Below are 55,704 nucleotides of genomic sequence, written 5' to 3'. Positions count from 1 at the left end.
GCGGTGCGTTGAGCCTGCTGCCCGACGACAGGGTCGTCGATGCCGAAGGTCAGTGACCACGCCAACAGAGGAGAGGCGAGGATCAGGAGCGCGGTGACCGCTCCGGCCGCCGTGAGCAGACACGCTCCCACACCGCCGAGCAGTTCCGCGGCACGCCCGCGCGGCCCGCGCGACGACGCGCTCACGACGGCCGGCACGACCACGAGCCCGAGCGCCTGTCCCGCCACGGCCGAGAAGACGATGTTGGGAACGACGTTGGTGGCGATGAACGTGTTCGCGAAGAAGGTCGGCCCGAGCACCGCCCCTATCACGACCACACGGCCCAGCCCGGTCGCCCGACTGATCAACGTCCAGCTCGCGACGACGGCCGAACGACGCGCCGCCACGGTGACGAATGGCCCAAGCGGGCGGGAGCGCAACACTACTCGGCCCCGCTCATCCTCGAGCGCCTGTGAACGATCACCACGACCGTCAGGGCCGCGACGACGAAGGCCGCGAGCGCACCGGAGGCGGCGGCGAAGCCGGGTCGTGGGCTCACCGGATCGGACACGCCGTACGGAGGAACGACGACCTCGGTGCGGGGCGCGTCCATCCCCGCGACGGTGAGCTCGTCGAGCTGCCGCCGCAGGTTCTGCTCCCGATCACTCAGACCCTGAACCTGAGCCTCCGCCGAGGCCAGTGCCGAGGTCCCGATGGAGCCGGAGGCCTGTTGAGCGCGCTGGCGTTCCAGCTCCGTGCGGGCCTTGGCGAGTCCGTCCTGCACCTGGCTCAGCTGCGTGTTCAGATAGCCCGTCGCCCCGCTGCCATCTTGGGTCAGCACGATCTGCCGATAGCGGTCGACGATGCTGCGGGTCAGGTTCTGCGCGGTGTCACGATCGCCTGCCCGGGTCTCCACCTGGATGATCTCGCTGCTGTCCAGCAGTGAGATGGTGACCTGCTTTTCGATCTGCTCGACGGGGACGCCGTTGGCGATGGCGACCGGCGCGAGCACCTGCCTGCTGCGGAGGGTGACCAGCTGGGTGGTCAGGCTGCGGTCCTCGCGCAGGAATCCCGTCGGCTTCTCCGTGCTGATCTCGTAGAGGATCTCCGCCCGGGCCGCGTACTCCTTCGGCCACAGCAGGGCACCGACATATCCGGCGGCTGCGCCGAGCAGCACTACCGCAAGTACCAACGAGAGCAGGCGACGAGGGGTGATCACGCGGAAGATGCTGTGCGCGGCGCCGTCGCGATCACGAGTCGGTACCCGTGTCGGACCCGCCTCCCAGGGCTCGTAACGATGCCAGTACTCGATGGACGAGTGGTTCGCATTCCCGTCCGGTTCGGCCCGCGGCTGTCCTTGATCGGATCCGGTGTTGGTCATGAGGTGACACCTCGCAATACATCACAGATTCGTGCGACGTCGGCTTCACCCAACGTCGGTGAGATGGGAAGGGAAAGAATCTGCTCGGCGGCCTTCTCGGCCGTCGGCAAGCGCTCGCGAAACGCGGAGAAAGCGGACTGCAGGTGGCAGGGGATCGGATAGTGCACGCCCCAACCGATCGCAGCAGAGTCCAGTACGGACACGGAGCGCTCCCGTTGCGCGGTCCGCACGACGGCCAGGTGGTGCGCGGACTGCGCCGCGGGTGATACGGCGACCGGGGCGTAGGAGGCCGGCAGCAGGACCGCGTAGGCCTCCATCAACGCCGAGCGTCGTCGGTTGTCGTCATCCAGTTTCGGGAGCTTGGCCGACAGCGCCGCCGCCTGGATGCTGTCGAGCCGGCTGTTGCGGCCACGTTCGCGGTGCACGTTGCGGTTCGTCGGTGAGCAGCCGTGGTTCCCGAGCCGACGCACTCGGTCAGCGAGCGATCGATCCTGCGTAACAACGGCTCCCGCGTCCCCGAGGGCCCCGAGGTTCTTGCCCGGGTAGAAGCTGAAGGACGCTGCTGTGCCGACGCTGCCCGCCCGGTGTCCGGCGTACCGGGCGCCGTGCGCTTGTGCGGCATCTTCAAGCAGTGCAAGCCCGTGCCTTCGGGCCACGGCCGCCACGCGGGGCACGTCGATCATCTGACCGAAGAGGTGCACCCCGATGATCGCTGCTGTCCGCGAGTTCACCGCTGCCTCCGCCGCATCGGGATCGATGAGCAGCGTTGCGGGATCGACGTCAACGAACCGCGGTCGGGCGCCTGCCGAGCAGACCGCCTCGGCCGTGGCGGCGAAGGTGTTGGCCGGAACGATCACCTCGTCCCCGGCTCCGATCGACAGCGCTGTCAGGATCAGTTGCAGCGCGTCGGTCCCGTTGCCGACACCGACGCACGCGGAGGTCTCGCAGTAGCTCGCGAACTGTTCTTCGAACAGCTCGACCTCCGGTCCGCCCACGAATCGCCCGTGCTGCAACACAGCCTTCCACGCGATGTCGAGCTCCTCGCGAACGTCCGAGTTGACGCCGACGACGTCCAGGAAAGGAATCGAGTTGGTCATGTCGATGTCCCAGTGAGTGTGGTGTGCGCGAACGTGATCTGCCGGCCGTTCACGACGCCACGCTCGTCGTGAACCGGGACTTCGCGACCACTCTTGCGGGCTGCATCGGAGGCGCTGAGCACCCGAACTACGTCGAGCCCGCTCGCTCCTGGTGTTAGCGGCCACGCACCTGTGCGGATGCAGTCGAGGAAGTGAGTGTCCTGAACCAGGAGCGGCTCCCGGAACACGACGTGCGGTGAAACGATGTCGCCCGTGCGGTAGGTGACCGGCATCGCGTGCGTGTCCACCGGTTCGCCGAGATCGTGGGAATCCACACCGATGTCATAGATCCGGATCCGGTCCTCGTCGAGCAGGTCGTTGTAGACAGCCATCTTGCGGTCGCCGACGACGGTCACGCGCCGGACCTTCTGCGGGTTCAACCAGCTCACGTGCACGAAGGCCGGAACAAGAGACCGCTCGAGCTGCAGACGCAAGTACGCGACGTCGGCATGTTGCGCGCCGACGCTGCGGTGAGCCCAGGCCGCAACCGAAACGGGCCGTTCTCCCATGAGGAACGAGATGATCGACAGATCGTGCGGAGCCAGATCCCAGATCACATCGACATCGTTCTGATAGATTCCCAAGTTGAGCCGAGCTGTGTCTATGTAGAGAACTCGTCCGAGCTCACCGGAATTGATCACCTCTCGCAGCTTCCACACCGCCGCGTTGTACTCGAAGGTGTGGCCGACCATCAGCCGTGCGCCGTGCTCGGCTGCGGTGTCGATGAGTGACCTCGCCTCCGATGTGGACGTCGCCAGCGGTTTCTCGACCAGGACGGGTTTGCCCAAGCGCAGTGCGCGATGTGCGATGTCACCGTGCGTCCTAGGTGGAGTGGCGACCACGACGCCGTCGACGAAGTCGAGCACCTCGGCGAGATCTCCCGTGACGTCTGCATTGGGGCAACCCCGCTGGGCCTCTGCCCTCCGCTCCGGATCGCTGTCGACCACGACGAGGTCGACTCCTGGAACGCTGCTCAACACGCGTGCGTGCTTGGCACCCCAGTACCCGTACCCGACCACGGCCAACCGCGTGTGTTGATGACTCATCCCCGCCCCCATTCGAGTCGGTACTGCAACTCAATTCATGTGCTCTTCGACAGGTAGTGATAGCGCTACCGACGGTGGAACAGGTTGGTGCGCTGTCCCAGTGTCAAAAGTCCCCGCGGCTGTCTTCTACCGACGGGCAGGCGGGCACAACCAGCGCTCGCAGAGGAAACGCCAGGGCTGTTCAAACTTTGGTTGACGCGGCCCGGCGGGTGCATGCCGAACTGGCAGGCAATGGGGGTCGTGGTCAGTGCGGCTCGCCGGACTACTTGGTCCGGGCAAAGTAAAGCGCTTGACAGGTGTTGCGGCAGCGGTTGATCTCTTCCCGCGCGTCATCAAATCTCGCCCAACGAACTGTGGGTCACCGGCACCACCGACGTCTCACCCGCGAGCGAAAATCACTGCTGCGCGGTGGTGGACACGACTACGGCTCACCGATCGAGCACGAGCTGCTCTGCGAGAGCCCACGCGTTTCCGCCTGCCCCTCACACCGGCCGGGATAACGACCTCTGAGGCAGGCCAAGTAGCCCTGGGCAGACCCGGTGTCGATACTCGCGTCGCGTGGGATCCCGCGACACTGACGAAGGTCCCGGGCTCGAGGAGGTTCTTCGAAATCCCGGGAAACGGAGCAAAATCCTTCTCTTGTGTACGAGGCCTGGCGACTCGTCGTGTGCGGTACGGCCTGCGTCCTGAGGGTGAAGTCGACGCCGTGCGTCCGGCCGGTTGGCTGATGTGTGATCACGCACCGCTCAGTGCGGCTGGTTGCGACCGGCCTTCCGAACGCGTTTGATCTCCTCGGCGTCGTAGAGGTTCGCCAGTGCGCCGCGACCGGCAGGTCGCCGGGCAACCGGACTGATCCTGTGCCGGGCTAGCCACGCGTTCACCGATCCGACCCGGATTCCCAAATAGGCGGCGATGTCGTGACGGTCCCACTTCTGCTGAACCATGGGGCCCTCCTCGTGCGGGTCCGATCACGAACTCGTTTCCTCGATTATGCCCGCCCCGCTTCCCTCCGGAGGGGGCGGAAGTCCTGGAATCGGGCCTTTGTTCCCTGGCTCGTGGCACCACGTTGGTGCACTCTTTCAGCGGGCCTGTTCGGGGCCGACATACATCGGCGGCCATCAGGGTTGACCGAAGCGCCGGGAGAGCTGACCGGTGCCAGCCTTGGTGGCTGCGCGAAACGCGCTGAAAGCAGAGTGGTTTCGACACCCGATGCACAAGATCAGAGGTTCCGAAATCATGGTGGACGCGAAAATCACTGGGACGCGTGCGAGTCCAGATATTCGACTCACGGAGGATCCGGGGTTGGTTCACGCGGCGGTTGTGGGTGTGGGCGAAGTCGGCCTGCGGACAGCACTTTCGCTCGTTGAATCTGGACTCGTGGTGACCGGTGTGAACATCGATGAGAATAGGATGCTGGTGCGCAACGCCCAGAGGGTAGCATCGTCCTCGCCTGAGCATGCGCGACTCGAGCGCGCGCTCGCTCATGGCCGGTTGGATCTGACATCCAACGTCGCGGCGATCAGTGACGCGGAGTTCGTGGTGATTGCAGTGCCCATGCCGGTGGACAGCCACTTGGTGCCGGACATGCGCGGACTGACCGCAGCTTGTGCCTCGGTGATTGCCAACGCTGTCCAGGGGCAGGCGATCGTGCTGACTTCCACCACGTACGTTGGTTGCACCCGCGACCTCATCGCTGAGCCACTGCGCCACCGAAATGGCTGGACGGTCGGCGAGGACGTGTACGTCGCTTTCAGTCCGGAACACGTCGAGCCCGGCGTGAGCGGGCAGGAGCGGTACGCGACCCCGCGCGTGGTCGGTGGGGTGACCGAGGAGTGCGGTCGCCGGGCCGAGGCGGTGATCGGCCGCGGCGCACCGGCCGTGCACGTCGTCACCTCGCCCGACGCCGCTGAGCTCACCAAGCTGCTGGAGAACTTCCGGGCGGTCAACATCGCGATGATCAACGAGTTCGCCGACAGCTGCCGGGCCTTCGACGTCGATCCGATCGAGGTCATCGAGGCCGCCGCCACCAAGCCGTATGGGTTCATGCCGTTCCACCCCGGTCCGGGAGTCGGCGGCCACTGCATCCCCTGCGACACGCACTACCTCCTGTGGCAGCTGCGAGCGCAACGCCTGCCCGCTCCGCTGATGAACGCCGCGATGGGGTCGATCGCGGCCCGGCCGCGCAGGGTCGTGGACCGCGCCAGGCAGCTGCTCGCCGATCGCGGGAAGCGCGTGACGGGAGCCCGGGTCCTGGTGCTCGGTGTGGCCTACAAGCCGGGCGTCGCCGACATCCGCGAGTCGCCTGCCCTGGAGATCATGGCCGAACTGGCGGGCGTCGGAGTCGACGTCACCTACGCCGATCCGCACGTGCCCACCCTCCGCCTGGGTGAAACCACGTTGCAGTCGAGGGAACAGGCCGAGTCGCAGGAGTGGGACCTCGTCATCGTGCACACGGTGCATCCGGGGTGTGATCCGAGCTGGTTGAGCGGCCAGAACGCTGTCCTGGACACCACCTACCGGCTCAGCCCGGAGCTGCGCTGCGCGCACCTCTAGAACCACCCGACCTGCGGTGTCCTGGGATGCGGACACGGTCGCCGAGGTGGGAGCGCGGGACCATGCTGGAACGACCGAACGCCATCTCCCGAGGAGGATGAGATGAGCCATGCCGCGGTCGATCCGACCTTCTACCGCAGTCCCGCCGACGCGATCGCCGCACCACCGGAGAAGCTGGCCTACGTGGTGACCTTCGACCGCGCGGCCGAACAGCCCGATGCGCTCGCCGTCGTCGACACCGACCCGGAATCGGCCCAGAACGGGCAGATCGTGGGATGGGCGGAGCTGCCGACCAAGGGCGACGAGCTCCACCACTTCGGGTGGAACGCCTGCAGCAGCGCCTTCGCCCACGCCGGTCACCACACCGACGGCCTGCAACGCCGGTACCTGCTGCTGCCCGGTCTGCGCTCCTCGAACCTGCACGTCTACGACACCCACCCGGACCCGAAGCAGCCGCGGCTGGTCCGGACCATCAGCGCCGACGAGCTGGCCACCCGCGCCGGGTACTCCCGTCCGCACACGCTGCACTGCGGCCCCGACGGCATCTACCTGTCCTGCCTGGGCTCCGCCGACGGTGATGGGGGACCGGGCGGGATCGCCGTTCTCGACCACGACACCTTCGAGGTCGTGCGGGCGTGGGAGACCGATCGGGGTCCGCAGCAGCTCGCCTACGACGCCTGGTGGCACCTCAACCAGAACACCCTGATCACCAGCGAGTGGGGCACGCCCGCGATGGTCGAGGACGGCGTCGTGCCCGAACTGCTGCTCGCCAACGAGTACGGCCACGCCTTGCACTTCTGGGACCTCGCCGAGGGCAAGCACCTGCAGCGGGTGGACCTCGGCGCCGAGCAGCAGATGGTGCTGGAGCTGCGCCCCTCGCACGACCCGAACGCCACCTGGGGATTCGCCGGCGTGGTGATCAGCACCGAAGACCTGTCCGCCTCGGTGTGGCGCTGGCGGCGCGACGGCGATCAGTGGACGGCGGACAAGGTCATCACCATCCCCGCCGAGCCCGCCGACGCCGACCTCCTGCCTCCCGCGCTCAAGCCCTTCGGCGCCGTCCCGCCGCTGGTCACCGACATCAACCTCTCGGTCGACGACCGCTTCCTCTACGTCTCGTGCTGGGGGACCGGCGAGCTCAAGCAGTACGACGTCAGCGATCCCGCCGCGCCGCGCGAAGCCGGGTCGGTCCGGCTCGGCGGCATCGTCGGCCGGGTCCCGCACCCGTCGGCACCCGACCGGCCGCTGGCGGGCGGGCCGCAGATGGTCGAGGTCAGCCGGGACGGGACGCGGATCTACCTGACGAACTCGCTCTACGGGTCGTGGGACGACCAGTTCTACCCCGACGGCGTGGGCGCGTGGATGGCCAAGCTCACCACGGATCCGCACCGCGGCGGCCTGACCGTCGACGAGGGCTTCTTCCCGCACGGCGAGGACTTCCGAGGTCGCCGGGCCCACCAGGTCCGGCTCCAGGGAGGGGACGCCTCCTCGGACTCCTACTGCTACGCGGGGTTCTGAAACGCGACGAGGGGACGTGAGCAGAGCTCACGTCCCCTCGAACGAGTGATGACTGTCAGCGACCGCGGGTCGACGGACGGGCCGACGGCGTCGCCGAGACGTCGCGGATCTCGTGGCTGCCGTCAGCGCGGCCGATCACGACCTCCGCGGCGATGCCGGTGAACAGGCCGTTCTCCACCACGCCGGGGATCCAGTTGAGCTGCGAGTCCAGCGCGATCGGGTCCTTGATCGCCTCGACGTGGGCGTCGACGATGAAGTTGCCGCTGTCGGTGACCAGCGGGCCGCCGTCCTTCTCGCGACGGCTCAGCTTCACGCCGGGCTGGCCCAGCTCGTCGAGCAGCGCGCTGATGGCGCGCTCGGTGGCCTGCCACTCGTACTGCACGACCTCGATGGGCAGCGGGAACTTGCCGAGCTGGTCGACGACCTTGCCCTCGTCGACCACGCACACCATCTTGTCCGAGGTGTCGGCGATGATGCGCTCCCACAGCAGGCAGGCGCCGCCGCCCTTGATCATGTGGCCCGCGGGGTCGATCTCGTCGGCGCCGTCGACCGTGAGGTCCAGCCGGCCGACCTCGGCGAGCGTGGTCAGCGGCACGCCGACCTCGAGCGCCAGGTCACGAGTACCGGTCGAGGTGGGCACGCCCACCACGTTGAGTCCGTTCGACACGGCCTCGCCCAGCGCGCGGACGAACCAGTGCGAGGTCGTGCCCGAGCCCAGGCCGAGCTTCATGCCGTCGCGGATGTAGGCGTCGATGACGGCCGTACCCGCGGCCCACTTCGCGCGGTCCTGCTCGTTACTCGGTTGCATCGGTCGTAAGTCTCCTGTGGACGCTCCAGCGGATCACCGCCCGGCGGGCCGGCCGGTGGGTTCGCCAGTCACGGTACATGCGCTGGTCGCGGGCGGTCGCGGGGTTGCGCCTGTCGGCCCTTCCCGCGCGTCGCCGGGTCCGCGACGGACCCCGTCGCGGACTTCGGAATCGATCTGGAAACCCCCGCCCATCGGGTGACGGTGGCGGGGTCCGGTCATGATGTTGCCGGGGCAATGAACCTGCGGGTCAGCGCCGTTCCGGGGCAACCTGAAGCGTGCTCGCGATCTTGCCGGGATCTCCGCGTTCGGTAGGCTCCGCCGACCTCGGCGCGCGCCTCGAACAGCCGGTGTCCGATTCGGAGGGAGCGATCGCGAAAGCGGCTACGTCGTACGGTTTTTCGGATGCCGACGCAGATGTGTTCTGCGCCACCGCTGTCGCCCGATGTCGTGCCTGTTGCGCGATCACCAGGATCGGATCGAGTTGCTGATTCCCTTTCGGGCACAACAATGGTCCCGGTGGGGGTAATCCGGTAGCGGGGCGCCCCAGGGGGAAATTGAGTGGAAGGACGCCTGAGCCATGCCCTTCTATTCGACGATGGCCGAGACCGACATCGAGTGCCCGGCCATGGACGTTTACAGCTACATCATCGATCCGGCCAACTGGGAGGGCGGCCGGCCGGTGACCGATCCAGGGTGGACACTCGTGCCCCGGGGCAGGCAGCCCGCCGGCACGGCGTGGCGGGAGCAGCAGGGCGAGGACTGGGCGATACTGGAGGCCGAACCGGGCCGCCGCTGGATCGTCCGGTCCCGGGGCGCCGATGACGCGTCCTCGGTGACCATCACCTACAGCTTCTCCGAGGTCGAGGGCATGACCCACCTCTTCCGGCACATGGAGATCGAGGTCTCCACCCGTGCGGCGATCAGCGAGCACGCTCGCGCCGCGTTCACCTGCTCCAAGCCCGGCAGGGACGTGGTGACCGTCATCAAGCGCGTGCTGGAGGCCTCTCGTCAGGTCGTCGCCCCGCCGGTGGCGGTGCCCGTCTCGATCTCGCGGACCGACTGACGACCGCCTCGTCGTGCGGTAGTTGACAATCAGGGTTTCATCACGCAACCCTACTGTTCAACGCCGCACGACGAGGAGGTCGCCGAGCATGGAGTGGACGGGCGCGCGCTACGCCGACGGGCCGACGGTCGAGGTCGCGACCTGGATCGACTCCCCACCCGGACGCGTGTGGGAACTGGTCACCGACATGCAGCTGATCGCCCGCATCAGCGATGAGCTGCAGGAAGTGCAGTGGCTCGACGGGGCCCACGGGCCCTCGCTCGGCGCCCGGTTCACCGGCCGCAACCGCCACGACGCGCTGGGGGAGTGGACCACCACCTCGCACGTCGTCGAGTTCGAACCCCAGCGGGTCTTCGGCTGGGCCGTGCGGGACCCCGAGAACCCCATGGCGTCCTGGCGGTTCGCGCTGCGTCCCGTCGACGGAGGCACGCAGCTGAGCCAGTGGGTCCGGATGGGACCGGCGCCCTCCGGTCTGAGCCTGGCCATCGAACGCATGCCGGAGAAGGAGCAGAAGATCGTCTTCGTCCGGCTGCGGGACTTCGAACGCGGCATGACCGCCAACCTCGCCGGGATCAAGGAACTCGCCGAGGCCGGCGCCTGATGCGCACCGCCACCACCATCGAGGGCAGCGGCGGCGACTGGCACGAGATCGTCGAGTACGTCCGCGAGGCCGAGAAGCTCGGTCTGGACATGTGCTGGGTGGCCGAGGCCTGGGGCTCCGACGCCCCCTCCACGCTCGGCTACCTCGCAGCCCGCACCGACACCATCCTGCTCGGCTCCGGGATCATGCAGCTGGGCACGCGCACCCCGGTCGCGATCGGCCAGGCCGCGATGACGCTCGCGCACCTGTCCGGAGGTCGCTTCCACCTCGGCCTCGGCGCCTCCGGTCCGCAGGTGATCGAGGGGCTGCACGGCGTGGACTTCGCCCGCCCGCTGGGCCGGATGCGCGAGACCGCGCAGGTCCTGCGGCAGGTCTTCAGCGGCGAGAAGATCTCCCACAGCGGCGAGCACTTCACCATCCCGCGCCCCGGCGAGTCCCGGCCGATGCGGGTGTCGATCCCGCCGGTGGACGTGCCCATCCACCTCGCCACGCTGTCGCCGAAGATGCTGGAGCTCACCGGCGAGATCGCCGACGGCTGGCTGGGCACCAGCTTCGTCCCGGAAGGCGCAGACGCCTACTTCGAACACCTCGACAGCGGTCTGGCCAAGGCCGGGCGCAGCCGGGCCGAGCTGGACATCTGCCAGGGCGCCGAGGTCGCCTTCGTCGACGACCCCGACGAGCTGAGCGGCGTGCTGGCGAGCCGGAAGAAGGAACTGGCGTTCTCGCTGGGCGGCATGGGCTCGGCCAAGACCAACTTCTACAACCGCGCCTACTCCCGCCAGGGCTGGCAGGACGCCGCCGCGGCGGTCCGCGAGCGCTGGCAGGCCGGCGACCGCGAGGGTGCCGCCGCGCTGGTCACCGACGAGATGGTGCTGGCCACCACGCTGATCGGCACCGAGGACATGGTCCGCGAGCGGCTGCGGGTCTGGCGCGACACCGGCGTGAACACCGTCCGCTTCTACCCCGCGGGCGACACCCTGGACGAACGGCTCACCACCCTGGGACGCGCCCTGGACCTGGTCCGGGATCTGTGACCGCTCAACCGAAGCGGGCCCGCACATCGGGCCGCTCGGCCAGCCGGGAGGGATAGCCGGGGCCGAGGTGGGACGTGGTGTCCTCGGCCCGCAGCGGCTCGCGGCAGGCCGCGCAGACCACCTCGGCGTGGGTGTCGTGGTCGCACGTGCGGTGGTGCAGCACCACCGGCGCGCCCTCCTCACCGGACAGCCAGCGGTCGCCCCAGCGCGCCATGGCCGCCAGGACGCCGTAGAAGTCGCGGCCCTTGTCGGTGAGGACGTAGTCGTAGCGCGGCGGATCGTCCTGGTAGGCCCGCTTGTCGAACAGGCCTTCGTCGACGAGCCGGCGCAGGCGTTCGGCCAGCGTGTTGCGGGCGATGCCCAGCGAGGACTGGAAGTCGTCGAAGCGCCGGACCCCGTAGAACGCCTCCCGCAGCACCAGCGGCGTCCACTGGTCGCCCAGCAGGTCCAAGGCGCGCGCGATCGAACAGGGCCAGTGAGCCAGGGACGTCCGCCGCATGCGTTCGAGGATATACGGGCCGCGCCGCGCGACCCGCCTCATTCGATCCTCGTGCGCCGGTCCGCGAGATCGATGGTCGCGGCCAGGCCCTCGATCGGAGCCGGTCGGCCCAGGTAGTAGCCCTGCGCCTGGTCGCAGCCCAGCCGCCGCAGCACCTCAAGCTGCTCGGCGGTCTCCACGCCCTCGGCGATCACCGCGAGGTCGACCGCGTGGGCCATCGCCATGATGCTGTTGACCAGCGCCTCGGCGTCGTGGGAGCGTGCGATGCCGTCGATGAACGACCGGTCGATCTTCAACGAGTCCAGCGGCAGCCGCAGCAGCTGCGCCAGAGACGAGTAGCCGGTCCCGAAGTCGTCGATGGCCAGCCTGATCCCGTACCGGCGCAGCTCCTGCAGCATGCGGGTGGCGGTGACCGGGTCGTGCATGAGCGCGCTCTCGGTGATCTCCAGCGACAACGACTTGGCGGACAGCCCCGATTTGCGCAGCGCCTCGTCCACCGTCTCCGGAAGACCCGGGTCCTCCAACTGGCGCACCGACAGGTTGGCCTTCACCCGTAGGTCGAGGCCGTAGCGATTCCGGAAATCGGCCATCTGCTCGATCGCGGTGGACAGCGCCCAGGACCCGATGTGGTGGATCAGATCGCTCTCCTCGGCCAACGAGATGAACTCCTCAGGGGAGACCGGCCCGTGCACCGGGTGGGTCCAGCGCAGCAGCGCTTCGACGCCGCCGACGCGGTTGGCGTGCAGGTTCACGATCGGCTGGTAGGCCAGCCAGAGCTCGCCGCGGTCGACCGCCGAGCGCAGGTCCTGCTCCAACTCAAGGTAGCGCTGCAGGCGCTCGCGCAGCTGGACGTCGAAGAACGCCGCGCGCCCGCGGCCGCGCGTCTTCGCCTCGTACATGGCCACGTCGGCATCGCGCAGCACGTCCTCGGCGGTGCGCGGGTCGTCGGGCGGGACGAGCACGATCCCGATGCTGGCGTCGACGTGCAGCTGCCTGCCCTCGACGGTGATCGGCTCGGTGAGCCGCCGCCGGATCGCGTCGGCCAGGGCGCCCAGGGACGAACCGCCGTCCTCGTCATGCACCAGCACCACGAACTCGTCGCCGCCGTGCCTGCCGACCTGCTCGGCGGAGTGCATCACGGTGCGGAGGCGCTCACCGGTCACCCGCAGGACCTCGTCACCGACGACGTGGCCCAGCGAATCGTTGATGATCTTGAACTTGTCCAGGTCGATGAACATCACACCGGTCGTGACCGTGCGATCGGGCTTGCGCATCGCCGCCTGCAACCTGCGCAGCACCATCGTCCGGTTCGCCAGCCCGGTCAGCGGGTCGTGGGTGGCCTCCCGCTCCAGCCGCTTGCGGAACGCGCGCGGCTCGGTGATGTCGGTGAACGACACCAGCGTCCGGTGCGGCGGCGAGTCGTCCGCGGTCAGCGACCGCGCCGAGATCGCCAGCCACACGCTGCTGCCGTCGGAGCGCTCGAAGCGCGCCACGCGCCGGTTCTCCGGCTCACCGGTGAGCCGCGTGCGCAGGGACGGCGCCTGCGGGAGCCGGTTGTCGTCCTCGTCGAAGGTCACCCACGACTCCGGGCGGGTGCCCACGATGTCCTCCTCCTGGGCGCCGAGGATGGACGTGGCCGCCGGGTTGGCCATCACGACCTTGCCGCCCTCGTCGATGACCAGCACGCCCTCGTCGAGCAGGCTGACCACCGTCGCGTAGCGCTTCTCGGCCCGGCGCCGCGCCGTCTCGTCGGTGCACACCAGCACGTAGCCGTCGCTCATCTCCGCCGCCGAGATCCGCACCTGCACCGGCGACCCGTCGGCGTGCCGGTGCTTGGCCTCGACGGTGCCGCCCACGGCCAGCAGCGCGGCCGGGTCGATCGCGGCGCCCACGACCTCGGAGACCTCTCGCCCGCGCGCCTGCGCCGAGGAGTAGCCGTAGATTGTCTCGGCGGCCGGGTTCCAGCTGGTCACCACGCCCTTCCAGGTGGTGGCGATGATGGCGTTGCTGACGTTCTCGACCAGCGCCGCCTGGTAGCGCAGCGCGGCCTCGGCCTCCCGCTGCGCGGTGACGTCGCGCAGGATCACCTGGAACGCCGGGCGACCGTGCCAGCTGGTGCGCACCGCGATCGACTCGACCAGCATCCGAGACCCGTCGACCCGGATCATCTCCGCCTCGGCGGGCTCCGTGGTCGTGCCCGGGTCGTTGGCCACCGACAGCCGCGAGAACAACTCCGCTCGCGCGTGCTCGGCGACGAACTCGGTGATGGGGTGCCCGACGATCTCGTCGGGGGAGGAGGCGTTCATCATCCGCACCCCGGCGGGGTTGACGTAGACGGTGACGCCGTCCTGGTGCACGCACACCGCGTCCGGGTTCAGCTCGATCAGCCGCCGGTAGCGGTCGGCGATGTCGGTGTCGTGGCTCTCCTCGCTCAGCGGGTACGCCACGTCCACCGCGATCCCGACCAGGCACCGCTCGGGACCGTGCAGCGTGGTGCAGCAACGCAGGAAGATCGCACGCCGCTCGCCGGACGGCGTCTCGAACGGCTCCTCGACGGACTGCGAACCGTCCGCCTGCCTGGTCGCGGCGGAATGCACCAGCGGCGCGATGAGCTCCCGCAGCCTGCGCGGGAGCTCATCAGGATCGCCCTCGTCGACCTGCAGCAGGCTCGCCATCCCCGCCGACCAGCGCAGGTCGCCGTCGGAGAACCGGTAGCTCCACGCGGCGGCCCGGTTGACCTCGCAGGCCAGGTCGCGGAGCTCCTCGTCCAGCCCGGACGCCCCGTCCAGCCGGTCGCTCTCAGTCATGGCCCTCCGCTCCCGAGGCGGACGCCGACGACCACACCCCGCCGGCCCCGTGCCGGCGGACCCCCGGACGCCCGCCCGGTGCCGGGCGGGCGGGACGACGCGTTCAGCGCTGCTGAACCGCGGCGCGGGGAGCCGGCGCGAACCTCTCGATGTCCACGGTAGAACCGACGTCGGTCAGCCGGACGGCCACCTGTTCGTTGTCGATGGTGAAGGCTTCGTAGGAGAACTTCCAACCGGTCGCGTCGACGTGCTCCCCCCAGGCGCGGTACTCGCCGAACTGCCAGCCCGGGTAGTTGAAGAACTCGTCGAACACCACGATGCTGCCAGGCCGCAGACGCGGGCCGACGAGCTCCAGCACGGTCTTGGTGGAGGAGTAGATGTCGCAGTCGACGTGCAGGAACGCCACCGGGCCCGGATGGGTCTCCAGGAACTTCGGCAGCGTGTCGTCGAACCAGCCGACCACCAGCTCCGCGCCCTCCACCGCCGGCGGGCCGTCGGGGAGCATCTCGCCGCCGAAGGTGCCCTCCGGGAACCCGGCCCGCCAGTGCTCCGGCAGGCCCTCGAACGAGTCGAAGCCGTAGACGTCGACGCCCTTGCGGGAGCGGGCGATCTCGGTGAGCGTCTTGCCGGAGTAGACGCCGAACTCCAGCGCCATGCCCTCGGCCGGGGCCAGCGACAGCGCGTGGTTGAGGGTGGCGATGGGGTTGGGCAGCATCCGCGCCGAGGCCATCTCCTGGTGGACGAGCCGCGCGGTGGAGACCGCGGCGTCGCGCTCACCGGCGGCGAACAGGTCGCGGCGGGACCGCATCTCGAAGTCGCGGGTGGCGTTGACGGCGCGGTCGATCTCGGGGCGGATCACGCCCGCGACGGCCTCGGAGACCGCTCGCTGCAACTTCTCCCGTGCGGCGGCCCGCACGGGGGTGAGAACGCGGGACAGCATGTTCACGATCTACTCCTTGGAAGCGTTGGTTTCGTCGAGCTGGAACAGGCGTGTCCAGTTCTCCCTGCTGGTGAGCGAGCGGTGGCCTTCACGCCACGCACCGCGCGCCCGATCCCCCTCGCGGTGCAGCCGCAACGCCGTGCGCAGCACCTTCGCGCCGATGCGGCGCAGCTCGTCGCGATCGACCCTGCGGACCGACACCGACTCCTGGGAGGCGTCGGTGACCACCGCGGTCTCGAAGAGCCCGACGTGCCACCAGTGGGCGTCGCCGGACGAGATGGACGCCGAACCGCCGACCTTGCCGAGCAGGTGCCAGACCAGGCGCTTGGCCAGCACGAGCCTGCGCCGGGCCGGGTGCGGACCTGCCTTGGCGATCGGCCGGGACGCGCCGGTCAGGCCGGGTACCTGCGAAGGCTTGTGCCGCGCGGTCTCGCCGTGCGGGGCGCGGATCCTCGCGATCCGGGCGATCGTCGAGGCGTCGCCGTCGCGCAGCACGTCCGGACCGGCGAGGAAGTCCTCCACCGCCGCGAGGAGCACCTCGGCCTGGCCGTAGCGCATCGACACCAGGCATTCGGCGGCCCAGCGGAGGAAGACCTTCGCGCTGGCGGTCCCGTCGAAGTCACCGTGCAGCGCGTCGATGATCAGCGCGTTCCGCAAGGTGAAGTATCGGACCCAGCTGTCCTCGTCCTTCCAGTCGAAGTCGGCGTGCCACACCGCCGCCCCCGGCAGCGTGACCGTCGCGTGGCCGCGCCCGCGGATGCGGTAGCCGAACTCGACGTCGTCCCACTGGAAGAACATCGGGATGGGGTAGCCGGCGTCGCGCACGATCTCCGAGGGCAGCAGGCAGCACCACCAGGCGTTGTAGTCGGCGTCGACCCGCCGCTCCTGCAGCTCCTCGGTGAGGTCGGCGCGGTCCAGACCGCCGTCGACGGCCAGGCCGGGTTCGATGGTGGTGAAGCGGGCGTGCTCGGCGGAGACGTGGATCCGGTACGGGTGCAGCAGCTGCAGCATCTGCGAGCCGACGACGATCGGTTCGACGGCGGAGTTGGCGAACGTCGTCATCCGCACGACCGTGTCCGGTTCCAGGAGGATGTCGTCGTCCATGAACAGCGCGTTGGCCGCGCTCTCGTCGTCGGCGAGCGTCTCGTGCAGCCCGCGGGTGAAACCGCCTGCGCCACCGAGGTTCCGCTGACGCCGGTAGTGCAGCAGACCGCCGAACATCTCCCGGACGGACTCGAACGACTCGCGGGACTCGAGGGTGTCGTCACCCTGGTCGACCACGTAGACCGCCGACAGCGCGCTCATCGCCGCGGGGTCGGCCGCCAGCGCGCGCAGCGTGTTCAGGCAGTCGTCGGGGCGGTTGTGGGTGCACAGCACCGCGGAGGTGGGGCGGCTGCGCGGCGGGTTCGGCACGAACCACGCGACGTCGGCGACCTGCAGCGAGTCGGCCTCGGTGATGAGTTCGAGCCAGATCGCACCGCCGTCGACGAACTTGCCGATGTCCAGGGTCCAGCACACCTGGGACTCGGTGGTCCTTCCCGCGACCCGTTCGGTGTGCAGCGTGCGGGCTCCGCCTCGCGAGTCCGACGCCATCACGCGCACGATCCCGGCGCCGCTGACGCTCGCGCGGACGGTCACCTCGGCGGCGGAGGTCCAGCGCTGCCAGTAGCTGGCGGGGAAGCGCCCGAAGTAGGTCGAGGTGGACACCGCGCTGTGCGGGTGGACCGTCACCGCGTTGCGGTGCCGGGTGGCGGCGCCGTCCTCGATCTTGGCGTAGAGATCCACGGGCAGGCTGGCGAACGGAGGTGTGAAGAACGTCCGCATGGCCATGGCCGGGCCGGGATTTCCCCGCCGGGGTTCGTCCTGACGTTCGGCTTGGAGCGTCTCGTTCTCGTCCACTTCACGGATGCCGCCAACAAGTGTCATGAGCGCCGCATTCTTTAGCTTTGATCTCAACGGTTTGTCGCTCGTGTCTATCGCGCCCGCGCGCGCAGCGCAGGAAGGCGCGACCGCCGGTCCGACGAACATCACCTGTTCCGGTGATGTTCGGGGAGGCGGGCGCTCCGACCTGGCAGCTTGACAAAGTCCCCGGGCGTCACCAGAATTTTGGGCACGCCGGGTTCGACCGACTCGATGCGCTCCGATCAGGAGTGCGACCGCTGGCTGAGAGGCGCTGCAACGGACTTCACGTCCGCCACGCTCGGCCGGCGGGGTAAAGGGACAGCACGGTAAGGGCGCCTCCTGACGGAGGTGCCTTTTTTGATGTCGCGAGAGGGATCACGGCCGACGGCCGACGATGCCGGGTCGTGCTGAGCCGAATCTTCGCCGACCCCGTGCGATCGCCATCCGGCACCTCCGCCGAAGCAGTCCAATGCGGACTCGATCGTCGATGAATCTTTGCACCCGAGAGGAAGTCATGAGCGTCAAGTTGCAGAAGGTCAACGGCCTGGAGTTCGCCGTGAAGGATCTGGGGTTGGCCGAGGCGGGTCGGCACCAGATTCGGTTGGCCGAGCACGAGATGCCGGGTCTGATGGCCACGCGGAAGGAATACGCGGCTTCGCAGCCGCTCAAGGGCGCCCGTATCGCGGGTTCGCTGCACATGACGGTGCAGACTGCGGTGCTGATCGAGACGCTGGTCGCGCTGGGTGCTGAGGTGCGGTGGGTGTCGTGCAACATTTTCTCCACCCAGGACGAGGCCGCTGCCGCGGTCGTGGTGGGCAAGGGCACCCCGGAAGCCCCGGCGGGTGTTCCGGTGTTCGCGTGGAAGGGCGAGACGCTGGAGGACTACTGGTGGTGCACGGACCAGTTGTGGGACTTCGGTGACGGCAAGGTCGCCAACATGATCCTCGACGATGGTGGCGACGCGACGCTGCTGGTCCACAAGGGTGTGGAGTTCGAGGCGGCGGGTGTTGTGCCGCAGCCGAGCGCGGATGACCCGGAGGAGTTCAAGGTCGTTCTGGAGACGCTGCGCAAGTCGGTGGCGGCGGACAAGCAGCGGTTCACGAAGCTGGCCGCGGAGATCAAGGGTGTCACGGAGGAGACCACGACGGGTGTTCACAAGCTCTACGAGCTGGTGAAGTCCGATGGGTTGTTGTTCCCGGCGATCAACGTCAACGACTCGGTGACGAAGTCGAAGTTCGACAACAAGTACGGCTGCCGGCACTCGTTGGTGGATGGCATCAACCGCGCCACGGATGTGCTCATCGGTGGCAAGGTCGCGGTGATCTGTGGTTTCGGTGATGTGGGTAAGGGTTCGGCGGAGTCGCTGCGGGGTCAGGGTGCCCGGGTGATCGTGACCGAGATCGACCCGATCTGCGCCCTGCAGGCGGCGATGGAGGGTTACGAGGTCAAGACGCTTGAGGATGTCGTGGAGTACGCGGACATCTTCATCACCACGACGGGTAATTACGACATCATCAAGGCCGAGCACATGGCCAAGATGAAGCACCAGGCGATCGTGGGCAACATCGGTCACTTCGACAACGAGATCGACATGGCCGGTTTGGAGAAGACGCCGGGTGTGACCAAGCAGGAGATCAAGCCGCAGGTGCACGAGTACACCTTCGACGATGGTCACTCGATCATCGTGTTGTCGGAGGGTCGTTTGCTGAACCTGGGTAACGCCACCGGCCACCCGTCGTTTGTGATGTCGAACAGCTTCACGAACCAGACGATCGCGCAGATCGAGCTGTTCACCAAGCCCGGTGAGTACGGCAAGGACGTCTACGTGCTGCCGAAGCACCTGGATGAGAAGGTCGCGCGTCTGCACCTGGACGCCTTGGGTGTGAAGCTGACCAAGCTGACCAAGGAGCAGGCCGCCTACATCGGCGTCGACGTCGAGGGCCCCTACAAGCCCGAGCACTACCGCTACTGAGCAACCAGCCGTGAGTCTCCCGGTCTCCCACCACTCCCGGGAGGCTCACGGCTGGCCGTGTCGCGCGCAGGCGTAGCGGTGGAAGGTCATGCCTCCGTCAAAACGCCTGTGCTCCACGAGGTTCAGCGGCACCCGGGTCTTCGACGGGAAGATCCGGGTGCCGCCGCCCACGAGCACCGGCGCGGTGTAGATCTGGACCTCGTCCACCAGGCCGGCGTCCAGCGCTTGGCCGCCCAGCACCGCGCCACCGATCAGCAGGTCCTCCGCGCAGGACTCCTTGAGCCGCCGGACCGAATCCGGGTCGAACTCCCGCATCAACCGGGTTCGCGTTGTCGAGACACCGGCCAGGGTGCGCGAGAAGACGACCTTCTCCGCCTTGCGCCACAGGTGCGCGAAGTCCTCCATCAGCGGTCCCTCGGCGGTGAAATCGCCTGTCTCCCAAGCGATCATCTCCTCGTACATGCGTCGCCCGTAGAGGTAGGTGCCCGCGTCGCGTTCCCGGTCGTTGATGAACGCGAACACCTCGTCGCTGGGAACGGCCCAGTCGTAGCGCCCCTCGGCGTCGTTCAGGTAGCCGTCGAGCGAACCGATCGCGGAGTAGATCAGCTTCGCCATGCGCACCTCCTCGTGCAGCCCGGAGGCCCATCGTGCCCGAAATCGGAGCCGATGTGCACCGACGCCCGAGTTGATCTAATCCAGCAGCAGGTCCTCGGGTTCCCGGCGACGCGTCTCCGGAGTGGGGGAGCCGTAGCCGAAGCGCAGCACCGCCTGCGGACGCAGCGAACCGCCGAGCATGCGGCGCAGTTCTTCGCGGGTCTCAGCGACTTCCGGGACCTGCGAGAGCACCGAGGAGGACAAGCCGTGGGCGCACGCGGTCAGCAGCACCCGTTGCAGTGCCTGACCGGCCCGCACGTCGTCGGTGCGGCTGTCGTGCTGCGAGCACAGCACGGTCAGCAACGGCTCGCGCTCGAAGTCCTTGCCGGCAACCCGGGTGGGAGCCCGCCCGGCTGAGAAGTCCCGCACCACCCACAGGTCCTGGGGCTCCGGCAACGGCCCGGAGGCGGCGGCCGGGACTCCCTCGCTGGCGTCGCGCTCGCGGCCCGTCCAGTGGTCCATCTCGGCGCGGAAGCGCTCGTCCTCCATCTGCGCGCGGTGCGCTCGGTGCACCAGTTCGGCGAAGGGGTCGAGCTCGGTCCGGGTGAGCACGTGCAGCCGGCCCTGCTCCCGCTGGGCGGCGCTGACCAGCGCGTGGCGGTCCGCGGTCGGGACGGGGGTCTCCTGGAACGGTCGGCGGTTGTTGCGCCGCCGCGGAATCGCCTCGTGCAGCGCGCGTTCGGCGGGGTTCTGGGTGGTGCGACCACCGCTGCGGACCTCGGCCAGCGCGGTCGGTGGTGCCAGCGGGGAAGGCGGGTCGATCACCGGGCGGATCCCCGCGCTCTCGAGCGCCAGCCGCAGGTTCAGCAGAGCGGCGCCGCAGGCCAGGCGCAGCTCGCGGTCGTCGGGATCGGTGGCGGGCAGCCGTCGCTGCGGGTCGGCGTGGACCTCGATGACCTGTTCGGAGAGCCGGAACCGCCACGGCTGCCGGTTGTGCAGCGACGGAGCGCGCCCGGCGCAGCCGATCACGTCCCGGGACTGCTCGGCCGACAAGCCCAGCGCCGTCGGAAAGGAAGTCATCGCCCGCCCCTCGACGATTGCCGAACCACGAATCCGAGTCTGGCAGAGGCCCGGCTAGTGCGCCGGACGTGCGGTGTGCGCGGTCGAGCCGCGCACGAGCAGCTCGCTGGGGAAGCAATCCCTGCGGGTCGGCAGGTCGCGGTCGCCGATGCGCTCCAGCAGCCGCGCGACCGCCGCGCGCGCCATCTCCGCGATCGGCTGGCGGACCGTGGTGATGTCGTAGGAGTCCCAGGCGGTCAGCGCGATGTCGTCGTAGCCGATCACCCACACGTCCTCCGGGACCCGCCGGCCCAGCGACACCGCGCCGTCCACGGCTCCCAGAGCGGTCAGGTCGTTTGCGCAGAACACCGCCGTCGGCGGGTCGGCCCGGTCCAGCAGGTCGCGCATCGCCGAGCGGGCGACGTCGTGCGCGAAACCGCCTGGTGCGCTGAGGTCTTCGGACAACGGGTTGCCGAGCTCGGCGAGGCGTTCGCGGAACCCGTGCTCGCGGTGCCGGGCGGTGCTCGGCAGCTCGGGGCCGCGCAGGAAGCCGATGCGGGTGTGGCCGGTGGCCACCAGGTAGTCGGCGACGGCGCGTCCGCCCGCGGCGTTGTCGGTGGTGACCTGGTCGCAGTCGAGCTCGTCGAGCCCGCGGTGCAGCAGCACGATCGGCTCGGCGCGAGCGACCGCGTCGCTCAGCTGCGGCGTCGCCTCGGTGACGGTGGTGAAGATCAGCCCGTCCACCGTTCCCTCGTCGAGGGACTCCAGGGCGCCCGAACCGTCCGGGCCGTTCCACAGCACCATGCGCTGACCGGCCGCGTCGAGGGCCTCGGCGACGGCTTCCAGCAGCTGCGGGTAGAAGGGGTTGGTGATGTCGGCGACGACGACGCCGACCGTCGCGGTGCGTCGGGTGCGCATCGTGCGCGCGGCGGCGTGCGGCCGGTAGCCGGCCTCCCGCATCGCCGCCAGCACGCGTTCGCGGGTCTGCGGGGCGACCTTGCCGTTGTCCTGCAGGACGCGGGACACGGTCATCTGGGACACGCCTGCCAGCCGTGCCACGTCCCGGCTGGTGACCACCGGGCACCTCCTTCGCATTCTGCATCGAGGAAGGCCATCCTACGGGGTTTACGTAAACATCCGCGCCCTCTAGTGTCTGTGTGTACGTAAACATCCTGGGAGGGATTCATGACGTTCGCGCTGAAGCGGGCCGAGCAGACCTCGGCCGCCACCACGACCTCGCTGCCCGACGTGCAGGAGAAGGTCGCCGCGATCATCGCCGACATCCGCACGCGCGGTGACGAGGCCGTGCGGGAGCACTCGGCCCGCTTCGACAAGTGGGAGCCGGAGTCCTTCCGGCTCTCCCGCGCGCAGATCGGCGAGATCATGGCCAGGGTGCCCGAGCAGGTGATCGCCGACATCGAGTTCGTCCAGGAGCAGGTGCGCGGTTTCGCCCAGAAGCAGCTGGAATCGATGCGGGAGATCGAGGTCGAGACGCTGCCGGGCGTGCACCTGGGGCACAAGCACATCCCGGTCGCCGCCGCCGGCGCCTACGTGCCGGGCGGGCGCTACCCGCTGCTGGCCTCGGCGCACATGACCATCCTGACCGCCAAGGCCGCCGGGGTGCCGCGGGTCATCGCCTGCACGCCGCCGATCCGCGGCGAGGTCCCCGACGCGACGGTCGCCGCGATGCACCTGGCCGGCGCCGACGAGATCTACCTGCTCGGCGGGGTGCAGGCCGTGGTCAGCATGGCGCTGGGCACCGAGACGATCGAGCCGGTCGACATGCTCGCCGGACCGGGCAACGCCTTCGTCGCCGAGGCCAAGCGGCAGCTCTACGGCGAGATCGGCATCGACCTGTTCGCCGGTCCGACGGAGGTGCTCGTCGTCGCCGATGACAGCGCCGACCCGTTCGTCGTCGCCGTCGACCTACTCAGCCAGGCCGAGCACGGACCCGACTCGCCCGCGGTGCTGATCACCACCTCGGAAGCGCTGGGGCGCAAGGTCATCGAGCACATCGACGCGCTGCTGCCGGAGATGCCCACCCGCGACAACGCCGAACCGGCCTGGCGCGACCACGGAGAGGTGCACGTCGTCGCCGACCTCGACGAGGCCTACCGGCTGGCCGACACCTACGCCAGCGAGCACGTGCAGATCCTCACCGAACAGCCCCGCGAAGCCCTGGAGAAGATGCGCAACTACGGCGCGCTGTTCCTGGGGGAGGGGACCTGCGTGTCCTACGGCGACAAGGTGATCGGCACCAACCACGTGCTCCCGACGCGCGGCGCCGCCCGGTACACCGGTGGTCTGTGGGTCGGCAAGTACCTCAAGACCGTCACCTACCAGGAGGTCACCGACCCGGCGGCCAGCGCGCACCTCGGCGAGGTCTGCGGCCGGGCGGCGCGGGTCGAGCTCTTCGAGGGCCACGCCCGGTCCGGAGACGTCCGAGCCGCCAAGCACGGAACGGCCGACCTCCCCTGGGCGCCGAACGCCCTTGCCCGTCCCTGAACGCGAAACCGAAAGGCACACCGACGATGTCGGTCAACGCAACGACGCGTGCCTCGAGCCCGTCCGCGTCGCGCACGCTCGTCTCCAGCACCATCGGCAGCATCATCGAGTGGTACGACTTCACCATCTACGGCACCGCTGCGGCGCTGATCTTCAACCGGCTCTTCTTCACCGAGCTCTCCCCGGCGGCCGGGACGTTGGCGGCCTTCGGCACCTTCGCCGCGGGTTTCATCGCCCGGCCCCTGGGCGGCTTCGTCGCGGGCCACTACGGCGACAAGCTCGGCCGCAAGGCGACGCTGGTGATGACGCTGACGCTCATGGGCGGTGCCACGTCCCTCATCGGTCTGCTGCCCACCTACCAGCAGATCGGCATCGCGGCGCCGGCGTTGCTGGTGCTGCTGCGGCTGGTGCAGGGGTTCGCCGTCGGCGGCGAGTGGGGCGGCGCGGTGCTGATGGCCGTCGAGCACGCCCCGGACGGTCGCCGCGGCGCCTACGGAGCCTGGCCGCAGACCGGCGTCTCGGCGGGTCTGCTGCTGGGCACCGGGGCGTTCAGCATCGTCTCGATGCTGCCCGAGCAGCAGCTGACCGCGTGGGGATGGCGGATCCCGTTCCTGCTGAGCGTCGTGCTGGCGCTGGTCGGGCTCTACATCCGGTTCCGCATCAGCGAACCCGAGTCCTTCACCGAGAGCCGTCCCGCGAAGCGGCCGCTGGTGGAGGTGCTGCGCACCCATCCCCGCGAGATCTTGATCGCGGTGGGCGTGCGGTTCGCCGAAGGCGGCAACTACTACGTGTTCACGGTGTTCATCCTGACCTACATCACCGAGCACCTGGGGTTGCCCAAGCAGGCGGGCCTGACCGGGGTGATGCTGGCCGCGGCGATCAACATCGTCGCCCTGCCGCTGTGGGGCGCGCTGTCGGACCGGATCGGCCGAAAGCCGGTGTTCATCGCCGGAGCGGTGTTCATGGCGCTGTACGCGTGGCCGTTCTTCTGGCTGGTCGACACCCGCTCGCCGGTGCTGATCGCGGTGGCCCTGGTGATCGCCCTGGCCGTACCGCACGCCGCGGTGTTCGCCCCGATCGCGGCGTTCTACGTCGAGCTGTTCGAACCGCAGCTGCGCTACAGCGGGCTGTCGATCGGCTACCAGATGGGCAGCGTCCTGCTGGGCGGCTTCACGCCGCTGCTGGCCACCAGCCTCATCCTCTGGTCCGGCGGGCAGTCCTGGAGCGTGGCCGTCCTGGTCGCGGCCGGGGCGCTCATCGCGGCGGTCGCGATGAGAACGGCGCCGGAAACCCACCGGAAGTCCCTCATCGAAGCGGCTTCCTGACCGGACCGCCCCGGGGGTGGCGTTCGGCGGAGCGCCACCCCCGGGACCGGGTGCGGCTAGCGGGTGAAGACGCCGATCCCGTTGGGCACCTGGCGCTGTTCGCCGTCGGACGGCGCGTTTCTGACGGTGGCGTGCGGGGTGTCGGGGGTTCTGACGGCCATGGTGGTGGATCCGCCGCCGTCGAGGTTCACCGCGTCGGCGGCGCCCAAGGAGGCCATGAGGTCGGCGGTCTCCTGGAGGTTGAGGCCGGTGCTGACGGGGGAGCGGCCGTCGGCCACCAGCAGGTGGACGCGCCGGCCGTCAGGGCTGATCCCGGCGGCGGTGCGGGGTGCCAGTTCTGCGGTGTCGAGGCCGGGGAGGGGGACGCCCTCGCGCATGATCGGCATCGCGCCGACGGCGAAGGTCAGCGGCACGCCGTCGGCCGGGAGCAGGGTGGTGCGCACGACGACCGGATCGCCGGGATCGAGCGCTTCCAGCTGAGCCGCGCCGTCCTCGCGCCCGACGAGGACGACCGTGCGAGGCGGGATCGGACCGGTTCCGGGCACGTCGGCTTCGGACCGGACCACCCCGTCGGTGATCACGATCTCCTCGGTGGCGGTGCTGCACGGCGCCGATCGGTTCTCGTCGGTGCCGCACACCGCCCGGGCCCGGGACACCTCGCCCCAGTCGCCGGTGTAGGCGCCGACGCCGCCGACCGGCAGCGCGTACTGGTTGAGCCCGGCGACGTCCACGACACCCGTCGGCCCGAGCACCGCGCCCGCCACGGCCAGGCGCGAGATGCGAGCCCGGCGGTCGAATCCCAGCGCGAAGACGTCCTCGTGGGAAGCTCCCTCCGGAAGCGCGGGACCGAAACGCTGACCGTGCGGGACCGCTCCCTTCAGCGCCTCACCACCACCGATCTCGGGGCCCACCGACGCACTCGTCGGCACCACGCCGGGGTGCTCCTCGCTGATGTTGAAGAAGTCGCCGTTGATCCCCGCCACGGCACCGGCGCCGTTGGCCTGATCGGCGATCTCGTCCTTCGCCGCCACCGAACCCGGTTGCAGCAGACCGAGATCCGCCCTGGGATCGGTCAGATCCACCGTCACCAGGTGCCCCACCACGGGACCGTGCGAAGTGGACAGTGCCAGCGGCCGGTAGCTCACCCCGGGAGCGACCGCGATGTCCCCGTCCTGCGCGGTGGCCGAGGGCACCGGCGAGACCAGCACCGCCAACCCGCACACGACCCCCAGCGCCCGAAGGCGCACCGACCTATTCGCCACCATCCGACTCCTTCCACCGGTGATCGCGATCACCACATCAGTCGGCGGGGGAGGGATGGTGCGGTTGGAAAGAAATGGACGAAGCCCGGGTCGCGCGGTTACCGCGGTCGGCTCAACGGGAATGGGCTGGCTCGGGCCTTGATCTGGCGGCCGGGTTTGGGCAAGCTTGAGCCCGCACAACGGGCGGTCGGGGGCCTGGCGGGACACGCCGGGTATGCGTCCGAGAGGAATGATGCGGACGCCCTGTGGAGGCCCGAGAAATGCTCACCCCTGATGACGTGCGGAATGTCGTCTTCGGCCGGGCTTGGCGCAAAGAACGCGGATACGACGAGGCCGAGGTCGACCACTTCCTCGGACGGGTCGAGGCGACGCTGCGCGGCAAGCAGCTGGTGACCGCTCGGGACGTGCTCACCGCCAAGTTCAGCCCGCGCCGGCGCGGCGGTCGCGCCTACAAGAAGGCCCAGGTCGACGAGTTCCTGGACAAGGTCGCGCTGACGCTGATGAAGCTCGAAGTGCGCGCTGACGAACGTCGCACGTCCCGCCCGGCGGAGGAACCCGTACCCGCGCGCAAGCCCGCCGAGAGCCGCGAGAAGCCCGCTGAAGAGCAGTTGCCCAAGCGCCCCGCGCGCGAACCGGCCCCGGCAGTCGAGGTCGCTCCCGCGGCGACGCCGTCCGAGCAGTTCCGCGGTCTGCAGCCGGCGACCTCGCAGAGCTCCGCGCTGGACAAGGCCGAGGTCGACGCCTTCATGGACCGGGTTCAGGCCACCCTGCGGGGCATCGATCACCTCACGCCCAACGACGTGCTCAACGCCCAGTTCAACCCGCCCGCTCCGGGGATGCCGGGCTACGACGAGGCGGGCGTGCTCGCGTTCCTGGTGATGGTGTCCTCCAGCATCCGCAACATCAACCGCAACACCGGCACGAACATGCGCCCGGTGACGGCCACGGACACCAGCATGCACCCGGTGACCGCGACGGGGACGAACATGCGCCCGGTGACGGCCACGGACACCAGCATGCACCCGGTGACCGCGACGGGGACGAACATGCGTCCGATGACCGCGACCGGCACGAACATGCGCCCGGTCACGGCCACGGGAACGAACATGCGTCCGGTGAGCACCGGGACGAACCTGCCGCCGGCGACCGGCTCGGGCACCGACCTGCCCCCGATCGCCGCCCAGACCGGTGCCTTCCCCGCGCACGTCGGGGACAACCGGCCGGCCCGGCAGCGGATGATCCCCGGACGCCGCCGTCCGCCGAGGCGCTGAAACCGCCGATGCGCGACCCCGCGGTCCGGTAGCGTGACCGACCGTGAACGGCGATCGCGCGAAGAAGCTGCGGCGGCACTGGGACAAGTCCGCGCCCTCTTACGACGGCGTCATGGCCCGCTTCGACCGCCACCTGGCGGGCGACAGCAGGCAGTGGGTCTGCTCCCGGGTTCGCGGTGAGGTGCTGGAAGTCGCCATCGGGACAGGTCTGAACCTGCCGCTCTACCCGGCGGGCACGCCCCTGACCGGCATCGAGTGGAGCCCCGCGATGCTGCGGCTGGCTCGGCAGCGCCGCGACGCGCTCGGCCTCGACGTCGAGCTGCGGGAGGGTGACGCGCGCACGTTGCAGTTCCCCGACGGCGCGTTCGACACCGTGGTGTGCACGTTCTCGCTGTGCGCCATCCCCGACCACGAGCAGGCGATCGCCGAGATGCACCGGGTCCTGCGGCCCGGCGGGCGTCTGCTGCTGGCCGATCACGTGGTGAGCACCGCGTGGCCGGTCCGGCTCATCCAGCGCGCCGCCGAGGTCGTGACGGTGCCGACGGGCGGCGAGCACTTCCGCCGCCGCCCCTCGCAGCACCTGCGCGCCGCGGGCTTCGAGGTGCAGGAGGCCGAGCGGTTCAAGCTCGGGATCATCGAACGCCTCGTCGCGGCCAAGCGCGCCTGAGTCAGCTCGACGCGATCGCCTTGATCACCGCGTCCTGGAAGGCGGGCAGATCATCGGGATTGCGGCTGGTGATCAGGTTGCCGTCGACGACGACCTGCTGGTCGGTGACCTCGCCTCCGGCGTTGCGGATGTCGGTGCGGATGCTGGGGAACGACGTCAGCTGCCGTCCCTTCACCACATCGGCCTCGACCAGCGTCCACGGGCCGTGGCAGATGGCGCCCACGGGTTTGCCCGCGTTGACGAAGTCGCGCACGAACGACACCGCGGTCCCGTCGCGGCGCAGCTGATCGGGGTTGATCGTGCCGCCCGGCAGCACGAGCGCGTCGTAGTCGGTCACCGAGACCCGGGCGACCTCGCGGTCGACCGGGAAGCGGTCGCCCTTGTCGATGTCGCCGTTCATCGCCTGGATCTCCCCGGCGTGCGGGGACACCACCTCGACCTGCCCGCCCGCGTGTTGGATCGCCTCGCGCGGGCCTTCCAGCTCGACCTGCTCCACGCCGTCGGTGGCCAGGATGGCGACCTTGCGGCCGCTGAGTTCGTCAGCCATGGTTGAACCTCCGTTCACGGGTACCGCTCGGTGAGGTACCCGCGAGCGGAGGTGTCCCAAACGCCTCCACAGAGGACGGCGTCAGTCGGCGACCTCGGCCTTCCACGCCGCCTTCTGCTCGTCCGTGGCGAAGCAGGCGTCGAACGAGTTGCGTGCCAGCGTCTTCAGCTGCTCGTCGGTGAGGCCCAGCTCGCTGCGCAGGGCCGCGAAGTTGTCGTCGACGTAGCCGCCGAAGTACGCCGGGTCGTCGCTGTTGACGCAGGCCAGCAGGCCGGCGTCGAGCATCGCCGGAAGCACGTGGTCGGAGAGCTTGTCGACGGTCCGCAAGGCCACATTGGACAGCGGGCAGACCGTCAGCGGGATCTGCTCGTCGCGCAGCCGCGCCACCAGCTCCGGGTCCTCCATCGCGCGGATGCCGTGGTCGATGCGCTCGACGCCGAGGACGTCCAGGGCGTCGCGCACGTAGTCCGGTCCGCCCTCCTCGCCCGCGTGGGCGACGCGGTGCAGGCCTTCGGCCGCCGCGCGCTGGTAGACCTCGGCGAACGGTGCCGGCGGGTGCCCGACCTCGGCGGAGTCCAGGCCCACGCCGATGAAGCGCTCCCGGTAGGGCAGCGCCAGCCGCAGCGTCTCGGCCGCCGCCTCGGGTCCCAGGTCGCGCAGGAAGCACAGGATGAGGTCGGTGGACACCGGGGAGTCGCGCAGCGCTCCGGTGATGCCCTCGAACACCGCGCCGATCGGCACGTCGTTGCCCAGGTGCACCTGCGGGTCGAAGAAGATCTCCGCCCGCCGCACCCCGGCGCGGTCAGCCCGCGCCAGGTAGGCGCTGGTCAGGTCGTAGAAGTCCTGGTCGGTGCGCAGCACCGGCAGGTTCGCGTAGTACAGGTCCAGGAACGACTGCAGATCGCTGAAGTCGTACTTCGCCCGGAGCTCGTCGAGATCGCTGGTCGGCAGCGCGAGCCCGTTGCGCTGGGCCAGCTCGACCAGCATCTCCGGTTCGAGCGTCCCCTCGATGTGAATGTGCAGTTCCGCAGTCGGCAACATGTGAATTCCTCCCCGGAACAAACCTACCGGGGCTCGTCGGCGCCGAGCGGTGCGGCCGGGGGAGCGGGTTCGCCGACGATCTCGGTGCAGGTCAGCCCGTCGGAGGCGGCCGGAGTGCCGGTGATCTCGCGCGCCTCGTGCTGGCCGAGGGCGCTGCAGGGCACGAACCGCCCGTCCACCAGCAGCGGGCGGCGGATCGCGCCGAGCGCGCTGTAGGCCAGCACGTTCGCGACGGGACCGGTGTCGAGCTCGACGCGCTCGGGACCGTGCAACCGCACCAGCCGGTAGCGCTCGCCGCGGCCCTCGCACTCGTCGAGGACGCGCCGCTGCTCGGCGGTGGCCAGCCACACCGCGTGGTGCTCGACGACGCCGGGAGCCGAGACCAGCACGGCCGGCCGCTGACCGTCGCGAGCGCGCACCCCGGAGGCCCACACCGCGGACAGACCGGTGCAGGTCGCGCGCAGCACCACCACCGGGCCGCGGAGGCCGAGCTCGGACCGCAGCCAGGTGATCTTGCTCGGGCAGGCGTTGGAACCGTAGGCCAGCACCGGCCACCGGGCCGACAGCGGCTCGGCGCCCGCTCCGGTCAGGAAGTCGTCCAGGCATCCCGTGCCCACCCGCCTGCCCGAGGGCAGCGAGGCGTCGGGGGTCAGGCGCCACCCGGTTCCATCGAGGTGCAGGTAGGAGTGGGCGGGACGCGCACCGGGGTAGGGATCGGCGGGGAATTCCTCGTCGCGGAACGTCGCGGCGCCCAAGGTGTTGAGCACGGTCACCGCTCCAACATGCCCACCGCGGACGGGTCCGCGCAACCTGATCGGGCGTCTAGGGTGCCGGGCACGAAACCCCAACGGCGCCGATCTCCTCCGAGGGCTCGTCGATGAACAGCGCCGCCGCGAACTCCCGCCGTGTCCCGGACCGTCTCGTACGAGTGCTCCCGCGCTAGAAGTCGCTGAGCCGCGGGGAGCGAGAGATCGTGGACCCTTCTCGCCGTCGGAGGCGGCGCGGACACCACACCCGCAGAGCACCGCCCTCGCCGTCCTCAGCGAGGAGGGCGCCACGTGGGATCGGGCGCGGTGTGGTCGAGGTCCGTGGTAGTCGAAGGGACTGGGGAGAGACCAGATGAGCGAGCACGACATCGAGGACGTTGACCTGCTGGTGGTCGGTGGCGGGAAAGCCGGCAAGTCCCTGGCGATGGACAGGGCGAAGGCCGGCTGGCAGGTGGTCATGGTCGAGCGGGACAAGATCGGTGGCACCTGCATCAATGTCGCGTGCATCCCCACGAAGACGCTCGTCGGCTCGGCCCGGAACCTCCTCGCCGCGCACCACGCCGCCGAGCGGGGCGTCGAGATCGACGGTGAACCCGCGATCGATCTGGCCCGGCTCCGCGCGCACAAGGACGGCGTCGTCGGTGCGATGGTCAACGCCCACGTCAAGTTGTTCGCCGACTCGGGCATGGACTTCATCCTGGGGACAGCGCGCTTCGTGGGCGAGCGCACCGCGGAGATCCGCACCGACGACGGTCGCAACCGTCTGGTCCGCGGCAGGGACGTCGTGGTCAACACCGGCACCACCCCGGTCATGCCCGACCTGCCCGGCATCAGCGAGGCGAAGGTGTGGAACTCCGAGACGATCCTGCACCTGGAGCGCCTCCCTGACAGGCTGCTGATCCTCGGAGGCGGTTACGTCGGGTGCGAGTTCGCCTCGATGCTCGCCGTCTTCGGCACCCGCGTCACGCTGCTGCACGGCCGCGATCAGCTGCTGCCCGGAGAGGATCCCGATGTCGCCGCCTTGGTCGCCGACGTCCTCGTCGACCAGGGCGTCGACGTCCGCCTCGGAGCTCGGGTGAGCGCCGTGCGCCGCGAACCCGGCCACGGCGACGTCGTGGCCACCCTCGTGGACGGTGCCGAGGTTCGCGCCCAGGAGTTGCTCGTTGCCACCGGACGCGCTCCTGTGACGGCCGACCTCGGCCTGGGCGCGGCGGGGGTCGAGCTCACCCGCCGGGGGTTCATCGCCGTTGACGACCACCTGCGCACCACGGCCGACCACGTCTGGGCTGCCGGCGACGTCGCGGGCAGCCCGCAGTTCACGCACGCCTCGTGGAACGACTTCCGCGTGCTGCGGGCGAACCTCGCAGGTCGGGATGCCGTCACCGCAGGCCGGCTCGTGCCGCACACCGTGTTCACCACCCCCGAGCTCGCGCGCGTCGGTCTCACCGAGACCGAGGCGCGCGCCCAGGGCCACGACGTCAGGGTGGCCCGACTCCCGGTCACGGCGATCCCGCGGGCCAAGACCTCCCACGACTCGGTGGGGGTGTGGAAGGCCGTCGTGGATGCCGCGACGGACCAGATCCTCGGCGCCGCTCTCCTGGGGAACAACGCCGGAGAGGTCATCTCCGCGGTCCAGATGGCCATGCTCGGAGGACTCCCGTACCAGCAGGTCCGAGATGCGGTCCTCACCCACCCCACCATGGGCGAAGGGCTCAACCTGCTCTTCGACAGCCTCGACTAGTGCGGCGCGCGGAAGCCGACGGTTCACCGGAACGTCGAGAGCCTGTCAGCGGTCGAGCCCTCGACCGCACCGCAGCGGCCCTGATTTCGGGTCGAGAACGGCGGTCTCACGGTCGAGCCCCGGCCCCGCCGGCATCCGCGCGCCGCAGGGCTGGTCTGGGGCCGTCGTGAAGCGGCGGTTCACACCCCGAAGTGGAGCTCCAGGGTTCGTGCCGCCGGCCAGTTCGCGTGGTGCGGGAGGACGTCGAGGCCGCAGGCTCGTGAACCGAGGCCGTGCTGGGCGGCGTCGATGAACAGGTGCAGGCGATCTGATGGTGGCAGCTCGTGGTGGTGGGCGGCGGCGGCCATCTGCTGCGGGGTCCAGCGGCTGAGCGTGAAGCCGGGCCGGGAGCCGCTGACGTCGGGGTGCGTTCGGAGCGTGAGGCCGCGGTCGTGGAGGTCGGTGAGGACGAGTTCGCGGAGACCGCTGCGGTGCCCGGTCTCCTGCGGGCGCGCGTACCGCACCGCGAGGTCGTCGACGGCAGCGTGGAATCGACCGACGAGGGCCGCCGCGCAGCTGTCCGGGTACGACTCCGCTGGGCCGGTGCCGAACCAGGAGGCGTGGGAGACCTCGGCCGGCAGGGCGAAGCGGATGCCCGTGCGAGGCCACGTGGTCCTCCACCCGGGGCTCGGCACGACGTCGACCCTGAGCCGGATTCCGGTGTCGGTCGGCGTCCACCGGGAGGTCAGCTCGACGCTCTCCCCGCTGTTCGCGGCGCTCACGCGCACCCGCGTGCGCAGGCTGCCGGTGCTGACCTCGACCTGGTCGATCCGGTGAACGAGGCGATCGAGGCCCTCCTGGAGCCACCGTTCGGCAGAACTCGGCCCTGGCTCGCCGTGGCCAAAGGTGAGTCGGGGATCGGCGCGAACGTAGGACGGAAACCCGCTTCCGCGGTCGTTGTCGGTGGGGGCGCGCCACAGCTCCAGCCAGGGCCCCCCGACGAGCAGGTCGCCCAGGCGCACGAGTTGGCCGGTGAGCCGGTCGAATTCCGCGATTCCGTGGGTCACCGTGCGCTGAGGTTCTTCCGGGACCGGCCCATTGTCGTGGTCTCCGGCGGGAACAGCGGACGCCGGGCCGAGGGCAGCACCACGACCGGATTGGTCCGGGCTGCTCGGCGGAAATCCGGAGGCCGGCGTCACGTCGCTCTGCGCAGCAGCGACGACATATCCGGCCGGTGCCCAAGGAGTGTGGTCGGCGAGCACGGCGCGGACGGTGAGCCAGCACTCGGTCGCAGGATCAGCGCTCGAGGCTGGGAACGCCTCGTCCGGAAGGGCAATGGTGGCGCTGCTTCCTGCGGGCACCGGTGGGATCGAGAGCCGACCGGCCACGACCCGGTGCCCGGCCTTCTCGAGCGACCACTCGAACACCAAGTGCTGGGTGGATATCGCGTGGTACCGGTTTCGCACCGCTACTGTCCGGCCGTCGAAGGTGAACAGCACCGGCGCGCTCACGGCTTTGAATTCGGCAAGGCCCGGAGTGGGGGTGCCGTCGGAGAGCACGAGGCCGTCCATCACGAAGTTCCCGTCGTGGACGGCTTCGCCGAAATCACCGCCGTAACCGTAGAACGGCGTGTGGTCTTCTGGCGTGCGGGTCAGGAGGCCGTGGTCTCGCCACTCCCAGATGAATCCGCCGTGGAGTCTTGGATAGGCGTCGAACAGCGCGTCGTACTCCGCGAGCGCACCAGGCCCGTTTCCCATCGCGTGGCCGTACTCGCACAGCAGGAACGGTTTCGAGCGCTGCCTCGCGGCCTCTGCCGGGTTGCAGCCGAGGAGTTGCCCGGGAACCGCGTCGGCGGCGATCGATTCGGTCTCCTGCAAGTTCGGGTACATCCGCGAGTACACGTCGGTGTACTGGCCCGTGTAGTCCCCTTCGTAGTGCACCGGTCGACGCGGATCGCGTTGGTGTACCCACCGCGACATGGCGGCGAGATTGCGGCCGGTTCCGGATTCGTTGCCCAAGGACCACATCACGATCGAGGGGTGGTTCTTGTCCCGTTCCACCGTGCGCTCGATCCGGTCGAGGTACTGGGCCTCGAACCGCGCGTCGTCACTGGGATTGCCGGCCCAGCCGAGGGAGACGTAGCCGTGCGTTTCGAGATCGCACTCGTCGATCACCCAGAACCCGTACTCGTCGGCGAGGTCCAGCAGCCGGGGGTGCGGAGGGTAGTGGCTGGTCCTGATGGCGTTGACGTTGTGCTGCTTCATCAACTCCAGGTCGGCGCGCGCATGTCGTTCGTCGAACACCCGGCCACGTTCGGGATGGGTCTCGTGCCGGTTCACCCCGCGGAACACGACGCGGCGTCCGTTCACGGTGAAAGCGTCACCGACCACGCGGACCGTGCGGAACCCGATGCGTTGCGAGATCGTCTCGCTTCGCGAGGAGACCGTGGCGTCGTACAGACGGGGGGATTCCGCGCTCCACGGGTCGACGGCCTCGATCGGGATCGCGGCGACGCTTCCCGGGCTCTCCCAGACCACTTCGAGGCCGAGTTCGGGCACGCACAGCGTGACCGGGAAGGAGGTCGGATCGGCGACCACTTCCACCGCCAGCCGACCTGAACCGGTGGTGTGGTCGTAGTCGGCGTTGAGCCACACGTCGTCGATGCCGCCGGCTGGTCGACCGAGTACGGTCACGTCCCGGAAGATGCCGGGCAGCCACCACTGGTCCTGGTCTTCCAGGTAGCTCCCGATCGACCACTGGTGCACGCGGACCACGAGCACGTTCCCCGCAGGGCGCACCAGGTCCGTCACGTCGAACTCCTGGACGAGGCGAGAGCCTTTGCCCGCGCCCACCTCGGAACCGTTGAGCCAGACGCGGTAGACCGACTCCACACCATCGAATCGGAGGAGAGTTCTCTCCGCGTCCCAGCCCGCGGGAAGGTCGAAGCTGCGGCGGTAGTCCCCGGTGGGATTCTCGTCGGGAACCCTGGGGGCATCGATCGGGAAGGGGTATTGCACGTTGGTGTAGATGGGCCTTCCGTAGGCACCGTCACCGTGCAGGACCCAATGCGCCGGGACCGGGATCGAATCCCACGACGCGTCGTCGAAGTCCGGATCGACGATCGCCTCGTCGAGGCCCAGCGTCGTGTCCGAGTACCGGAAGCGCCAGTTGCCGTTGAGGCTCACGGCCGGGGCGTCGGAGCGCAGCGAAGAGCGGGCGGGAACGCGTGCTCCTGCCCCGGGTTCGAAGTCTTCGTAGAAGGTCATGATGGCCGTGCAGTCCTTTCGTGAAAGCCACACCGCCCGAGTGCTGCAGCAGGGCTGCCGGGCGCTCGCCGACGTCGCTAGAGGGGAGACGTGGTGGTGGGTGGTCGCGCCAGTCGGCCGGGCTCGCGGTCAGCCCTTGACCGCCCCCTCGGAGAGACCTCCTCGCCAGTACTTCTGCAGGACGACCATCGCGCAGATCAGCGGGATGATCGAGACGAGCGCCCCTCCGGTGGTGAGCTGGTAGAACTCCGGCAGGCGGTCGACCTGGCTGCTCCAGTTGTGCAGCCCGAGAGTGACCGGGTACAGCGATTCGTCGGCGAGCATGACGAGGGGCAAGAAGAAGTTGTTCCAGATGAAGACCAGCTGGAACAGGAAGACCGTCACCAGTGCGGGAGTCATGGTGCGCAGACCCAGCTTGTGGAAGATGCGCAGCTCTCCAGCGCCGTCGATGCGGCCGGCTTCGACGATCGAGGTGTCCACAGACGCTTCGGCGTAGATCCGGCACAGCAGCAGCCCGAAGGGTGACACCAGGGAGGGGATCAGGACGCTCAGGTAGGTGTTGGCCAGCCCGAGAGAGCTGAACAGCAGGAACATCGGCAGCGCTAGAGCTGTTCCCGGAACGAGCACGCCGCCCAGAACGGTTCCGAAGACGAGGTTCTTGCCGCGGAATTCGTACTTGGCCAGCGCGTACCCCCCGACTGCCGCGAAGTACGTCGCGAGTGCGGCGCCCACGCCGGCGTAGAGAACCGAGTTGAGCAACCACCGCACGAAGATGCCGCCGTTGTAGGTGAACACCAGTGCCAGGTTGTCCCAGAGCGCGAAGGTGGGCGCCAGAGCGAAACCGTTGGTGGCGAACAGGTCTGATGTGGTCTTGGTCGCGGCGATGACGATGTAGTAGATCGGTACGAGGAAGTAGAGCGCGACGATCACGAGGATCGAGGTGACGATGATCGTGCTCCTCGGCTTGCGCCGTCCCCGGCCCTCGGATGGCGAACGGGTCTCGGTGGTCGTCACTTGCGGGCCTTCCTCTCGGACCGGCGACGGGTGACCAGCATGAACGCTGATGACAGCGCGAAGGCCACCAGTGCGATGAGCACGGCTTGCGCAGAGGCGAGCCCGTACTCGTTGTAGGCGAAGGCGTTGGTGTAGGCGGAGAGGTTCGGTGTGTACTCGGTGTCGATCGCCGGGGAGGACGCGGTGAGGACCAGAGGTTCGGCGAAGAGCTGCAGCGTTCCGATGATCGAGAAGACCGTCGCCAGGTTCACCGCCGGGCGGATCAGAGGTAGTTGGACCGACCAGGCGACCCTCAGGGCCCCCGCCCCGTCGACCCGCGCTGCCTCGTAGATCTCTCCAGGAACGGCCTTGAGCTGTGCGATGACGATGAGCATGTTGTAGCCGGTGTAGGTCCAGGTGACGATGTTCGCGATGGACCAGAGCACAGAACCGGAGCTCAGGAAGTCCAGCGGTATTCCGAGCAGCCCCGCCGCATCGATCAGCGGACTGAGTCCGGGGACGTAGAGGAAGCTCCACAAGATCGTCGCGATCACGCCGGGAACCCCGTAGGGCAGGAAGTAGGCCGCGCGGAAGAACTGAGGCCACTGCGCGCTCGCCGACTCGAGGAGGAGTGCGAGAACCGTGCAGAGGAAGATCATGGTGGGCACCTGGACGATGCCGAACAGCAACACGCGCGCGAAGCTCGCGACGAACCCGTCGTTGGTCAGCGCCTGCGCGTAGTTGTCCCAGCCGGCGAACGTCGACCGGACGCCGTCTTCCCCGAACAGCCCTTCCCGCGTCGTGGTGGTGAAGCTCTGCCCGATAGCCGCTCCGATGGGAAGGACGAAGGTGAACACGAACACCGCCAGGAACGGCGCCAGCAAGGTCCACGCGGCTCCGGTGTGCGAGCTCCTCGGCCGCAATCGGCCACGGCTCCTGTCTCGGGTCGACGCGCTCCCGTCGATGTTCGCAGGCGTCGTGCTCGTCGTCGTGCTCACTTCCCGGCCTCCCTGACGCGCAACCCCTTGTCCTTGAACGTCCGAACGACTTCTGCCTGCGTCTGCGCGACCGAGTCGACGATCGACTGCCCGCTGGTCTGCTTCTTCCGGAAACCGTTGGCCAACGCGTCGTTGGTGAGTTTGGTCAGGGGTGACCATGTCCAGTCCGGGTTGGTCTGCGCGACCGCGGGTGCGAAGACCTCCTGGTTGTAGTTCTGCCCGCTGAACCACTCGCTGGGCTTCTGGCGCTGTTCACCGATGTAGTGGCGCGACGGCGACCACCCGATTCCCAGGTGCTCGATCTCCGCGTCGATGCCCTCGGGGGCGCTGGTCAGCCATTGGATGAAGGTCAGCGCCTCGGCCGGGTGCGCGCAGTGGGCGAGCACTGCGGCGGTGGACCCGCCGTGGTGGGTGGAGCCGAAACCCGTGCCGTTCCAGGTCGGCATCGGGGCTACGCGCCACTTCCCGGCTCCGTCGGAGACCTCCTGCACCATCGCATCACCCCAGGAGCCGCTCGTGACACCCGCGATCTGCCCTTGGGCGGCGGCCGCGTACCAAGCTGGGGAGAACGCCTCGCTGGCAACGTTGACGATGTCGTCGTCGATGGCCTTGTCGAAGAAGCGGGCGACCAGCAGGGTCCTGTCGTCGGTCAGGTCGACGACCCACTCGTCTCCTGCGGTCCTGAACCACACGGCTCCCGCCTGCGCGGCGTAGCTGGCGAAGAACGACCCGTCGCTGATCGGGAACGTGTCGAGGTAGTGCTGCGGGCCGAGCCTGCGAACCTCAGCGGCAAGAGCAGCCCATTCGTCCCACGTTCTCGGTGGAAGTCCGCCGACTCGATCGAGAACAGCTGGCTGGTAGAAGAAGCCCATGGGGCCCGAGTCCTGGGGAATGCCGTAGACACCACCGTTGAAGGAGACCTGCTTCCACAACGCCTCGTCGTAGTGGTGCGCGATGCTGTCGGCGCCGTACCTGGAGAGGTCGACGAGTCCGTTCTGCAGCAGGAACTCCGGTACCGACTGCATTTCGACCTGCGCGATGTCGGGCCCGCCGCCGGCCGCGAGCGCGGAGTGGAGCTTCTGGTAGCCGCCTTCCTTCCCGCTGGGGATCCAGGTGGCGTTCACCTGGATGTGCGGGTTTTTGGCGTTCCAGATGTCGAGGACCTTTTGCAGGTCTTTGACCCACGACCAGTAGGTCAGTGTGACCGTTTCGCCCGGTGCGGCAGCGGCAATGACCGGCGCTCTGTTCACCGGGACGCCCCCAGGACTCGCGCACCCGGCCACAGCGGCGGAGAGCGCGCCCGCTCCCAGCATCAGAAGCCGTCTTCTCGTGAGTGATTGCATCCAGCTGTTCCCATCAACGTTGATGTGGTGTGCGGTGTTCGGTGTTCGAAAAGGAGCGGGCGCCGCTCCGGCCCGCACCGGCGTCGCGCTGTTCAGGTGACGATGGGCCGGACGGGAGTGGTGGGTATGGGTGGTTTCGGTCGGGATGAACACCCGGTCGGACTTGCCGGCCCTCGACCGGCTCTCCTCGCGGATCGACGCGGGCTCCTCGACCGTTCTGCCCGCCGGTCCGGGCATGACCGCGCGGGGTCGCGCAGCAGGGGGAGTCCACGCCCAGCTCGTCGAACCGTGCGACTGCGAGGTGGGATGCGGTTTCAGCTGAGTCGGCGAGATGTCCTACGACAACTGGAACTTCGCCGCGCACTCCGTTCAGCGCCTCACCGCAATCCGGGTGGCGGAGATCGCATGCCGCTGTTCACCGCGGGGCGCCTGAGTGCTCACGTTGGCCTCCCAAACCAATCAAAACCAAACACGTTCAGACCTAAACGCCAATGTGAACTGGCCGTTGATGAGTGTCAAGAGCCTCAAATGGAGGGCGTCTCTACCATGTTTCCTCTACCGGGCCCGGTGCTTTCGGTGTGTTTGTGCAGCCTGATATAGGGCTGTTTGACGGTTTTTTGCGAGGTGGAGTCATGTCTCGCGGCCTGCGTGAAGTGGCATGAGTCACATGGATGGCCTTTGGTTTTTGCTGACGGGATGTCAAAATGCTTCAACATGAGCCAACAGAAACAACCAAAAGGGAACGCTTCTCCTTCGGTTCACGAAGGGCAAGGTGCCCTGGTCACAGATCCGCCCGGGTTGAACCGGCGGCCACGCCCGCGATAGCCGAACGCCGCTCGGGCGGGTCGAGGGCGCGGCTGTGGGGGTACGGTTCTCGCGTCGCTCAGGCAGGAGAGGCCCACGTGCTCCTTCGGGGCGAATGTGGAGCGGGCAGCTCCGACTTGGTGTCCTGCGGAGCGAAGCGAGGGCTGCCGCGGCCGCGCGGACCGGCGTGGGTGTGCGGGGCCGGGTGAAGATCGGCGCCAGCGGGAAGGTGGCGACCGGTGCCGACATCGTCAAGCGCCTGATCCAGGGCGCCGACTGCACCAACTCGGCACGCGCGATGATGTTCGCCGTGGGCTGCATTCAAGCCCAGGCATGTCACACCAACGCGTGTCCCGTGGGTGTCGCCACCCAGGATCCGGGTCAGGCGAGAGCCATCGACGTCGCGGACAAGACCGCACGGGTCTACCGGTTCCACAAAGTCCACGGTCACCTCGGCGCTCGAGCTGGTGGCGTCCATGGGCGCGCGGGGCCCGGCGGACCTGCGCACCGACATGCTGCGTCGCCGGGTGGACGACAACACCGCGCGCCCCGACTCGGAGCTCTACGAGTGGCTGGCTCCGGGTGAACTGCTCGAACACGCGCCGCCGAGCTGGCAGGAGGATTGGGCCAAGGCCGACGCGGATTCGTTCACCGGCTGACCGCTCCGGTGATCGGCTGAGGAGCCGAAACGTAATCGGCGGCAGGAGAACTTCGTCGTCGAGAAGGAGCTCGTCCTCCTGCTCCGGTCAGGAAGTCGTCCAGGCATCCCGTGCCCACCCGCCTGCCCGAGGGCAGCGAGGCGTCGGGGGTCAGGCGCCACCCGGTTCCATCGAGGTGCAGGTAGGAGTGGGCGGGACGCGCACCGGGGTAGGGATCGGCGGGGAATTCCTCGTCGCGGAAGGTCGCGGCGCCCAGGGTGTTGAGCACGGTCATCGCTCCAACATGCCCACCGCGGACGGGTCCGGGCAACCTGATCGGGCGTCTAGGGTGCCGGGCACGCCGCCGTTCGTCGAGGAGGACGAAGATGGTCGAGACAGTGCGCGGACAGGTTCCGGTCGATCAGCTGGGCACGGTGCTCATGCACGAGCACGTCTTCGTGCTCAACGAGGAGATCCGCCGCAACTACCCCGAGTTCTGGGACGAGGAGGCGCGGGTCGCCGACGCGATCGAGCGCCTGCGCGAGCTGGCCTCGCGCGGTGTCGACACCATCGTCGACCCGACGGTGATCGGGCTCGGGCGCGACGTCGAGCGCGTCGCGCGCATCAACGCCGAGGTCGACCTCAACATCATCACCGCCACCGGCCTCTACACCTACGACTCGGTGCCGTTCTTCTTCCGCCTGCACGGGCCCGGAACCCCGCTCGGCGGCGACGAGATGATGGTGCGGATGTTCGTCAAGGACATCACCGAGGGGATCGCGGGCACCGGTATCAAGGCCGCGTTCCTCAAGTGCGCCATCGAGGTGGAGCTCACCCCGGGCGTGGAGCGCGTGCTCCACGCCGTCGCCGAGGCGCACCTGCAGACCGGTGTCCCGATCACCGTGCACACCAGCCCGGGCCACCGCACCGGTCTCGTCGCCCAGGAGGTGTTGCGGCGCAGCGGAGTCGACCTCGGCCGGGTCGTGATCGGGCACAGCGGCGACACCACCGACACCGACTACCTGCGGGAGCTCATCGACAACGGTTCCTACATCGGCATGGACCGCTTCGGGATGGACGTCCTGCTGCCCACCGACGAGCGGGTGGCCACCATCGCCGCGCTCGCGGGCGGCGGACTGGCGGACCGGATGGTGCTGGCCCACGACGCGTCCTGCCACATCGACTGGTTCCCGTCGGGGGTGGCCGAGCAGGCCATGCCGAACTGGAACTACACGCACATCCACGACGTGGTGCTCCCGGCGCTGCGCGAAGCGGGCGTCACCGAGGAGCAGCTGACGACGATGCTGGTGGACAACCCGCGCCGCTACTTCAGCTGAGCCCGCAGGCGTTTACAAAACTGCATGCCCTGACTTAGTTTCGGATCGAACTAGTTCCGCAAGGGGGGCAGATGAGCAGTCGCAGTGACCTGCCTGCGCAGCGGAGGGCCGCGATCGCCGGTCTCGGCATGACCGAGATGGGCAAGGTCTACGGCCGCACCGCGCAGCAGTTCGCCGCCGAGGCGGTTCGCCGGGCCGTGGCCGATGCGGGGCTGCGGCTCGGCGACGTCGACGGCCTGCTGGTCTCGGCGGGTCTGGCGGGCGGTGTCGACCTGAGCCTGCAGGGCGACCTGGGGCTGGAGGGCCTGCGGCTGCTCAGCCAGATGCAGTCGTTCGGCTCCACCGCCGGAGCGATGGTCCAGCACGCGGCGATGGCCGTCGAGGCGGGCATGGCCGACGCCGTGGTCTGCGTGTTCGCCGACGCCCCGCTGCGCGAGGGGACCTCGACCGGCGCGGCGTACGCGGCCGACCGGTACTCGCCGAAGGGCTGGGGCGGGATGGTCGCCAGCAGCGGCTTCACCGGCCCCAACTCGTTCTACGCGCTGGCCGCTCGACGGCACATGCAGGCCTACGGCACCACCAGCAAGCAGCTCGGCGAGATCGCCGTGGCGCAGCGAAAGTGGGCGGCGATGAACCCGCTGGCCCGGTTCCGCGATCCGATGGACATCGCCGACCACCAGGAGTCCCGGATGGTCGCCGAGCCGTTCCACCTGCTGGACTGCTGCCTGGTGTCCAACGGCGGCATCGCCGTCGTCGTCACCCGCGGCGACCGCGCCGCCTCGCTGGCCCAGCCGCCGGTGTCGGTGCTGGGCTGGGCCCAGGCCCACCCCGGCGGCTCGCTGCGCCGCGACGACGACCTGGGGCTGGTCAGCGGGGCGGCCCAAGCCGGTCCGCAGGCGCTGCAGATGGCCGGGGTGTCGCTGGCCGACATCGACATCGCCCAGCTCTACGACTGCTACACCTTCACGGTGCTGCTGACCCTGGAGGACTACGGATTCTGCGCCAAGGGCGAGGGCGGCGAGTTCGTCTCCACCCCCGGCGTGCTCGGTCCCGGCGGGTCGCTGCCGGTCAACACCGGCGGCGGGCAGCTGTCCTCCTACTACATGTGGGGCATGACGCCGCTGTCGGAGGCGATCATCCAGGCCCGCGGTCAGGCGGGCACCCGCCAGGTCCCCGATCACGAGCTGGTGCTGGTGTCGGGCAACGGCGGCATCTTCTCCCACCACAGCACCCTGGTGCTGTCCGCCTGAAAGAGGTTCCATGGCCCTCATCCCGGTCGCCCGAGACCACGCCAGCGCGGAGTTCTTCGACGGCACCCGCCTCGGCGAACTCCGCCTTCCCCGCCGCCGCGACACCGGCGAGTACCTGAGCCCGCACACCCCGATCGCTCCGGACGACGACGTCGAGCAGGTCGCCGCGAGCGGAACCGGCCGGGTGGTGTCCTGGAGCGCGGTGCACCACAAGCTTCCCGACGGCGGCGCGTTCCGGCTCGTCGTCGGCATCGTCGAACTCGACGAAGGGCCCTGGTGGTGGACCCGGCTGGCCGAGGTCGACCCCGACGCCGACCTCAGCGACCTGCGGGTCCGGGTCGCCTTCGAGCCCTCGGGCCCGGAACCGGACCACGAGGTCATCCCGTACTTCCGCCCGGCGTGAGATCGCGGTCGCAGGTGAACGCACGACGGCGAGTCCGCCGCGACGCACCGACGTCCACAATGGATGCTCCCGGCCCGATCTCGGGTCGTCGCGCGCGGGCGACTACCGTGCGGAGGTAGGAGTGCTGGGGAGGCGCGTTGTGATCGGGATCGAGGACGTCGAAGCCGCTGCGAAGGCCATCGAAGGGCACGTGGTGCGCACGCCGACGGTGACCAGTCCGGGGCTGTCCGAGCTGCTCGGCGCACCGGTGACGGTGAAGCTGGAGCTGTTGCAGCGCACCGGGTCGTTCAAGGCTCGCGGCGCGGTGGCCAAGCTGCTGTCGTTGACCGAGGCCGAGCGCGCGGCCGGTGTGGTCGCGGTCAGCGGCGGCAACCACGGCATCGGCCTGGCGGTGATGGCCGGTGCCCTGCACGTCAAGGCGACCGTCGTGATGCCGCGCTCCGCGCCGGAGCGGGCCGTGGAGGTGGCCGAGTCCGCCGGGGCGACCGTCCGCCTGGCCGACGACATGGCCGGGGCGTTCGCGCTCACCGACCGGCTCCGGGCCGAGGGCAGCACCCTGGTGCACCCCTTCGACGACCCCGCGGTGATCGCCGCGCAGGGCACGGTCGGCCTCGAATTCGCCGAGGACGCGGGCGAACTCACCGACGTGCTGGTCAGCATCGGCGGCGGCGGTCTCATCTCGGGCGTGGCCACCGCGCTGCGCGCGAAGCGCCCCGGCGTGCGGATCTGGGGCGTGGAAACCGAAGGCGCCGAGGCGATGTCAGCGGCGCTGGCGGCGGGCGGCCCGGTGGCCGTCGAGCTGTCCTCGATCGTGTCGACCCTCAGCGCCCCGGCCGTCTCCGAACTGACCTACCGGCACGTGCGCGAGAGGGTCGAAGACGTGCTGGTGGTGCCCGATTCCGAAGCGGTGCAGGGCGTTCTGGACCTCGCCGGGCACGCGAAGCTGTGGGCCGAACCGGCCGCCGGCTGCCTGCTCCCGGCCGCCCGCCGGATCATCGCCGAGCGCGAGGACGTCAAGCTCGGACTCGTCGTCTGCGGCGGCAACGCCACCCCGGCCGACGTCATGGCCTGGGCCGACCGCTTCCGGGGCTGAACGCGCGGCGCCCAGCCCCGGCGCCGGTCACTCCGAGCGGTGGATCACGCGCGCCGAGGTCTGGTCGCGTGCCAGCAGCAGGATCTGGTCGACGTTGACGTGCGGGGGACGGGTCGCCACCCAGGAGACGGTCTCGGCGACGTCCTCCGCGGTGAGCGGGTTGGTGTCCTGGTAGACGGCGTCGGCCTTCTCCTGGTCGCCGCGGAAGCGGACCAGGCTGAACTCCGTCTGGACCAGGCCGGGGTCGATCTCGCACACCCGGATCGGCTGGCCGAACATCTCCAGCCGCAGCACGCGCGTCAGCGCCGCGACCGCGTGCTTGGCCGCGTTGTAGCCGCCGCCGGTGGCGTAGGGCTCGCGGCCCGCGACCGAACCGATGTTGATGACCTGCCCGTCACCGGACTCCAGCAGCTTGGGCAGCAGCGCGCGGGTCACCCGCAGGGTGCCCATCACGTTGGTCTCGTACATCCACTGCCAGTCCTCGTCCTTGGCGTCCAGGATGGTCTCGGAGCCGACCGCGCCGCCCGCGTTGTTCACCAGCAGGTCGCAGCGCTCGACGGCGTCGGTGAACGCGTCGACCGAGGACTGGTCGGTGACGTCGAGCTCCAGCGCCCGGCCCCCGATGGGGTCGGCGATCTCCTGCAACCGGTCCAGCCGGCGCGCACCGAGCACCACCTCGAAGCCCGCCTCGGCCAGGGCCTTGGCGCTGGCGGCGCCGATCCCGCTGCTGGCCCCGGTGACCACCGCCACCGGCGTTGGCTTGCCCATCGATACTCCTCCTCGAACCTCAGCCGTCGGCGCTCAACCTAACTCGCCGAGGAAGATCGGGTGAGGGCGCAGGTGGGGAGATCACGACCCCTGGCCGTCGGGAGCCTGCTTCGGGCGGGCGCGGAGGTGGGCTCGTTCGCCCTGCTTGCCGAACAGGCTCAGGAACTCCACGGCCTCGTCGTCGGCGGCGCCGAACCAGTGCGGGACCCGGGTGTCGAACTCGGCGGCCTCGCCGGGGGAGAGCACCACGTCGTGCTCGCCGAGCACCATGCGCAGCCGGCCGTTGAGGACGTAGAGCCACTCGTATCCCTCGTGGGTCTGCGGATCGGGCTCGTTGCGGCGGCTCCCCGCCGGGAGGATCAGCTTGTACGCCTGGATGCCACCCGCGCGCCGGGTCAGCGGCAGCATCGTCAGGCCGCCCCGCTTGACCGGCCGCAGGTGCACCCGCGGGTCGCCGGTGGGCGGGGCGTCGACGAGCTCGTCGAGCGTGACCCCGTGCGCCTTGGCCAGCGGCAGCAGCAGTTCGAGGGTCGGTTTGCGCGAGCCGGACTCCAACCTCGACAGGGTGCTCACCGAGATCCCGGTGGCCTTCGAGAGGTCCGCGAGGGTCGTTTCCCGCTGCCGTCTCAGCGCCCGCAACCTTGGCCCGACGGCGTCCAGTGCTTGCCCGAATTCCGCGTCCACCCACCCACCTTGCCACCGTGGCAACCGGGATTGCCACCGGGCTCACCTGGGCGCACGAGCGCTCAGCCGTTGTTGCGGTAGATCTCGTCGTAGCGGGAGGCGCGCTTGGCACGAGCCTCGGTGTGGGCGGCTTCGCGCGTGGACCGGCCGGTGCCGATGGGGAAGCCGTGCTTGTGCAGCCGGTACTCGCAGGTGTGCTCCATGTAGGACAGCGAGTACCACAGCGCGAGGATGACACCGCCGAGCACCGACATCACTCGGATCCACAGCGGGCCCGGGAGCAGCAGGAACAGCAGCCCGGGTGAGATCTGGACGAGGCTGCGCGCGGTGTGCCGCAGCACCCAGGTCCGGCAGGTGACGTCGTGGAGCACCCACTCGCGGTGCCGTGCGGGCAGGCGGCCGCCGAAGGCGTACCAGATCCACAGCAGCGGATTCGGTCGCACGAGGCGGGCGTCGGGGTGTTGGCTCACACCCCGATATTTAGCACACTAACTATTAGCGCGTAGTGGAAGGTGAGTAAGCTGACCCCGTGCAGACTCCCGACCTGGGCGAGGACCCGCTCGCCCTCGACCGCCAGGTGTGCTTCGCGCTGTCGGTCGCCTCCCGCAACGTCATCTCGCTGTACCGGCCGCTGCTGGCGCCGATGAACCTCACGCACCCGCAGTACCTGGTGATGCTCGCGCTCTGGGAACGCTCGCCGCGCTCGGTCACCGACCTCTGCGACGTGCTGCACGCCGACGCGGCCACGCTGTCGCCGCTGCTCAAGCGCCTGGAATCGGTGGGCTACGTGCTGCGCACCCGCAGCCGCAGCGACGAGCGCAGGCTGGAGGTTGCGCTGACCGAGGAGGGCGCGCGGCTGCGCGCCGAAGCCGAGAAGATCCCTTACCAGATCGTCGAGACCCTGGGCGTGGAGCTCTCCGAGCTCGAAGAGCTCCACGGGGCCCTGACCAAGGTCATCTCGGCCAGCCGCCGCGCCCTGGACGCCAGGTGACGATCACTTCCGGAACGGGCCGGTGATCTCGTAGGTGTAACCGTCGGAGCTGCTGCCGGCCGGTCCGCGCTGCGAGGAGAAGTACAGCCGGTCGCCCGCCGGGTTGAACGCCACGCCGCACAGCTCGGACTCGTCCTGGCCGACCACCCGCAGGAACGGCGCCACCACGTCGTCGGGCGTGATGATGCAGATCTCCATGTTGCCGCCGTCCTCGGCGACGTAGAGGTCTCCGGTCGCGGTGCCGGTGATGTTGTCGACGCCGCTCAGCGGACCGTCCTGGGTGAGGTCGTCGTCGTAGGCGACGTGGAGCGCGTTGGCCACCGCGTCGTAGGCCCAGACGCGGTTGTCGCCCTTGGTGGTGAAGAAGCAGGTGCCGTTGCGGTAGTAGGCGCCCTCGCCGCCGTCGAAGACGCGCGCGGTGTCGACCTGGTGGCGGGTGCGGATCGTGGCGCCCGTCGGGTCCGGAACGTCGACCCAGGTCAGCGCGTCATCGGCCCCGGCGAGGACCTGCAGCGTGCCGGCCGACATGTCGCCCCAGGTGGTCGGCACGAAGCGGTAGAAGTTGCCGTCGGACTCGTCCTCGGTCAGGTAGACGACCTTGCGGTCCGGGTCGGCGGCAGCGGCCTCGTGCTTGAACCGGCCCATCGCGTCGCGGCGGACCGCCTCACCGCCCCACGGGTCGGTCTCGAAGACGTAGCCGCGGTCGGTCTCCTCGCAGGACAGCCAGGTGTTCCACGGAGTCGCGCCGCCCGAGCAGTTCTGCGTGGTGCCGGTCAGGATCGGGTAGGCGCCGGTGATGGTGGCCGTGGCGTCGAAGCGCAGCGCGCTGACGCCGCCGGTGCCCAGCGGGAGCTCGGAGTTGGACACGTAGATCCAGCCGTCGCCGTCGGCGAAGCAAGCACCGCCGTCCGGCGCACCGTGCCAGGTGTGGCCGGTCCCGGCGACGGTCTCGCCGGTGTGGGCGAGCACCCGGCTGGTGAAGTTCGCGGGCAGTTCGAGGCCGTTGGCGTCGGCGGCCTGCAGCGGGCCGTACGGGCTGGGCCCGGTCTGCGCCGGGTAGGCGATGGCCTCGCGGGTCACGCTGAAGCCGAACGCGACAGCGGCACCGCCGGTGACGGCGGCGCGCAGGAAGGTGCGACGTTCCACGGTTTTCCTCCGGTGCGCGGTGGGAGTTCATGTGCTCGGGTACCGCGACGGTAGATCGGCGCGCGTGGACTGATCATCGCGAAAAGGATGAACAGTGCGTGTAGCGCGCGGTAACGGCGGTTCCGCTTCACCGTCCACAGAGGAGTGAACTGCGGGATGACGTGCTCGGACGCGAAGTGCCGCTAGGCGAACGGGAAAACCGGCAAACGGCGTTCGAGGAACGCGCCGACGCCCTCGGCGGTCTCGCCCGTCTTGACCGCGACGTCGTGCCAGTGCTCGGCCCGCTCGGCCAGCGGCTCGCTGCGCCCGGCCAGGTCCACCAGCTCCTTGGCCGCGCGCACGCTCAGCTGGGACCGTCCCGCGATGGTCCCGGCCAGCTCGGCCACCCGCTCCGCCGGGTCGGCCACGACCTCGTCGACCAGTCGCATGGCCAGGGCGCGCGGCGCGTTGAAGAAGTCCGCGGAGAACAGCAGCAACTTCGCCGCCGACGGTCCGACCAGCTCGGTCAGCCGCGCGATGCTCGAAGGCGGGTACACCACGCCGAGCTTGGCCGGGGTGATGCCGAAGACGGCGGACTCGGCGGCGATGCGCAGATCGCAGGCCGCCGCCAGCTGGCAGCCACCGCCGATGCACAGGCCGTTGATCAGCGCGATCGTCGGCAGCGGGCACTCCAGCAGCGCCCGCTCCGCCGGTTCGGTGGCGCTGCCCTCGGGGCTCTCGATCTCGTGCAGCTCGGAGATGTCGGCGCCGGCGCAGAACGCGTCACCGGCACCGGTGAGCACCACGACCCGGATCTCGGGGTCGGCGGTGGCCTCGGCGAGCAGTTCGGGCAGCCGTCGCCACATGGCGGCGTTCATCGCGTTGCGCTTGCCGGCGTTGTCGATCGTGATCCGGGCCACGTTCTGATCGACTTCCAGTCGCAGTTCCCCGCTGCTCATGCCACCTCCGCGCCGTTGCCTCCCGCTGCCCGGCGGATCGTATCCGCTGATCGTCACCGGTGACCCCGGGTCGTGGCGGGGCTAACGGCGGGGCGGTCTTCACCTGATCGGGATCGGTCGGGGTTCGCGACTAGCCTGTCCGTCGGCCGTGCGAAGAACGTGAAAACCAGTGAGGATCTCCGGAGATGTTCACGCGGAAGGATGGCGCACACATGGATGAGGAGACCCGCAGTCGCTTGGCGGAGATGCGCTCGCTGGCTGAGGAGCTGCACCCGGAGACGATCGAGGCCGAGATCGGCCGTGCCCGGGTGGAGGCCTACCAGGCCGGGATCAAGTTCGCCGCGGATTTCATCGAGCACGGACCCAAGGAGCGCAGCCGCCCCGACACCGACATCCCGATGCCGCGCCGGTAGTCCGCGGACCGCACCGGCACTGGGTTCGCCCCGCCGATGTGACCGCAGGTAGAGTGCCTGACCTGCGGTGCGGGTACGGGGTGAAGGTGGGGTGCCGAAGATGGTCACGGGCAAGGTCGTCCGGTTCGACGAGGTGCGCGGGTACGGGTTCGTGGCGCCCGACGGGGGTGGCGAGGACGTCTTCATCCACGTCAACGACCTGACCTTCGACAAGCGGCTGGTCGCCCCCGGTGTGGTCGTCGAGTTCGACCCCGAGGACAGCGACCGCGGCCCCAAGGCCTCCAACGTCCAGATCCTGCGCCAGTCCGCCGCGCCCGGCGAGCAGCCGCCGGAGGAGGAGCTCTTCGACGTGCTCTCGGCGAAGGAGTTCCACGAGACCGTCACCGAAGCGCTGCTGACCTCCGCGCCGACGATGACCGCCGAGCAGATCCTGCAGGTTCGCCAGAAGCTCACCCAGATCGCTGTCCGCCACGGCTGGGTCGACGCCTGAACCGCTCTGCGCGGCAAGCGCATCCGCCCGGGCGGCATCGCTGATCGCCCGACTTGACCGAGTCAGACGGCCCGGCCCGACGGGCGGTCATGGCCGCTTCGGCGCAACCTGGGACGGACCCGTCCTGGTCGAGCCGGAGGTGGTCGGCGGTGCGAGCGGTACGCGTGCACGAGTACGAGCAGAAGCCTGTCGTCGAATCGGTCCCGGATCCCGAGGTCACCGGCCCCTGGGACGTGCTGGTGGAGATCAACGCCGCCGGTGTCTGCCGGACCGACCTGCACATCATCGAAGGCCAGTGGAAGGACAAGAGCGGCGTCGCGCTGCCCTACGTCATCGGCCACGAGAACGCCGGAACGGTCCGCGAGGTCGGCTCGGCGGTCAGCAACACCGCTCCCGGTGACCGCGTCATCCTGCACCCGCTGGTGACCTGCGGGCTCTGCCGGGCCTGCCGCTCCGGCGACGACGTGCACTGCGAGAACTCCCGCTTCCCCGGCATCAACGCCGACGGCGGCATGGCCGAGCTGATGCTGACCAACGCCCGCTCGGTGGTCCGCCTCGACGACGGTCTGGAACCCGCCGACGTCGCCGCCCTGGCCGATGCGGGGCTCACGGCCTACCACGCGGTGCGCAAGGCCGTGCCGCTGCTGCACGCGGGCACCCACGTGATCGTCATCGGCGCGGGCGGGCTCGGCCACATCGGTCTGCAGTCGTTGCTGGCCATGACGCCCGCCGAGATCACCGTCATCGACCGATCGCAGGAGGCGCTGGACCTCGCGACGCAGCTCGGGGCCCACCACGCCGTGCTCGCCGACGGCTCGCAGGTCGACACCGCGCTGGAGATCACCGCAGGTCAGGGCGCCCACGTGGTGCTCGACTTCGTCGGGGAGGGCGGTACCGAGGCCGAGGGCGTGGCGCTGACCAGGCAGGCGGGCTCGTACTTCGTCATCGGCTACGGCGGGAAGGTCGACATCCCGACCATCGACGTGATCTCCCGCGAGATCAACGTGATCGGCAACCTCGTCGGCTCCTACAACGACCTCGACGAGCTGATGGCGCTGACCGCGCGGGGCCAGGTCTCGCTGCGCACGCGCAAGTACGGGCTGGACGAGGCGCTGGACGCGCTCGCCGATCTCGACGCCGGCCGCATTCCCGGCGGTCGAGCAATTCTGGTGCCATAGGAAGGACGCGGACATGTACGTCAAGGGCGACGAGCAGTACTTCATCGTGGACGGGCACATCCACTTCTGGGATGGCACGCCCGCCAACCAGGCCAACCGCTACGGCACCGGGTTCCTCAACTGCTTCTACGACTACCACTCCAACCTCAGCCCGGAGGAGCACAAGTGGTCGCTGGAGCACTTCCAGCTGCAGAGCGAGCAAGACGTGCTGCACGACCTGTTCGAGGTCGGCTACGTCGACAAGGCCATCTTCCAGCCGACCTACCTCACCGACTTCTTCGTCAACGGCTTCAACACCACCGAGCGGGACGGGACGCTCGCCGAGAAGTACCCGGAGCGCTTCATCGTCAACGGCAGCTGGGACCCGCGTGACGAGGACGAGGGGCTGACCGCGCTGGAGCGGCAGGCGGAGCGCTGGAACCTGCGTGGCGTGAAGCTCTACACCGCCGAGTGGAAGGGCGCCTCCAAGGGCTGGAAGCTCTCCGACCCGTGGTCCTACCGGTACCTGGACAAGTGCCAGGAGCTGGGAATCCGCAACATCCACGTGCACAAGGGGCCGACGATCTACCCGCTCAACCGGGACGCCTTCGACGTCGCCGACGTCGACGACGCGGCCACCGAGTTCCCGGAGCTGAACTTCATCGTCGAGCACTGCGGCCTGCCGCGGCTGGAGGACTTCTGCTGGATCGCCACGCAGGAGCCCAACGTCTACGGCGGTCTGGCGGTGGCGATGCCCTTCATCCACTCCCGGCCGCGCTACTTCGCCCAGATCATCGGTGAGCTGCTGTACTGGCTGGATGAGAACCGGCTGACCTTCGCCAGCGACTACGCGATCTGGACGCCGAAGTGGCTGATCGAGAAGTTCGTGGACTTCCAGATCCCGGAGGACATGCAGTCCGAGTACGGCGTGCTCACCCCGGACATCAAGCGCAAGGTCCTGGGCCTGAACATGGCCAAGCTCTACGACATCGAGGTGCCGGTGCAGATCCCGTCCGCGCGGGAGGCGGTGGCCCGATGACCGCGATATCTACTGTGGACACCGAGGTCGTGGTGCGCGCCCTGGGCTCGGTGGTCGATCCGGAGCTGGACCGGCCGATCACCGAGCTCGGGTTCGTCGCCCGGTGCGAGGTGGTCGGCGACGGGGTGGAGGTCGACCTGCGGCTGCCGACCTACTTCTGCGCGCCGAACTTCGCCTACCTGATGGTCGCCGACGCCCACGGCGCGCTGAGCTCGTTGCCGGGGGTCGGCCGTGTGACGGTCCGCCTGCTCGACCACTTCGCGGCCGAGGAGATCAACGCCGGCGTCGCGGCGGGGGAGGGCTTCGACTCGGCGTTCCCCGGCCTCGCCGCCGGTGAGCTCGACGAGCTCCGCGCGGTGTTCCTGCGCAAGGCCCACGCCGCCGAGCAGGAGCGCCTCGCCGGAATCCTGCTCAAATCCGGTCGCACCCACGAAGACCTGACCGATCTCATCCTCGCCGACCTCCCGGACACCACGGCGCTCCGCCGCCTCCGGCGACGTCTCGGCCTCCGCGACGACGACCGGGCGCCGCTGCTCACCGACGACACCGGCACCCCGCTCACCCAGGCCGACCTCCCGCTCCACCTGAGGATCGCCCGCACCACCCGCATCAGCATCGAAGCCAACAGGACCTGGTGCCAAGGCCTGCTCCACACCCGCTACCCCCACTGACCACATTTCAGTGGAACTCCGGCCTGGGAACTCAGTGGGCACCTGGGTCCGGACTTCCATGGAATTCCGGACCCCGATTTCAGTGGAACTTCGGACCCCGATTTCAGTGGAAATCCGGCCAGCGAAGTTGAGTCGGTAGTGACGATGGGTTCAGTGTTAACTGAATTCAATCGTTCAGGGCGAGGGCGAGGGGGTCGGGATGTTGGGCGGGAATTGGGTCCGGGGTTGGAGTTGGGGGTGGGAGTTAGATCGGGGGGAGGGGTTGGGGGTGGTTGAGGAGGTCGGCGAAGGGGTCGCCGGTGGTGGTGACGCGGTCGAGGACCGTGCGGATGGTCCAGCGGTCCGGTGTGAGGTCGGGGTCGTCGAGCTCGTCCCATTCGAGGGGGACCGAGACCGGGGCGCCGGGCCGGGGGCGGGCGCTGTAGGGGGCGACCAGCGTCTTGTTGAGGACGTTCTGCGTGTAGTCCAGCCGCGCCAGGCCGTGCCGCTCGGTCTTCGTCCACGCCCAGCTGACGAGTTCCGGGACGGTGTTGCCGACCGCGCGCGACACCTTCTCCACCCACGCCCGGGTCTCGGCGTAGGTGTAGCGCGGCTCGATCGGGACCCAGATCTGGATGCCGCGCTGGCCGGTCACCTTCGGTTTCGCGACGACGCCCAGGTGATCCATCGCCGCCCGGTGCAGCCTCGCCAGCGTCAGCACCTCGTCGAAGCTCGTCCGCTCGCCGGGGTCGATGTCGAACAGCGCCCAGCTCGGGTGTTCCACGTCGCTGGTCGGCGAGGTCCACGGGTGCAGTTCGAGCGCGGCGTAGTTGGCCAGCCAGGCGAGCGCGGCGGGGCTGTCCGGGACGATGTAGCGCTGCACGTCGTCGGCATCGGCGCCCGGGTACTCCCAGGTCGACAGCCAGTCCGGGGCGTGGCTGGGCGCCTGCTTGTGCCAGAAGCCGGGGGAGTCCACGCCGTTGGGGAAGCGGTGGCTGTTGAGCGCCCGGCCCGCCAGGTACGGAAGCATCACCGGCGCGATCCGCGCGTGGTAGGCGACCAGCTCGCGCTTGGTGATCGGCTCCTCGCCGTCGCGGCCCGGGAAGAGGACCTTGTCGAGGTTGGTCAGGGAGATCCGATGGCCCTGCAGGTTCCAGGTCCCCTTGGACTTGAGCCCTTCCAGCTCGGCGAGCTCGGAATCGCTCGGGGGTTCCCAGCTCGGGCGCAGCCGGATCTCGGCCTGGTCGGCGGGCAGGTCCCCGCGCCACATGGCCTCCGGGTCGGCGGCGACCTCCTCGTTGGTGCGGCCGCTCTTGACCGACCTCGGGTGCTGCTCGGGATCCCAGCCGTCCTCGGCGTGCTCGTCGCGCTTGTGCAGCAGCAGCCACTGCTTCTCGCCGCGCCGGACCAGCACGAACCGCCCGCGCAGCTTCTCGCCGCGCAGCTCGAAGTGCAGGGTGCCGGCTTCGAGGGCGGCGGCCGTGTCGTCCTCGCCCGGCGTCCAGGTTCCGCGGTCCCAGACGATGACGTCGCCGCCGCCGTACTCACCCGCCGGGATGGTGCCTTCGAAGTCGGCGTACTCGAGCGGGTGGTCCTCGACCTGCACGGCCATCCGGCGCACCGCCGGGTCCAGCGTCGGCCCCTTGGGCACCGCCCAGCTCAGGAGCGCACCGTCGAACTCCAGGCGCAGGTCGTAGTGCCTGCGGCGGGCGCGGTGGCGCTGCACGACGAAGCGGTCGCCGGTCCCGGTGGTGCCGTCGCCGCGGGGCTCGGCGGTGCGCTCGAAATCGCGCATCCGCCGGTAGGTCGCCAGCCGGCCTTCGTTCACGGGTTCAGCCTGACACGGGCGAGCGCAGGTCAGCGCGTCGTGACGGGCGGCTCGCCGGAGTTCGGCTGATCGCGAGGTCGCCGGGTTGGCCTAAGATTGGTTGAAAGCGAAAGGAGTTTGACCATGCCGCAGCCGCAAGGGGCCGAGCTGGACGCCATCCGGGCCCGTCGCGACGAGCTCCGCGACCAGTACCTGATGCCGAGCGGGAAGCGCCCGGCGCCGACCGTCAAGGGCTTCCACCACGTCGCGCTGATCTGCAAGGACGTCGAGGAGACCATCCGCTTCTACCAGGAGCTGCTGGGCTTCCCGCTGGTCGAGCTGGTGGAGAACCGCGACTACGCCGGTTCCAGCCACTTCTTCTTCGACGTCGGCAACCGCAACCTGCTGGGGTTCTTCGACTTCCCCGGCCACGACCACCCGCCGTTCGAGGAGACGATCGGCGCGGTGCAGCACATCGCGCTGTCCACCGACGCCGAGAACTTCGCCGCCGCCCGCGAGCGGCTCGACGAGGCCGGCATCGGCTACGTCGGCCCGGACCGGGGCATCGACGACAGCCTCTACATCCGCGACCCCAACGGGATCGGCCTGGAGTTCTACCGCGAGGAGCTCGCGGTGTTCAACGGAACCCCGTTGCTGGACTGATGGTTGCGCCGCGTCGAGCGGAGGTCGGCCGCCCGGTTTCCGCTGCGATCGCGGAGTCGTGCGCTGCGTAGACTGTCGCCGTGGAGTTGTTGCGCGGGGCGTTGGGCGTGGGCGGGGATCAAGCGCTGGAGGTGGCCACGGCGCACGCGATGTTGCGGCGAATCAGCGCCGGCGAGAGCGGAGCGGCGCTGCGGGTCTACCGGCCCGAGGCGCGGGTGGTGGCCTTCGGCCGCCGGGACAGCCTGCTTCCGGGATTCCCCGATGCCGTCGCCGCCGCGCGCGACGCCGGGTTCACGCCGGTGCTGCGGGCGCCCGGGGGTCGGGCCGTCGCCTACACCGAGAACTCGCTGGTCGTCGACCACGCCGGGCCCGATCCGGGACGGCTGGCGGGCTTAGAGGAGCGGTTCGTCGGCTACGCCGAGCTGTGGTCCGAGGTCCTCGCCCAGCACGGCATCGACGCGCAGGTCGGGGCGGTGCCGGGGGAGTACTGCCCCGGCGCGCACAGCGTCAACGCCCGGGGACGCGTGAAGCTCGTCGGGACGGCGCAGCGGATGGTGCGCGGCGCGTGGCTGTTCAGCGCGGTGGCGATCCTCGATGACGCGGACGTGCTGCGACCGCTGCTCACCGAGATCTACCGAGCCCTGGACCTGCCCTTCGACGACGACTCCGTCGGCTCCCTCGCCGATGAGGCCCCCGGCCGTTCGCTGGACGGGTTCGAGGACTCCGTCATCGCCGCCTACGACCAGCGCTACGGGCTCGACCCGGCGGCGCTGCCGGAGGAGCTGCTGACCCGTGCCAAGGCGCTGGCCGAGGACCACCGCATCACCGCGTGACGG

The 55,704-nt window shown here is 69.4% G+C and carries 54 protein-coding genes and 1 pseudogene (2 of these 55 only partly in view); 26 read left to right on the top strand and 29 right to left on the bottom strand.

All coding sequences use genetic code 11. The features are described 5' to 3' along the window. The 5 genes from KBO27_RS10015 to KBO27_RS09995 form a co-directional block, all read right to left on the bottom strand. Positions 1-386: the 5' portion of a lipid II flippase MurJ gene (locus KBO27_RS10015; RefSeq protein WP_210969668.1), read on the bottom strand. The gene continues 1,183 nt to the left of window position 1, outside the view; the window shows 386 of its 1,569 coding nt (coding positions 1-386); the start codon lies at positions 384-386; its stop codon lies off the left edge, out of view. Positions 387-421: 35 nt separating this feature from the next. Continuing rightward, the gene (locus KBO27_RS10010; protein WP_210969667.1) at positions 422-1,360 is read right to left on the bottom strand and encodes a GumC domain-containing protein; all 939 of its coding nucleotides are present in this window, start codon (positions 1,358-1,360) and stop codon (positions 422-424) included. Then, a complete protein-coding gene (locus tag KBO27_RS10005) occupies positions 1,357-2,457 on the bottom strand; it encodes a DegT/DnrJ/EryC1/StrS family aminotransferase (protein ID WP_210969666.1) in 1,101 nt (366 codons plus the stop codon). The genes KBO27_RS10010 and KBO27_RS10005 overlap by 4 nt, the downstream gene beginning before the upstream one ends. Beyond that, positions 2,454-3,542 carry a Gfo/Idh/MocA family protein gene (locus KBO27_RS10000; RefSeq protein ID WP_210969665.1) on the bottom strand — a complete coding sequence of 363 codons (1,089 nt, stop codon included), beginning with the start codon at positions 3,540-3,542 and terminating at the stop codon, positions 2,454-2,456. The genes KBO27_RS10005 and KBO27_RS10000 overlap by 4 nt, the downstream gene beginning before the upstream one ends. A gap of 746 nt (positions 3,543-4,288) precedes the next feature. Beyond that, positions 4,289-4,486, bottom strand: a complete 198-nt coding sequence (locus KBO27_RS09995; protein WP_210969664.1) for a hypothetical protein — start codon at positions 4,484-4,486, stop codon at positions 4,289-4,291. 265 nt (positions 4,487-4,751) lie between these two features. Here KBO27_RS09995 and KBO27_RS09990 point away from each other — a divergent pair, with 265 nt between their 5' ends. Next, on the top strand, positions 4,752-6,095 hold the full coding sequence (locus tag KBO27_RS09990; RefSeq protein ID WP_246536631.1) for a nucleotide sugar dehydrogenase: 1,344 nt from the start codon (positions 4,752-4,754) through the stop codon (positions 6,093-6,095). 102 nt (positions 6,096-6,197) lie between these two features. Continuing rightward, on the top strand, positions 6,198-7,613 hold the full coding sequence (locus KBO27_RS09985; RefSeq protein WP_210969663.1) for a selenium-binding protein SBP56-related protein: 1,416 nt from the start codon (positions 6,198-6,200) through the stop codon (positions 7,611-7,613). 55 nt (positions 7,614-7,668) lie between these two features. On the opposite strand, the gene rpiA is transcribed toward KBO27_RS09985, so the two are convergent. After that, positions 7,669-8,421, bottom strand: a complete 753-nt coding sequence (gene rpiA / locus KBO27_RS09980) for a ribose-5-phosphate isomerase RpiA (RefSeq protein ID WP_210969662.1) — start codon at positions 8,419-8,421, stop codon at positions 7,669-7,671. A 577-nt stretch (positions 8,422-8,998) separates the two neighbouring features. Here rpiA and KBO27_RS09975 point away from each other — a divergent pair. The 3 genes from KBO27_RS09975 (at position 8,999) to KBO27_RS09965 (ending at position 11,119) form a co-directional block, all read left to right on the top strand. Next, the gene (locus KBO27_RS09975) at positions 8,999-9,484 is read left to right on the top strand and encodes an SRPBCC family protein (protein ID WP_210969661.1); all 486 of its coding nucleotides are present in this window, start codon (positions 8,999-9,001) and stop codon (positions 9,482-9,484) included. Positions 9,485-9,572: 88 nt separating this feature from the next. After that, a complete protein-coding gene (locus KBO27_RS09970; protein WP_210969660.1) occupies positions 9,573-10,085 on the top strand; it encodes an SRPBCC family protein in 513 nt (170 codons plus the stop codon). After that, positions 10,085-11,119, top strand: coding sequence for an LLM class flavin-dependent oxidoreductase (locus KBO27_RS09965; protein WP_210969659.1), 1,035 nt, complete (start codon positions 10,085-10,087; stop codon positions 11,117-11,119). Before KBO27_RS09970 ends, KBO27_RS09965 begins: the two co-directional genes overlap by 1 nt. Positions 11,120-11,123: 4 nt before the next feature. On the opposite strand, the gene KBO27_RS09960 is transcribed toward KBO27_RS09965, so the two are convergent. From KBO27_RS09960 to KBO27_RS09945, 4 genes are all read right to left on the bottom strand, one after another. Next, positions 11,124-11,618 (bottom strand): winged helix-turn-helix transcriptional regulator, encoded by a 495-nt coding sequence (locus KBO27_RS09960; RefSeq protein WP_210969658.1) that lies wholly within the window; start codon positions 11,616-11,618, stop codon positions 11,124-11,126. A 38-nt stretch (positions 11,619-11,656) separates the two neighbouring features. Next, a complete protein-coding gene (locus KBO27_RS09955) occupies positions 11,657-14,425 on the bottom strand; it encodes a sensor domain-containing protein (RefSeq protein WP_210969657.1) in 2,769 nt (922 codons plus the stop codon). 103 nt (positions 14,426-14,528) lie between these two features. Continuing rightward, entirely contained in the window at positions 14,529-15,365 is an 837-nt protein-coding gene (locus tag KBO27_RS09950; RefSeq protein ID WP_210969831.1) for a class I SAM-dependent methyltransferase, read from the bottom strand. Between the two features lie 9 nt (positions 15,366-15,374). Then, the gene (locus KBO27_RS09945; RefSeq protein WP_210969656.1) at positions 15,375-17,291 is read right to left on the bottom strand and encodes a glycosyltransferase; all 1,917 of its coding nucleotides are present in this window, start codon (positions 17,289-17,291) and stop codon (positions 15,375-15,377) included. Between the two features lie 490 nt (positions 17,292-17,781). On the opposite strand from KBO27_RS09945, the gene ahcY reads away from it, so the two are divergent. Then, on the top strand, positions 17,782-19,239 hold the full coding sequence (ahcY, locus tag KBO27_RS09940) for an adenosylhomocysteinase (protein ID WP_210969655.1): 1,458 nt from the start codon (positions 17,782-17,784) through the stop codon (positions 19,237-19,239). Between the two features lie 45 nt (positions 19,240-19,284). Here the strand turns inward: ahcY and KBO27_RS09935 are convergent, their stop codons facing one another. From KBO27_RS09935 to KBO27_RS09925, 3 genes are all read right to left on the bottom strand, one after another. Continuing rightward, positions 19,285-19,854 (bottom strand): dihydrofolate reductase family protein, encoded by a 570-nt coding sequence (locus KBO27_RS09935; protein ID WP_210969654.1) that lies wholly within the window; start codon positions 19,852-19,854, stop codon positions 19,285-19,287. Positions 19,855-19,929: 75 nt separating this feature from the next. Further along, a complete protein-coding gene (locus tag KBO27_RS09930; protein WP_210969653.1) occupies positions 19,930-20,913 on the bottom strand; it encodes an Acg family FMN-binding oxidoreductase in 984 nt (327 codons plus the stop codon). A 54-nt stretch (positions 20,914-20,967) separates the two neighbouring features. Then, on the bottom strand, positions 20,968-21,969 hold the full coding sequence (locus KBO27_RS09925; protein WP_210969652.1) for a LacI family DNA-binding transcriptional regulator: 1,002 nt from the start codon (positions 21,967-21,969) through the stop codon (positions 20,968-20,970). A 108-nt stretch (positions 21,970-22,077) separates the two neighbouring features. Here KBO27_RS09925 and hisD point away from each other — a divergent pair, with 108 nt between their 5' ends. Together hisD and KBO27_RS09915 are read left to right on the top strand one after the other, a co-directional pair. Next, on the top strand, positions 22,078-23,397 hold the full coding sequence (gene hisD, locus KBO27_RS09920; protein WP_210969651.1) for a histidinol dehydrogenase: 1,320 nt from the start codon (positions 22,078-22,080) through the stop codon (positions 23,395-23,397). Between the two features lie 26 nt (positions 23,398-23,423). Then, the gene (locus KBO27_RS09915) at positions 23,424-24,722 is read left to right on the top strand and encodes an MFS transporter (RefSeq protein ID WP_210969650.1); all 1,299 of its coding nucleotides are present in this window, start codon (positions 23,424-23,426) and stop codon (positions 24,720-24,722) included. A gap of 56 nt (positions 24,723-24,778) precedes the next feature. Here KBO27_RS09915 and KBO27_RS09910 read toward each other — a convergent pair whose 3' ends face one another. Next, positions 24,779-25,987, bottom strand: a complete 1,209-nt coding sequence (locus tag KBO27_RS09910) for a phosphodiester glycosidase family protein (RefSeq protein WP_210969649.1) — start codon at positions 25,985-25,987, stop codon at positions 24,779-24,781. Between the two features lie 257 nt (positions 25,988-26,244). On the opposite strand from KBO27_RS09910, the gene KBO27_RS09905 reads away from it, so the two are divergent. Beyond that, positions 26,245-27,255, top strand: coding sequence for a DivIVA domain-containing protein (locus KBO27_RS09905; RefSeq protein WP_210969648.1), 1,011 nt, complete (start codon positions 26,245-26,247; stop codon positions 27,253-27,255). A 43-nt stretch (positions 27,256-27,298) separates the two neighbouring features. Further along, a complete protein-coding gene (locus tag KBO27_RS09900) occupies positions 27,299-27,922 on the top strand; it encodes a class I SAM-dependent methyltransferase (protein ID WP_307870321.1) in 624 nt (207 codons plus the stop codon). Position 27,923: 1 nt separating this feature from the next. Here the strand turns inward: KBO27_RS09900 and KBO27_RS09895 are convergent, their stop codons facing one another. From KBO27_RS09895 to KBO27_RS09885, 3 genes are all read right to left on the bottom strand, one after another. Continuing rightward, positions 27,924-28,469: a type 1 glutamine amidotransferase domain-containing protein gene (locus tag KBO27_RS09895; protein WP_210969647.1), complete on the bottom strand. Its 546-nt coding sequence runs from the start codon at positions 28,467-28,469 to the stop codon at positions 27,924-27,926. Between the two features lie 81 nt (positions 28,470-28,550). After that, positions 28,551-29,510 carry an adenosine deaminase gene (locus KBO27_RS09890; protein ID WP_246536630.1) on the bottom strand — a complete coding sequence of 320 codons (960 nt, stop codon included), beginning with the start codon at positions 29,508-29,510 and terminating at the stop codon, positions 28,551-28,553. Between the two features lie 23 nt (positions 29,511-29,533). Next, positions 29,534-30,283, bottom strand: a complete 750-nt coding sequence (locus KBO27_RS09885; protein WP_307870320.1) for a gamma-glutamylcyclotransferase family protein — start codon at positions 30,281-30,283, stop codon at positions 29,534-29,536. A 346-nt stretch (positions 30,284-30,629) separates the two neighbouring features. On the opposite strand from KBO27_RS09885, the gene KBO27_RS09880 reads away from it, so the two are divergent. Beyond that, on the top strand, positions 30,630-32,018 hold the full coding sequence (locus tag KBO27_RS09880) for a dihydrolipoyl dehydrogenase family protein (RefSeq protein WP_210969646.1): 1,389 nt from the start codon (positions 30,630-30,632) through the stop codon (positions 32,016-32,018). A 179-nt stretch (positions 32,019-32,197) separates the two neighbouring features. On the opposite strand, the gene KBO27_RS09875 is transcribed toward KBO27_RS09880, so the two are convergent. From KBO27_RS09875 to KBO27_RS33565, 4 genes are all read right to left on the bottom strand, one after another. Then, the gene (locus KBO27_RS09875) at positions 32,198-35,263 is read right to left on the bottom strand and encodes a glycoside hydrolase family 2 TIM barrel-domain containing protein (protein ID WP_210969645.1); all 3,066 of its coding nucleotides are present in this window, start codon (positions 35,261-35,263) and stop codon (positions 32,198-32,200) included. A gap of 129 nt (positions 35,264-35,392) precedes the next feature. Beyond that, positions 35,393-36,277, bottom strand: coding sequence for a carbohydrate ABC transporter permease (locus KBO27_RS09870; RefSeq protein ID WP_307870319.1), 885 nt, complete (start codon positions 36,275-36,277; stop codon positions 35,393-35,395). Continuing rightward, positions 36,274-37,179, bottom strand: coding sequence for a carbohydrate ABC transporter permease (locus KBO27_RS09865; RefSeq protein WP_246536629.1), 906 nt, complete (start codon positions 37,177-37,179; stop codon positions 36,274-36,276). The genes KBO27_RS09870 and KBO27_RS09865 overlap by 4 nt, the downstream gene beginning before the upstream one ends. Positions 37,180-37,250: 71 nt before the next feature. Further along, positions 37,251-38,504, bottom strand: coding sequence for an ABC transporter substrate-binding protein (locus KBO27_RS33565; protein WP_307870318.1), 1,254 nt, complete (start codon positions 38,502-38,504; stop codon positions 37,251-37,253). Between the two features lie 223 nt (positions 38,505-38,727). On the opposite strand from KBO27_RS33565, the gene KBO27_RS09860 reads away from it, so the two are divergent. The 3 genes and pseudogenes from KBO27_RS09860 (at position 38,728) to KBO27_RS33555 (ending at position 40,060) form a co-directional block, all read left to right on the top strand. After that, a complete protein-coding gene (locus KBO27_RS09860; RefSeq protein WP_210969643.1) occupies positions 38,728-38,919 on the top strand; it encodes a hypothetical protein in 192 nt (63 codons plus the stop codon). 597 nt (positions 38,920-39,516) lie between these two features. Continuing rightward, positions 39,517-39,783 (top strand): annotated as a pseudogene (locus KBO27_RS33560) (glutamate synthase-related protein); the annotation flags it as partial. Between the two features lie 94 nt (positions 39,784-39,877). After that, positions 39,878-40,060 carry a hypothetical protein gene (locus KBO27_RS33555; RefSeq protein ID WP_246536869.1) on the top strand — a complete coding sequence of 61 codons (183 nt, stop codon included), beginning with the start codon at positions 39,878-39,880 and terminating at the stop codon, positions 40,058-40,060. Here KBO27_RS33555 and KBO27_RS09850 read toward each other — a convergent pair. Continuing rightward, positions 40,050-40,334 carry a hypothetical protein gene (locus KBO27_RS09850; RefSeq protein ID WP_210969642.1) on the bottom strand — a complete coding sequence of 95 codons (285 nt, stop codon included), beginning with the start codon at positions 40,332-40,334 and terminating at the stop codon, positions 40,050-40,052. The genes KBO27_RS33555 and KBO27_RS09850 overlap by 11 nt on opposite strands. Before the next feature lie 91 nt (positions 40,335-40,425). On the opposite strand from KBO27_RS09850, the gene KBO27_RS09845 reads away from it, so the two are divergent. The 4 genes from KBO27_RS09845 to KBO27_RS09830 all read left to right on the top strand — a co-directional run bounded on the left by KBO27_RS09845 (position 40,426) and on the right by KBO27_RS09830 (position 44,122). Next, positions 40,426-41,376: a phosphotriesterase family protein gene (locus KBO27_RS09845; protein WP_210969641.1), complete on the top strand. Its 951-nt coding sequence runs from the start codon at positions 40,426-40,428 to the stop codon at positions 41,374-41,376. 71 nt (positions 41,377-41,447) lie between these two features. Further along, entirely contained in the window at positions 41,448-42,626 is a 1,179-nt protein-coding gene (locus tag KBO27_RS09840) for a thiolase family protein (protein ID WP_210969640.1), read from the top strand. A 10-nt stretch (positions 42,627-42,636) separates the two neighbouring features. Then, positions 42,637-43,029, top strand: coding sequence for a Zn-ribbon domain-containing OB-fold protein (locus tag KBO27_RS09835; protein WP_210969639.1), 393 nt, complete (start codon positions 42,637-42,639; stop codon positions 43,027-43,029). 139 nt (positions 43,030-43,168) lie between these two features. Beyond that, positions 43,169-44,122, top strand: a complete 954-nt coding sequence (locus KBO27_RS09830; RefSeq protein ID WP_210969638.1) for a pyridoxal-phosphate dependent enzyme — start codon at positions 43,169-43,171, stop codon at positions 44,120-44,122. Between the two features lie 27 nt (positions 44,123-44,149). Here the strand turns inward: KBO27_RS09830 and KBO27_RS09825 are convergent, their stop codons facing one another. From KBO27_RS09825 to KBO27_RS09815, 3 genes are all read right to left on the bottom strand, one after another. Continuing rightward, complete coding sequence (locus KBO27_RS09825) at positions 44,150-44,890, bottom strand: SDR family NAD(P)-dependent oxidoreductase (RefSeq protein ID WP_210969637.1); 741 nt, start codon at positions 44,888-44,890, stop codon at positions 44,150-44,152. An 81-nt stretch (positions 44,891-44,971) separates the two neighbouring features. Next, positions 44,972-45,574, bottom strand: coding sequence for a helix-turn-helix domain-containing protein (locus KBO27_RS09820; RefSeq protein WP_210969636.1), 603 nt, complete (start codon positions 45,572-45,574; stop codon positions 44,972-44,974). 62 nt (positions 45,575-45,636) lie between these two features. Further along, positions 45,637-46,044, bottom strand: a complete 408-nt coding sequence (locus tag KBO27_RS09815) for a DUF5313 family protein (RefSeq protein ID WP_307870317.1) — start codon at positions 46,042-46,044, stop codon at positions 45,637-45,639. A 59-nt stretch (positions 46,045-46,103) separates the two neighbouring features. Between KBO27_RS09815 and KBO27_RS09810 the strand changes: the two genes are divergently transcribed. Continuing rightward, positions 46,104-46,565 (top strand): MarR family winged helix-turn-helix transcriptional regulator, encoded by a 462-nt coding sequence (locus tag KBO27_RS09810; protein WP_210969635.1) that lies wholly within the window; start codon positions 46,104-46,106, stop codon positions 46,563-46,565. A 3-nt stretch (positions 46,566-46,568) separates the two neighbouring features. Here the strand turns inward: KBO27_RS09810 and KBO27_RS09805 are convergent, their stop codons facing one another. Next, positions 46,569-47,711: an alkaline phosphatase PhoX gene (locus tag KBO27_RS09805; protein ID WP_210969634.1), complete on the bottom strand. Its 1,143-nt coding sequence runs from the start codon at positions 47,709-47,711 to the stop codon at positions 46,569-46,571. 182 nt (positions 47,712-47,893) lie between these two features. Then, positions 47,894-48,649: an enoyl-CoA hydratase/isomerase family protein gene (locus KBO27_RS09800; protein ID WP_210969633.1), complete on the bottom strand. Its 756-nt coding sequence runs from the start codon at positions 48,647-48,649 to the stop codon at positions 47,894-47,896. Between the two features lie 212 nt (positions 48,650-48,861). Here KBO27_RS09800 and KBO27_RS09795 point away from each other — a divergent pair, with 212 nt between their 5' ends. The 5 genes from KBO27_RS09795 to KBO27_RS09775 all read left to right on the top strand — a co-directional run bounded on the left by KBO27_RS09795 (position 48,862) and on the right by KBO27_RS09775 (position 52,419). After that, on the top strand, positions 48,862-49,062 hold the full coding sequence (locus tag KBO27_RS09795; protein WP_132679479.1) for a hypothetical protein: 201 nt from the start codon (positions 48,862-48,864) through the stop codon (positions 49,060-49,062). 100 nt (positions 49,063-49,162) lie between these two features. Continuing rightward, complete coding sequence (locus KBO27_RS09790; protein ID WP_210969825.1) at positions 49,163-49,552, top strand: cold-shock protein; 390 nt, start codon at positions 49,163-49,165, stop codon at positions 49,550-49,552. 149 nt (positions 49,553-49,701) lie between these two features. Continuing rightward, positions 49,702-50,730, top strand: coding sequence for an NAD(P)-dependent alcohol dehydrogenase (locus tag KBO27_RS09785; RefSeq protein WP_210969632.1), 1,029 nt, complete (start codon positions 49,702-49,704; stop codon positions 50,728-50,730). A 13-nt stretch (positions 50,731-50,743) separates the two neighbouring features. Further along, positions 50,744-51,748 carry an amidohydrolase family protein gene (locus tag KBO27_RS09780; RefSeq protein ID WP_132679482.1) on the top strand — a complete coding sequence of 335 codons (1,005 nt, stop codon included), beginning with the start codon at positions 50,744-50,746 and terminating at the stop codon, positions 51,746-51,748. Continuing rightward, entirely contained in the window at positions 51,745-52,419 is a 675-nt protein-coding gene (locus tag KBO27_RS09775; protein WP_210969631.1) for an iron-sulfur cluster assembly protein, read from the top strand. The genes KBO27_RS09780 and KBO27_RS09775 overlap by 4 nt, the downstream gene beginning before the upstream one ends. Before the next feature lie 244 nt (positions 52,420-52,663). On the opposite strand, the gene ligD is transcribed toward KBO27_RS09775, so the two are convergent. Beyond that, positions 52,664-54,226, bottom strand: coding sequence for a non-homologous end-joining DNA ligase (gene ligD, locus KBO27_RS09770; protein WP_210969630.1), 1,563 nt, complete (start codon positions 54,224-54,226; stop codon positions 52,664-52,666). A 123-nt stretch (positions 54,227-54,349) separates the two neighbouring features. Here ligD and KBO27_RS09765 point away from each other — a divergent pair, with 123 nt between their 5' ends. After that, positions 54,350-54,868, top strand: coding sequence for a VOC family protein (locus KBO27_RS09765; RefSeq protein WP_210969629.1), 519 nt, complete (start codon positions 54,350-54,352; stop codon positions 54,866-54,868). A gap of 80 nt (positions 54,869-54,948) precedes the next feature. Further along, a complete protein-coding gene (locus tag KBO27_RS09760) occupies positions 54,949-55,701 on the top strand; it encodes a lipoate--protein ligase family protein (protein WP_210969628.1) in 753 nt (250 codons plus the stop codon). On the opposite strand, the gene KBO27_RS09755 is transcribed toward KBO27_RS09760, so the two are convergent. Beyond that, positions 55,691-55,704: the 3' end of a zf-HC2 domain-containing protein gene (locus KBO27_RS09755; RefSeq protein ID WP_210969627.1), read on the bottom strand. It continues 637 nt past the right edge of the window; only the last 14 of its 651 coding nucleotides appear in the window; its start codon lies off the right edge, out of view — the gene reads right to left on this strand; its stop codon occupies positions 55,691-55,693. The genes KBO27_RS09760 and KBO27_RS09755 overlap by 11 nt on opposite strands.

This window comes from Saccharopolyspora endophytica (assembly GCF_018070075.1).
Classification (GTDB): domain Bacteria; phylum Actinomycetota; class Actinomycetes; order Mycobacteriales; family Pseudonocardiaceae; genus Saccharopolyspora; species Saccharopolyspora endophytica.
The sequence above is the reverse complement of the archived record's forward strand: the minus strand, read 5'-3'. Positions and strand labels throughout refer to the sequence as shown.

What these genes read in the sequence shown, in the direction of transcription:
- KBO27_RS10010 (WP_210969667.1), bottom strand. Translation starts at nt 1,360, where the DNA reads ATGACCAACACCGGATCCGATCAAGGACAGCCGCGGGCCGAACCGGAC.
- KBO27_RS10005 (WP_210969666.1), bottom strand. Translation starts at nt 2,457, where the DNA reads ATGACCAACTCGATTCCTTTCCTGGACGTCGTCGGCGTCAACTCGGAC.
- KBO27_RS10000 (WP_210969665.1), bottom strand. Translation starts at nt 3,542, where the DNA reads ATGAGTCATCAACACACGCGGTTGGCCGTGGTCGGGTACGGGTACTGG.
- KBO27_RS09995 (WP_210969664.1), bottom strand. Translation starts at nt 4,486, where the DNA reads ATGGTTCAGCAGAAGTGGGACCGTCACGACATCGCCGCCTATTTGGGA.
- KBO27_RS09990 (WP_246536631.1), top strand. Translation starts at nt 4,752, where the DNA reads ATGCACAAGATCAGAGGTTCCGAAATCATGGTGGACGCGAAAATCACT.
- KBO27_RS09985 (WP_210969663.1), top strand. Translation starts at nt 6,198, where the DNA reads ATGAGCCATGCCGCGGTCGATCCGACCTTCTACCGCAGTCCCGCCGAC.
- rpiA (WP_210969662.1), bottom strand. Translation starts at nt 8,421, where the DNA reads ATGCAACCGAGTAACGAGCAGGACCGCGCGAAGTGGGCCGCGGGTACG.
- KBO27_RS09975 (WP_210969661.1), top strand. Translation starts at nt 8,999, where the DNA reads ATGCCCTTCTATTCGACGATGGCCGAGACCGACATCGAGTGCCCGGCC.
- KBO27_RS09970 (WP_210969660.1), top strand. Translation starts at nt 9,573, where the DNA reads ATGGAGTGGACGGGCGCGCGCTACGCCGACGGGCCGACGGTCGAGGTC.
- KBO27_RS09965 (WP_210969659.1), top strand. Translation starts at nt 10,085, where the DNA reads ATGCGCACCGCCACCACCATCGAGGGCAGCGGCGGCGACTGGCACGAG.
- KBO27_RS09960 (WP_210969658.1), bottom strand. Translation starts at nt 11,618, where the DNA reads ATGCGGCGGACGTCCCTGGCTCACTGGCCCTGTTCGATCGCGCGCGCC.
- KBO27_RS09955 (WP_210969657.1), bottom strand. Translation starts at nt 14,425, where the DNA reads ATGACTGAGAGCGACCGGCTGGACGGGGCGTCCGGGCTGGACGAGGAG.
- KBO27_RS09950 (WP_210969831.1), bottom strand. Translation starts at nt 15,365, where the DNA reads ATGCTGTCCCGCGTTCTCACCCCCGTGCGGGCCGCCGCACGGGAGAAG.
- KBO27_RS09945 (WP_210969656.1), bottom strand. Translation starts at nt 17,291, where the DNA reads ATGACACTTGTTGGCGGCATCCGTGAAGTGGACGAGAACGAGACGCTC.
- ahcY (WP_210969655.1), top strand. Translation starts at nt 17,782, where the DNA reads ATGAGCGTCAAGTTGCAGAAGGTCAACGGCCTGGAGTTCGCCGTGAAG.
- KBO27_RS09935 (WP_210969654.1), bottom strand. Translation starts at nt 19,854, where the DNA reads ATGGCGAAGCTGATCTACTCCGCGATCGGTTCGCTCGACGGCTACCTG.
- KBO27_RS09930 (WP_210969653.1), bottom strand. Translation starts at nt 20,913, where the DNA reads ATGACTTCCTTTCCGACGGCGCTGGGCTTGTCGGCCGAGCAGTCCCGG.
- hisD (WP_210969651.1), top strand. Translation starts at nt 22,078, where the DNA reads ATGACGTTCGCGCTGAAGCGGGCCGAGCAGACCTCGGCCGCCACCACG.
- KBO27_RS09915 (WP_210969650.1), top strand. Translation starts at nt 23,424, where the DNA reads ATGTCGGTCAACGCAACGACGCGTGCCTCGAGCCCGTCCGCGTCGCGC.
- KBO27_RS09910 (WP_210969649.1), bottom strand. Translation starts at nt 25,987, where the DNA reads ATGGTGGCGAATAGGTCGGTGCGCCTTCGGGCGCTGGGGGTCGTGTGC.
- KBO27_RS09905 (WP_210969648.1), top strand. Translation starts at nt 26,245, where the DNA reads ATGCTCACCCCTGATGACGTGCGGAATGTCGTCTTCGGCCGGGCTTGG.
- KBO27_RS09895 (WP_210969647.1), bottom strand. Translation starts at nt 28,469, where the DNA reads ATGGCTGACGAACTCAGCGGCCGCAAGGTCGCCATCCTGGCCACCGAC.
- KBO27_RS09890 (WP_246536630.1), bottom strand. Translation starts at nt 29,510, where the DNA reads ATGTTGCCGACTGCGGAACTGCACATTCACATCGAGGGGACGCTCGAA.
- KBO27_RS09880 (WP_210969646.1), top strand. Translation starts at nt 30,630, where the DNA reads ATGAGCGAGCACGACATCGAGGACGTTGACCTGCTGGTGGTCGGTGGC.
- KBO27_RS09875 (WP_210969645.1), bottom strand. Translation starts at nt 35,263, where the DNA reads ATGACCTTCTACGAAGACTTCGAACCCGGGGCAGGAGCACGCGTTCCC.
- KBO27_RS33555 (WP_246536869.1), top strand. Translation starts at nt 39,878, where the DNA reads ATGGGCGCGCGGGGCCCGGCGGACCTGCGCACCGACATGCTGCGTCGC.
- KBO27_RS09850 (WP_210969642.1), bottom strand. Translation starts at nt 40,334, where the DNA reads ATGACCGTGCTCAACACCCTGGGCGCCGCGACCTTCCGCGACGAGGAA.
- KBO27_RS09845 (WP_210969641.1), top strand. Translation starts at nt 40,426, where the DNA reads ATGGTCGAGACAGTGCGCGGACAGGTTCCGGTCGATCAGCTGGGCACG.
- KBO27_RS09840 (WP_210969640.1), top strand. Translation starts at nt 41,448, where the DNA reads ATGAGCAGTCGCAGTGACCTGCCTGCGCAGCGGAGGGCCGCGATCGCC.
- KBO27_RS09835 (WP_210969639.1), top strand. Translation starts at nt 42,637, where the DNA reads ATGGCCCTCATCCCGGTCGCCCGAGACCACGCCAGCGCGGAGTTCTTC.
- KBO27_RS09825 (WP_210969637.1), bottom strand. Translation starts at nt 44,890, where the DNA reads ATGGGCAAGCCAACGCCGGTGGCGGTGGTCACCGGGGCCAGCAGCGGG.
- KBO27_RS09800 (WP_210969633.1), bottom strand. Translation starts at nt 48,649, where the DNA reads ATGAGCAGCGGGGAACTGCGACTGGAAGTCGATCAGAACGTGGCCCGG.
- KBO27_RS09795 (WP_132679479.1), top strand. Translation starts at nt 48,862, where the DNA reads ATGGATGAGGAGACCCGCAGTCGCTTGGCGGAGATGCGCTCGCTGGCT.
- KBO27_RS09790 (WP_210969825.1), top strand. Translation starts at nt 49,163, where the DNA reads ATGGTCACGGGCAAGGTCGTCCGGTTCGACGAGGTGCGCGGGTACGGG.
- KBO27_RS09780 (WP_132679482.1), top strand. Translation starts at nt 50,744, where the DNA reads ATGTACGTCAAGGGCGACGAGCAGTACTTCATCGTGGACGGGCACATC.
- KBO27_RS09775 (WP_210969631.1), top strand. Translation starts at nt 51,745, where the DNA reads ATGACCGCGATATCTACTGTGGACACCGAGGTCGTGGTGCGCGCCCTG.
- KBO27_RS09765 (WP_210969629.1), top strand. Translation starts at nt 54,350, where the DNA reads ATGCCGCAGCCGCAAGGGGCCGAGCTGGACGCCATCCGGGCCCGTCGC.